General features: G+C 61.7%; 64 protein-coding genes and 1 pseudogene (1 of these 65 running past the window's edge). 9 read left to right on the top strand and 56 right to left on the bottom strand.

From position 1 onward, the window contains the following. From kdsA to NKH17_RS27400, 4 genes are all read right to left on the bottom strand, one after another. On the bottom strand, positions 1–589 hold the 5' portion of the coding sequence (gene kdsA, locus NKH17_RS27415) for a 3-deoxy-8-phosphooctulonate synthase (RefSeq protein WP_254817187.1). Its footprint begins 263 nt before the window's first position; the window shows 589 of its 852 coding nt (coding positions 1–589); the start codon lies at positions 587–589; its stop codon lies beyond the left edge, outside the window. After that, a complete protein-coding gene (locus NKH17_RS27410) occupies positions 586–1470 on the bottom strand; it encodes a VOC family protein (protein ID WP_352478819.1) in 885 nt (294 codons plus the stop codon). Before NKH17_RS27410 ends, kdsA begins: the two co-directional genes overlap by 4 nt. A gap of 97 nt (positions 1471–1567) precedes the next feature. Then, positions 1568–1855 (bottom strand): Dabb family protein, encoded by a 288-nt coding sequence (locus NKH17_RS27405; RefSeq protein ID WP_254817185.1) that lies wholly within the window; start codon positions 1853–1855, stop codon positions 1568–1570. Between the two features lie 103 nt (positions 1856–1958). Further along, positions 1959–2093, bottom strand: a complete 135-nt coding sequence (locus tag NKH17_RS27400; protein WP_292655342.1) for a hypothetical protein — start codon at positions 2091–2093, stop codon at positions 1959–1961. A gap of 158 nt (positions 2094–2251) precedes the next feature. Between NKH17_RS27400 and NKH17_RS27395 the strand changes: the two genes are divergently transcribed. Next, positions 2252–3241, top strand: coding sequence for a glycerophosphodiester phosphodiesterase family protein (locus tag NKH17_RS27395; RefSeq protein ID WP_352898813.1), 990 nt, complete (start codon positions 2252–2254; stop codon positions 3239–3241). 85 nt (positions 3242–3326) lie between these two features. Here NKH17_RS27395 and NKH17_RS27390 read toward each other — a convergent pair whose 3' ends face one another. Beyond that, positions 3327–5306: a bifunctional 2',3'-cyclic-nucleotide 2'-phosphodiesterase/3'-nucleotidase gene (locus tag NKH17_RS27390; RefSeq protein WP_352478818.1), complete on the bottom strand. Its 1980-nt coding sequence runs from the start codon at positions 5304–5306 to the stop codon at positions 3327–3329. 131 nt (positions 5307–5437) lie between these two features. Beyond that, positions 5438–6703, bottom strand: a complete 1266-nt coding sequence (locus tag NKH17_RS27385) for an NAD(P)/FAD-dependent oxidoreductase (protein WP_352898810.1) — start codon at positions 6701–6703, stop codon at positions 5438–5440. A 180-nt stretch (positions 6704–6883) separates the two neighbouring features. Here NKH17_RS27385 and NKH17_RS27380 point away from each other — a divergent pair, with 180 nt between their 5' ends. Next, positions 6884–7540 carry a 5-formyltetrahydrofolate cyclo-ligase gene (locus NKH17_RS27380; RefSeq protein ID WP_352478816.1) on the top strand — a complete coding sequence of 219 codons (657 nt, stop codon included), beginning with the start codon at positions 6884–6886 and terminating at the stop codon, positions 7538–7540. A gap of 12 nt (positions 7541–7552) precedes the next feature. On the opposite strand, the gene NKH17_RS27375 is transcribed toward NKH17_RS27380, so the two are convergent. Next, entirely contained in the window at positions 7553–8026 is a 474-nt protein-coding gene (locus tag NKH17_RS27375; protein WP_023675099.1) for an Lrp/AsnC family transcriptional regulator, read from the bottom strand. Between the two features lie 157 nt (positions 8027–8183). Here NKH17_RS27375 and ald point away from each other — a divergent pair, with 157 nt between their 5' ends. Then, positions 8184–9299, top strand: a complete 1116-nt coding sequence (gene ald / locus NKH17_RS27370; RefSeq protein WP_352478815.1) for an alanine dehydrogenase — start codon at positions 8184–8186, stop codon at positions 9297–9299. 197 nt (positions 9300–9496) lie between these two features. Further along, positions 9497–10798, top strand: coding sequence for an outer membrane protein (locus tag NKH17_RS27365; RefSeq protein WP_352478814.1), 1302 nt, complete (start codon positions 9497–9499; stop codon positions 10796–10798). A 218-nt stretch (positions 10799–11016) separates the two neighbouring features. On the opposite strand, the gene NKH17_RS27360 is transcribed toward NKH17_RS27365, so the two are convergent. From NKH17_RS27360 to NKH17_RS27335, 6 genes and pseudogenes are all read right to left on the bottom strand, one after another. Beyond that, positions 11017–11484: a DUF1203 domain-containing protein gene (locus NKH17_RS27360; protein WP_352898806.1), complete on the bottom strand. Its 468-nt coding sequence runs from the start codon at positions 11482–11484 to the stop codon at positions 11017–11019. A 77-nt stretch (positions 11485–11561) separates the two neighbouring features. Beyond that, the gene (dapB, locus tag NKH17_RS27355) at positions 11562–12368 is read right to left on the bottom strand and encodes a 4-hydroxy-tetrahydrodipicolinate reductase (RefSeq protein WP_352478813.1); all 807 of its coding nucleotides are present in this window, start codon (positions 12366–12368) and stop codon (positions 11562–11564) included. A 145-nt stretch (positions 12369–12513) separates the two neighbouring features. Further along, positions 12514–13077, bottom strand: a complete 564-nt coding sequence (locus NKH17_RS27350) for a GNAT family N-acetyltransferase (protein ID WP_292655364.1) — start codon at positions 13075–13077, stop codon at positions 12514–12516. Positions 13078–13082: 5 nt separating this feature from the next. After that, a complete protein-coding gene (gene sseA / locus NKH17_RS27345; protein WP_352478812.1) occupies positions 13083–13934 on the bottom strand; it encodes a 3-mercaptopyruvate sulfurtransferase in 852 nt (283 codons plus the stop codon). 35 nt (positions 13935–13969) lie between these two features. Further along, positions 13970–14713: pseudogene (locus NKH17_RS27340) on the bottom strand (alanyl-tRNA editing protein). Then, complete coding sequence (locus NKH17_RS27335) at positions 14713–15747, bottom strand: cysteine synthase A (protein ID WP_352898802.1); 1035 nt, start codon at positions 15745–15747, stop codon at positions 14713–14715. Before NKH17_RS27335 ends, NKH17_RS27340 begins: the two are co-directional and overlap by 1 nt. A gap of 214 nt (positions 15748–15961) precedes the next feature. Here NKH17_RS27335 and NKH17_RS27330 point away from each other — a divergent pair, with 214 nt between their 5' ends. Next, positions 15962–16783, top strand: coding sequence for an SDR family oxidoreductase (locus tag NKH17_RS27330; RefSeq protein WP_352806815.1), 822 nt, complete (start codon positions 15962–15964; stop codon positions 16781–16783). A 236-nt stretch (positions 16784–17019) separates the two neighbouring features. Here the strand turns inward: NKH17_RS27330 and NKH17_RS27325 are convergent, their stop codons facing one another. Then, positions 17020–18441, bottom strand: a complete 1422-nt coding sequence (locus NKH17_RS27325; RefSeq protein ID WP_352898800.1) for a DEAD/DEAH box helicase — start codon at positions 18439–18441, stop codon at positions 17020–17022. 387 nt (positions 18442–18828) lie between these two features. On the opposite strand from NKH17_RS27325, the gene NKH17_RS27320 reads away from it, so the two are divergent. Continuing rightward, a complete protein-coding gene (locus NKH17_RS27320; RefSeq protein WP_352478807.1) occupies positions 18829–20361 on the top strand; it encodes an acyl-CoA carboxylase subunit beta in 1533 nt (510 codons plus the stop codon). 172 nt (positions 20362–20533) lie between these two features. Here NKH17_RS27320 and NKH17_RS27315 read toward each other — a convergent pair whose 3' ends face one another. Continuing rightward, positions 20534–22537 (bottom strand): hypothetical protein, encoded by a 2004-nt coding sequence (locus NKH17_RS27315; RefSeq protein ID WP_352898797.1) that lies wholly within the window; start codon positions 22535–22537, stop codon positions 20534–20536. Then, positions 22534–24063 (bottom strand): NAD(P)H-hydrate dehydratase, encoded by a 1530-nt coding sequence (locus tag NKH17_RS27310; protein ID WP_352898794.1) that lies wholly within the window; start codon positions 24061–24063, stop codon positions 22534–22536. The genes NKH17_RS27315 and NKH17_RS27310 overlap by 4 nt, the downstream gene beginning before the upstream one ends. A gap of 365 nt (positions 24064–24428) precedes the next feature. Here NKH17_RS27310 and NKH17_RS27305 point away from each other — a divergent pair, with 365 nt between their 5' ends. Next, positions 24429–24767 carry a P-II family nitrogen regulator gene (locus NKH17_RS27305; RefSeq protein WP_019857988.1) on the top strand — a complete coding sequence of 113 codons (339 nt, stop codon included), beginning with the start codon at positions 24429–24431 and terminating at the stop codon, positions 24765–24767. Between the two features lie 53 nt (positions 24768–24820). Beyond that, on the top strand, positions 24821–26230 hold the full coding sequence (glnA, locus tag NKH17_RS27300; RefSeq protein ID WP_254817166.1) for a type I glutamate--ammonia ligase: 1410 nt from the start codon (positions 24821–24823) through the stop codon (positions 26228–26230). A gap of 118 nt (positions 26231–26348) precedes the next feature. Here the strand turns inward: glnA and NKH17_RS27295 are convergent, their stop codons facing one another. Further along, on the bottom strand, positions 26349–27389 hold the full coding sequence (locus NKH17_RS27295; protein WP_352478804.1) for a glutamine synthetase beta-grasp domain-containing protein: 1041 nt from the start codon (positions 27387–27389) through the stop codon (positions 26349–26351). Positions 27390–27708: 319 nt separating this feature from the next. Here NKH17_RS27295 and NKH17_RS27290 point away from each other — a divergent pair, with 319 nt between their 5' ends. Beyond that, positions 27709–27903 carry a DUF2735 domain-containing protein gene (locus NKH17_RS27290; protein WP_292660390.1) on the top strand — a complete coding sequence of 65 codons (195 nt, stop codon included), beginning with the start codon at positions 27709–27711 and terminating at the stop codon, positions 27901–27903. 76 nt (positions 27904–27979) lie between these two features. Here NKH17_RS27290 and NKH17_RS27285 read toward each other — a convergent pair whose 3' ends face one another. The 39 genes from NKH17_RS27285 to NKH17_RS27095 all read right to left on the bottom strand — a co-directional run. Further along, positions 27980–29866 (bottom strand): MFS transporter, encoded by a 1887-nt coding sequence (locus tag NKH17_RS27285; RefSeq protein WP_352972807.1) that lies wholly within the window; start codon positions 29864–29866, stop codon positions 27980–27982. A 185-nt stretch (positions 29867–30051) separates the two neighbouring features. Beyond that, a complete protein-coding gene (locus NKH17_RS27280) occupies positions 30052–30843 on the bottom strand; it encodes an ATP12 family chaperone protein (RefSeq protein WP_352898912.1) in 792 nt (263 codons plus the stop codon). Between the two features lie 2 nt (positions 30844–30845). Then, a complete protein-coding gene (locus NKH17_RS27275) occupies positions 30846–31763 on the bottom strand; it encodes a DMT family transporter (protein ID WP_352898787.1) in 918 nt (305 codons plus the stop codon). Continuing rightward, the gene (locus tag NKH17_RS27270) at positions 31760–31966 is read right to left on the bottom strand and encodes a hypothetical protein (protein ID WP_254817160.1); all 207 of its coding nucleotides are present in this window, start codon (positions 31964–31966) and stop codon (positions 31760–31762) included. Before NKH17_RS27270 ends, NKH17_RS27275 begins: the two co-directional genes overlap by 4 nt. 19 nt (positions 31967–31985) lie before the next feature. Beyond that, positions 31986–32966 carry an RluA family pseudouridine synthase gene (locus tag NKH17_RS27265; RefSeq protein ID WP_352801477.1) on the bottom strand — a complete coding sequence of 327 codons (981 nt, stop codon included), beginning with the start codon at positions 32964–32966 and terminating at the stop codon, positions 31986–31988. Between the two features lie 62 nt (positions 32967–33028). Then, positions 33029–33367, bottom strand: a complete 339-nt coding sequence (locus NKH17_RS27260; RefSeq protein ID WP_254817158.1) for a DUF190 domain-containing protein — start codon at positions 33365–33367, stop codon at positions 33029–33031. Beyond that, a complete protein-coding gene (locus tag NKH17_RS27255; protein WP_352801814.1) occupies positions 33364–33735 on the bottom strand; it encodes a CrcB family protein in 372 nt (123 codons plus the stop codon). Before NKH17_RS27255 ends, NKH17_RS27260 begins: the two co-directional genes overlap by 4 nt. A 125-nt stretch (positions 33736–33860) precedes the next feature. Next, on the bottom strand, positions 33861–34247 hold the full coding sequence (crcB, locus tag NKH17_RS27250; RefSeq protein ID WP_352806837.1) for a fluoride efflux transporter CrcB: 387 nt from the start codon (positions 34245–34247) through the stop codon (positions 33861–33863). 31 nt (positions 34248–34278) lie between these two features. Next, a complete protein-coding gene (locus tag NKH17_RS27245) occupies positions 34279–35109 on the bottom strand; it encodes an aspartyl/asparaginyl beta-hydroxylase domain-containing protein (protein ID WP_352898783.1) in 831 nt (276 codons plus the stop codon). A gap of 136 nt (positions 35110–35245) precedes the next feature. Further along, positions 35246–36556, bottom strand: a complete 1311-nt coding sequence (locus tag NKH17_RS27240; RefSeq protein ID WP_352806841.1) for a replication-associated recombination protein A — start codon at positions 36554–36556, stop codon at positions 35246–35248. A 43-nt stretch (positions 36557–36599) separates the two neighbouring features. Beyond that, the gene (locus tag NKH17_RS27235) at positions 36600–38087 is read right to left on the bottom strand and encodes a DegQ family serine endoprotease (RefSeq protein WP_352806844.1); all 1488 of its coding nucleotides are present in this window, start codon (positions 38085–38087) and stop codon (positions 36600–36602) included. 194 nt (positions 38088–38281) lie between these two features. Next, positions 38282–38713, bottom strand: a complete 432-nt coding sequence (gene rplQ / locus NKH17_RS27230) for a 50S ribosomal protein L17 (protein ID WP_023675127.1) — start codon at positions 38711–38713, stop codon at positions 38282–38284. 116 nt (positions 38714–38829) lie between these two features. Beyond that, complete coding sequence (locus NKH17_RS27225; RefSeq protein WP_023675128.1) at positions 38830–39840, bottom strand: DNA-directed RNA polymerase subunit alpha; 1011 nt, start codon at positions 39838–39840, stop codon at positions 38830–38832. A gap of 104 nt (positions 39841–39944) precedes the next feature. Further along, the gene (rpsK, locus tag NKH17_RS27220) at positions 39945–40334 is read right to left on the bottom strand and encodes a 30S ribosomal protein S11 (protein ID WP_023799279.1); all 390 of its coding nucleotides are present in this window, start codon (positions 40332–40334) and stop codon (positions 39945–39947) included. A gap of 139 nt (positions 40335–40473) precedes the next feature. Then, a complete protein-coding gene (gene rpsM, locus NKH17_RS27215) occupies positions 40474–40842 on the bottom strand; it encodes a 30S ribosomal protein S13 (RefSeq protein ID WP_006205445.1) in 369 nt (122 codons plus the stop codon). Positions 40843–41040: 198 nt separating this feature from the next. After that, positions 41041–41652, bottom strand: coding sequence for an adenylate kinase (locus NKH17_RS27210; RefSeq protein WP_352478786.1), 612 nt, complete (start codon positions 41650–41652; stop codon positions 41041–41043). Then, entirely contained in the window at positions 41649–42989 is a 1341-nt protein-coding gene (secY, locus tag NKH17_RS27205) for a preprotein translocase subunit SecY (RefSeq protein ID WP_023675130.1), read from the bottom strand. Before secY ends, NKH17_RS27210 begins: the two co-directional genes overlap by 4 nt. Positions 42990–43180: 191 nt before the next feature. Then, positions 43181–43654, bottom strand: coding sequence for a 50S ribosomal protein L15 (gene rplO / locus NKH17_RS27200; protein WP_352478784.1), 474 nt, complete (start codon positions 43652–43654; stop codon positions 43181–43183). A 22-nt stretch (positions 43655–43676) separates the two neighbouring features. Further along, positions 43677–43874 carry a 50S ribosomal protein L30 gene (gene rpmD, locus NKH17_RS27195; RefSeq protein ID WP_006205449.1) on the bottom strand — a complete coding sequence of 66 codons (198 nt, stop codon included), beginning with the start codon at positions 43872–43874 and terminating at the stop codon, positions 43677–43679. A gap of 24 nt (positions 43875–43898) precedes the next feature. Further along, positions 43899–44462, bottom strand: a complete 564-nt coding sequence (rpsE, locus tag NKH17_RS27190) for a 30S ribosomal protein S5 (RefSeq protein ID WP_006333394.1) — start codon at positions 44460–44462, stop codon at positions 43899–43901. Positions 44463–44545: 83 nt separating this feature from the next. After that, positions 44546–44905: a 50S ribosomal protein L18 gene (rplR, locus tag NKH17_RS27185; protein ID WP_352478782.1), complete on the bottom strand. Its 360-nt coding sequence runs from the start codon at positions 44903–44905 to the stop codon at positions 44546–44548. 85 nt (positions 44906–44990) lie between these two features. Further along, on the bottom strand, positions 44991–45524 hold the full coding sequence (rplF, locus tag NKH17_RS27180; protein WP_023675133.1) for a 50S ribosomal protein L6: 534 nt from the start codon (positions 45522–45524) through the stop codon (positions 44991–44993). Positions 45525–45612: 88 nt separating this feature from the next. Then, positions 45613–46011 (bottom strand): 30S ribosomal protein S8, encoded by a 399-nt coding sequence (gene rpsH / locus NKH17_RS27175; protein ID WP_006205453.1) that lies wholly within the window; start codon positions 46009–46011, stop codon positions 45613–45615. Between the two features lie 12 nt (positions 46012–46023). Next, a complete protein-coding gene (gene rpsN, locus NKH17_RS27170) occupies positions 46024–46329 on the bottom strand; it encodes a 30S ribosomal protein S14 (protein ID WP_352478780.1) in 306 nt (101 codons plus the stop codon). A 27-nt stretch (positions 46330–46356) separates the two neighbouring features. After that, complete coding sequence (rplE, locus tag NKH17_RS27165; RefSeq protein ID WP_008875670.1) at positions 46357–46935, bottom strand: 50S ribosomal protein L5; 579 nt, start codon at positions 46933–46935, stop codon at positions 46357–46359. Beyond that, positions 46928–47242: a 50S ribosomal protein L24 gene (gene rplX, locus NKH17_RS27160; protein WP_254817150.1), complete on the bottom strand. Its 315-nt coding sequence runs from the start codon at positions 47240–47242 to the stop codon at positions 46928–46930. The genes rplE and rplX overlap by 8 nt, the downstream gene beginning before the upstream one ends. A 12-nt stretch (positions 47243–47254) precedes the next feature. After that, positions 47255–47623 (bottom strand): 50S ribosomal protein L14, encoded by a 369-nt coding sequence (gene rplN, locus NKH17_RS27155; RefSeq protein WP_006205457.1) that lies wholly within the window; start codon positions 47621–47623, stop codon positions 47255–47257. An 82-nt stretch (positions 47624–47705) separates the two neighbouring features. After that, positions 47706–47945, bottom strand: a complete 240-nt coding sequence (rpsQ, locus tag NKH17_RS27150; RefSeq protein ID WP_023675136.1) for a 30S ribosomal protein S17 — start codon at positions 47943–47945, stop codon at positions 47706–47708. 11 nt (positions 47946–47956) lie between these two features. After that, the gene (rpmC, locus tag NKH17_RS27145; protein WP_006205459.1) at positions 47957–48157 is read right to left on the bottom strand and encodes a 50S ribosomal protein L29; all 201 of its coding nucleotides are present in this window, start codon (positions 48155–48157) and stop codon (positions 47957–47959) included. 13 nt (positions 48158–48170) lie between these two features. Then, positions 48171–48584, bottom strand: coding sequence for a 50S ribosomal protein L16 (rplP, locus tag NKH17_RS27140; protein WP_006205460.1), 414 nt, complete (start codon positions 48582–48584; stop codon positions 48171–48173). Positions 48585–48611: 27 nt separating this feature from the next. Continuing rightward, entirely contained in the window at positions 48612–49337 is a 726-nt protein-coding gene (gene rpsC / locus NKH17_RS27135) for a 30S ribosomal protein S3 (RefSeq protein WP_352898775.1), read from the bottom strand. Further along, positions 49337–49726 (bottom strand): 50S ribosomal protein L22, encoded by a 390-nt coding sequence (gene rplV, locus NKH17_RS27130; protein WP_006205462.1) that lies wholly within the window; start codon positions 49724–49726, stop codon positions 49337–49339. The genes rpsC and rplV overlap by 1 nt, the downstream gene beginning before the upstream one ends. A gap of 2 nt (positions 49727–49728) precedes the next feature. Then, entirely contained in the window at positions 49729–50007 is a 279-nt protein-coding gene (gene rpsS, locus NKH17_RS27125; RefSeq protein ID WP_006205463.1) for a 30S ribosomal protein S19, read from the bottom strand. A gap of 16 nt (positions 50008–50023) precedes the next feature. After that, complete coding sequence (rplB, locus tag NKH17_RS27120; protein WP_023675138.1) at positions 50024–50857, bottom strand: 50S ribosomal protein L2; 834 nt, start codon at positions 50855–50857, stop codon at positions 50024–50026. Between the two features lie 22 nt (positions 50858–50879). Then, positions 50880–51173, bottom strand: a complete 294-nt coding sequence (locus NKH17_RS27115) for a 50S ribosomal protein L23 (RefSeq protein ID WP_006205465.1) — start codon at positions 51171–51173, stop codon at positions 50880–50882. Then, positions 51170–51790 carry a 50S ribosomal protein L4 gene (gene rplD, locus NKH17_RS27110; RefSeq protein WP_023675140.1) on the bottom strand — a complete coding sequence of 207 codons (621 nt, stop codon included), beginning with the start codon at positions 51788–51790 and terminating at the stop codon, positions 51170–51172. Before rplD ends, NKH17_RS27115 begins: the two co-directional genes overlap by 4 nt. Beyond that, positions 51790–52518, bottom strand: a complete 729-nt coding sequence (rplC, locus tag NKH17_RS27105) for a 50S ribosomal protein L3 (protein ID WP_254817149.1) — start codon at positions 52516–52518, stop codon at positions 51790–51792. The genes rplD and rplC overlap by 1 nt, the downstream gene beginning before the upstream one ends. A 96-nt stretch (positions 52519–52614) precedes the next feature. Beyond that, positions 52615–52923 carry a 30S ribosomal protein S10 gene (gene rpsJ, locus NKH17_RS27100; protein ID WP_006205468.1) on the bottom strand — a complete coding sequence of 103 codons (309 nt, stop codon included), beginning with the start codon at positions 52921–52923 and terminating at the stop codon, positions 52615–52617. Between the two features lie 63 nt (positions 52924–52986). Next, the coding region (locus NKH17_RS27095) for an EF-Tu C-terminal domain-related protein (protein ID WP_352972801.1) at positions 52987–53528 on the bottom strand (542 nt) is incomplete at its 5' end.

Here is a 53528-nt window from a genome sequence, read left to right as displayed (position 1 = left end):
TCTCGGCCATGATCGGCAGCGCCCGCATGTCGGACACCAGGGTGTTGTAACCAAAGGATGCGCCGCGCTCGGTCACCAAGACATTGGCGTTGCCGGAGCCGATGATCTTGGCGACGACGTTCTTCATGTCCCACGGCGCGAGGAATTGGCCCTTCTTCACATTGACCACCTTGCCGGTTCTTGCCGCAGCAATCAGCAAATCGGTCTGTCGGCTGAGGAAGGCAGGAATCTGCAGGATATCGGCATGCGGAGCGACGATCGCGCATTGTTCCTCAGTGTGGACGTCGGTCAGGATCGGCAGCGCAAAATTCTTGCGCAAGTCGTCGAAGATCGGCATTGCCGCTTCAAGTCCCGCGCCGCGCGTGCCGCCAAGCGAGGTGCGGTTGGCCTTGTCGTAGCTGGTCTTGTAGACGAGCCCAATGCCGAGCCTTTCAGTCAATTCCTTTAGCGCACCGGCCATGTCGAAAGCGTGCTGCCGCGATTCCAGCTGACATGGACCGGCGATCAGCGATAAGGGCGCGCTGTTGCCGAAAATGACTTTGCCGACCGCAACGGAAGAGTTCGGCATCAGTGGATTGAGCTTGTTCATGCGATCTCCCGGAAAATGAAGGCGGCGCCCTGCCCTGGCGCCGGCGGCACGATGATATCACCGCCGCGCGTGTGGTGTTCGACGGAATTGGCTGCAAACAGCTTGGCGACGGCGTCGGCGTGCCTAATCGAAAAGACGATCCCGGCATAGCGGAGTTCAGATGGCGCGCCGGCAGGAATGCCGAAGCGTGCCGAATAGGCTGCAGGATCCAGAATGGTCACTACGGCATTCGGCAGCTCATAGACAGTGCCGCCCTGCGCCTCGATTCCGGCTGCGATCGAAATCAAGCGGCCTTGTTCGAAAGGTTCGCCAGTGACTGCTACGACTTCGACAATGCCGGTTGCGCCATTAGCGTGGCCCTGCAACGCAGTGCGGTCGACGTTCGGCGCATTGATCCGCTCGCAGGCGAAGAGAAAAGCGTCCGTTGCCTTGCCTGTAGCCGCGAAGGCCAGTTTGAACGATGCGGTGTCGCTCTTTCCCGTCGCATCGGTGAAGGCGCGCGAAAAGCTTAGCGCGTCCCCCGCCGACAGACCGGCTTCCATGTAACGCGCGTGGTCCGCGGCGGCGCTTTCGGTGCCCAGCGCCACGGCAGAAAATCCTTCATCGCCGTTTTCTTCGCGATAGGTGCGATCACGCGCGACAAAGACATTGCGGTTCGCGATCGCCTTTGCCACGGCCTGTCTGTCGGCGACCACGAGCGGCTCGAGATAGGTGCCGTCGGTGTGGAAGACACAGCAGTTTTTCGTTCCGAAAGGGTGGATACCTGTCGGCGCAACAGTAAAGCCAAGCAGGGTCAAGCGCGCCCGCGCAATATCGAGGCTCGCGGTCGGCAGCACCAGGTGATCGAGCGGATGAGGCCTTGCGGAGGTGTTCTCGGTCATGTCCCGCGCGGTGTGCCTCATTCCTGAAAATGGTTCAAGGGCTTGGCCGACGCCTCAGCGGCAAGACCATTATCAGCGCCTAGGGGACGGCGGCTCGTCAACTTGCAACGATGTCGGCCGAATAACGCAATTCGCGTAGCGGTTTGACCCGGCTGGTCGTCTCTGCATAGAGCGGATGCGCCTTGTAGGCGGCGAGCGCCGCTTCGTCCTCGAACTCGGCGTAGACGACCACATCGATCTCATCCGAGAGCGGGTCGACCTTGGTGTTGAGCGTTACCTCGAAATGACGCGAATGAGGTATCTTGCCAAGCGCCAGGAGGCCCGTGCGCACTGCCTCGACATCCGCTTTATGCCGTGCGCTGAAGAAAACGATATGCCGGATCAACCCAGCCTCCTCGACCGTTGGACCGGCGTTCTTTTGTGTCAGCGGCAGCGTGCCGTCAATCGGCAGGTTTGTCGCGTCTGCGAACCGTAGCAGCGAAGAGAAACTACACCATGCTGGTTACATAGTGCACGATGCGGGTCACCTCCCTGACCGTCCTGTCGAGGTAGCGGCCTTGGTTGTAAATGCCGTCCCAGATCAGGAAAAAGGTGACGGTCGTGATGACGATGACATAACGCATGACTAAAACTAGCGCATATGGACGGCTGCAACCATAACGATTCCAACGCTGCTGGGGACCCTCCCCGGGAATCTTTAGCGGCCGTTTGATCTGCCCGGCCGTCAAAAAGTCCGATCGTGACGCAGGATGCGGCCATAACGGCCAATGGGAATCATATCATGCGCAGACGGACGATCTCCCTCGTTGCAATTCTTGTCGCTGCGGGCGGCATCTGGCTCAACAACACCTCGCTGCTTTCGAGCCGGCCGGCCGGCACCCCTTCGGTGCTTGCGCATCGCGGCCTGGCTCAGGATTTCGACCGTACGAACCTCGGATCGGAAACATGCACGGCCGCTCGCATGCTGACGCCGCGCCATTCCTTCCTCGAGAACACGATACCGTCGATGGAAGCCGCCTTCGCGCTCGGTGCGGACGCGCTCGAACTTGATGTCCATCCTACCACGGACGGCAAGTTCGCCGTCTTCCACGATTGGACGCTGGATTGTCGCACCGACGGCAAGGGTGAAACGCGCAGCCATGCAATGTCCGAATTGAAGACGCTCGATATTGGTTATGGCTACACTGCCGATGGCGGCAAGACCTTTCCGTTTCGCGGCAAGGGTGTCGGCATGATGCCGTCGCTGGATGAAGTCTTGCAGCGCTTCCCGAACCGGCGCTTCAACATCAACGTCAAAAGCAACGATCCCAAGGAAGGCGAGATGCTGGCTGCCTGGCTCGCCACATTGACGCCGGCCGAGCGCCCCAATCTGACGGTCTATGGCGGCGACAGGCCTATGGACGCGGTCAAGGCAGCATTGCCGGATACGCACACGCTGAGCCGCGCATCCCTGACGCGCTGCATTCTTCGCTACACTGCGCTCGGCTGGAGCGGCTACGTTCCTGATGCCTGCCGCCAGGGCACTTTGCTCATCCCCGTCAATATCGCAAAGTGGATGTGGGGCTGGCCGGACCGTTTTCTCGACCGTATGGACGGTGTCGGCAGCCATGTCTACCTGCTCGGTCCCTATTCCGGCGGCGGCTTTTCACAAGGCCTCGACGACCCAGCCTCGATCGACCAACTGCCGGACGATTATTCCGGTGGGATTTCGACGGACGCACTGGATCTGGTCATGCCTGCCGTCAAGCGGCGTTTCGCACCACGTGGGTGACAAGGCCATCTGCTGGAAAAAGGTTTGCCATACCGGACAGTATCTTAGCGCTGAGACAGTTTCGAGTCGACGCTCAAATCCTCACCTAGAGAGTGATGCGGTACTTGGCAAACCCTGCTTCGCCCTCGCCCGCCGGCTCGATCTTCAGCGACGTCACTTGCGCAATGAAATCCTTTGCCCTGGCGCCGGTCTGGAATACGACGCTGGTTCCCGGTAGTGGCGCAAACGACCAGTTGGCGTCCGCCGACGGATTGATGGTGCCTTTGCTGACGATATAACGCACGATCACATCGCGGTTGGTGTCGGGCGCTTCGTAGATGATCTTCGAGGCATTGATCTGCGGGAAATTGCCTCCGCCGCCGGCTCGGTAGTTGTTGGTGGCGACGACGAATTTCCGCTTGGGATCAATTGGTTTGCCGTTGAACATCAAGTCAATAATGCGGTTCGAGCCAGCATTCACCAGCCCGCCCTTCGAATCATATTTCGGTGGCTGCGACAGATCGATTTTGTAGGTGACGCCGTCGATCACGTCGAAATTATAGGATGGGAAGTCAGTGTTGATGAGCGCCTGGTCGGCTTTGCCCGGTTCGATCCGGTTGAAGATGCCGGCCGACATTTCCAGCCATTCCTTCACCTCCGCTCCGGTGATTTCGACGGCGCGCACCGTGTTTGGATAGAGGTAGAGGTCGGCGACGTTCTTGATGGCGATATCGCCCACCGGCACGTCGGTGTAATAGTCGGCGCCGTTGCGCCCACCCGCCTTGAACGGTGCCGCCGCCGACAGCAGCGGCATATCCTTCCACTCGGTGTTCTTCAGGATGTCCTTCAAGTACCAGGTCTGCGCCTGACTGACGATCTGGACCGATGGATCGTCGGCGACCAGCGCAAAATAGGAATAGAGCGGCGCCGAGGTTTTGCCGACAGGCCGGCGCACATAGGCGAGCGTCGCCTCGTGATCCTGTTTGAGCGCGTCGACGATGCGCTGGTCGTCCGCGACGGTCGGCTTGTTCGTCTTGTCGACCCGCTCAAAGATCGGCCTGGCCTCAGAGGTCGCCGAGACGATTTTCCATGTCGATCCGTCGCGCTCCAGCAACAGATCGATCAGCCCCATATGCGAGCCCCAGAAGCCGGCCATAACGGCGGGCTTGCCTTGCAGCGTGCCTTTCGCCGGATCGACGGCTTCCAGCAACTGAAAGTCCTTCTTGCCAGGGAAGACGAGGTGCTGGTGGCCGGTGAACACCGCATCGATGCCTTCGACACCTGCCACGAAGACGGAGGCATTCTCCATCATGTCGCTTTGCTTCACGTCGATGCCGGAATGGGAGAGCGCAATGACGATGTCGGCGCCTTCTTCCTTCATTTGCGGCACCCACGCCTTGGCCGCCTCGACGATGTCGCGCGTCTTGACACTTCCTTCGAGATTTTTCAGGTCCCAGACCATGATCTGCGGCGGCACGAAGCCAATGATGCCGATCCTGATCGGTTGCTCGGCGCCCGATCCGTCTTTGATCTTCCTGTCGAGGATGACATACGGCTTGAGATAGAGCTTGTCGTCGCGCGGGTTCGCGGCGAGCTCGGTGCCGCGGATCAGGTTCGCGCAGACGAACGGGAAATTGGCACCGGCCAGCACCTTGTCCATGAACGACAGGCCATAGTTGAACTCGTGGTTGCCGAGCGTCGAGCATTCGTAGCCGAGCAGGTTCATGCCCTTCATGACCGGATGCAGATCGCCATCCTTCATCCCTCTCTCGTAGGCGATGTAGTCGCCCATCGGGTTGCCTTGTAGAAGGTCGCCATTATCGACCAGCATCGCGTTGGTTGCTTCCTTGCGCACGGCTTCAATCAACGATGCCGTTCGCGACAGCCCCATCGTGTCGTTGGCTTTGTCGGCGTAGTAATCGTAAGGCAGCACATTCACGTGGATGTCGGTCGTCTCCATAATCCTCAGATGCGCCTGATTGGCTTGAGCCCGGGCGGAGAACGGATGCAGCATAATCAGCGCTCCGCTCACGGCAACGCCGGCGAGGAAATCGCGGCGTGAGACGAGGTGGCGCAGTTGGGACATTCGTTTTCTCTTTCTTCCACGACGTGACAAGTCCTGCCCGAAGCAAAGCTTCGCGCCGAAATCCAGCCGAGTCCAGAAGCCGATTCCATCAAGAGGAGGTGACGCGCCGATGAATGTCCGGCAGCGAACAATCAGCCCTTATCGTCGTCGCCCTGGGTGATCAACCGCGCGCTGCGCTGACCGGTGAAGTAGATCCATAGCCAGCTCAGGGAAACCGCAAGCCGGTTACGAAAGCCGATCAGGAAGTAGATATGCGCCAAGCCCCACAGCCACCAGGCAAGCCGGCCGGTGAGCTTGATCCAGCCGAAATCGATGGCCGCGGCGCGCTTGCCGATCGTCGCCAGATCGCCGTCATGCCTGTAGCTGAAAGGACGCGGTGTCGCGTCACCGGCAAGCCTTGCCTTGATCGTCGCGGCGACGTGCCGTCCCTGCTGCTTGGCGGCGGGCGCGACGCCCGGCACCAGCCGGCCATCCGGCCGCAGGACGTGCGCTGCGTCACCGATGACGAAAATCTCCCGGTTTCCCGGCACACTCAGGTCGGGCTCGACAAGCACTCTGCCCGCGCGGTCCGCTGCCGCGCCGAGCCATTCGGCGGCCGGCGAAGCGGCGACGCCCGCCGCCCACAGGATTGTCCTGGCCGGCAAGTGTGTGTCGCCGAAGACGACACCCTCGGCATCGCAGCGCGTAACCGCCCGGCCGAGTTCGACGGTCACGCCGAGCCGTTCGAGCGCCTTCGTTGCATAACCGGAGAGTTCGGGAGCGAAATTGGACAGGATGCGGTCGCCGGCCTCAATCAGCACCACACGCGTCTGCCGCGTGTCGATGTTGCGGAACTCGCCGCGCAGCGTGTCGTGCGCCAGCTCAGCAATAGTGCCGGCCAGTTCCACGCCGGTCGGCCCGCCGCCGACGATCGCCAGCGTCAGCAATGCCTGACGGTTGGCGGGATCGGTTTCCCGTTCGGCCCGCTCGAAAGCTAAAAGAATACGCCGTCGAATGGTGGTGGCATCCTCCAGCGTCTTCAGGCCCGGGGCAAACGGTTCCCATTCGTCATGGCCGAAATAGGCGTGCCGCGCGCCGGTCGCCAGCACAAGCGTGTCGTAAGCGACCGTGCCGCCGTCCTGCAGCAGCACGCGCTTGCCGGTGCGGTCGATGCCGGTAACGGTGGCGAGCAGCGTCGTCACGTCATCGCGCTTGCGCAGGAGATGGCGGATCGGCCAGGCCACTTCGGAGGTGGCCAGCGCCGTCGTCGCCACCTGGTAGAGCAGTGGCTGAAAGAGGTGATGATTACGCCTGTCGATCATGGTGATGCGCACCGGCGCGTGGGCAAGTGCGCGGATGAATTCGAGACCGCCGAATCCGGCGCCTACGACGACGACGTGATGGTTGGCTGTGTTCATCTCACTCATCCCTCTCGCCAAGGCTGATGTAAGTGTCGTTGTGCAGTGCAGCAATGCCTGCGCTGCAACTAACTGGGAGTCGTCTCTTGATGTCGTGAATACGCATGCTGCAGACTCGTTCCCAGATATAGCCTGCGTCCAGGATACGACTTGGTTGGAACTGTATATTGCAGGTGAAGCATGGCTAGGGATGAAGATGAAGGCTCAGCGCAGTACGCCTCGCCGCCTTGTTTTATGCACGAGCTCGACCCGGAGTTCCAAGCGCCGCTATCCGACTGGACCGACGTAAGGCGCTGGCGCAAGGCCGAGCGCCAGCGATTGATCGCATCCCGCCTTGCCGTTTCAGCCGACACGCGCGCAGCCATGTCGCAGCGCATTGCCGAAGGGCTCGACGCGATGATCGGTGACATCGCCGGCCGCGTGGTCAGCCTCTATTGGCCGTTTCGCGGCGAGCCGGACCTGCGCCCGTGGATGGAAACCGTCGACGCGCGGGGCGGGCGCACGGCGTTGCCCGTCGTCGTCGAGAAAGACCGGCCGCTTGTCTTTCGCGCCTATACCCACGGAGACCGGCTGGAGAAGGGCGTCTGGAATATCCCGATACCGGCTGACGGCGATCCGGTGTTACCCGACATCGTCATTTCGCCGATTGTCGGCATCGATCCTGAGCAGTTTCGCCTGGGCTATGGCGGCGGCTTCTTCGATCGTACGCTTGCCGCGATGCCCTTCAAACCGCTGGTCATCGGCGTCGGCTACGAACTGCAGCGCATCGTCACCATCTACCCGCAGCCGCACGACATTCCGATGGACCGTGTGGTGACCGAGGCAGTCAACACCTAGGCGAGTTCGGGCCTAGGCGAGTTCAGGTTTCATTCCCACCGCTGTGCGATCGACGATTTCGCGCAAGGCAAAAGACGAATTGATCTTCGTCACATGCGGCATTGCCGACAGCCACTCCTTGTGGATACGTTCGTAGTCGACGAGATCCTTTGCCGCTATACGCAGGATGTAGTCATATTCGCCCGACATCAAATGGCAGGATAGGACGTTCGGGCAGCGCTTTATCGCTGCCTCGAAATCCGACAACGTCTTCTCGAATTGCCCGGACAGCGATATATGCACGATCGCCGTCATCTGGTGCCCAAGTGCAGCGTTGGACAGCCGGGCGTGATAGCCGCGGATGGTTCCGGATTTCTCCAGATTGTCCAGCCGCCGCGAACAGGCCGACTGCGATAGGCCGACCTTCTCGGCGAGCGCTGCATTGGGTATGCGCCCATCCTTCTGCAACGTCTCAAGAATGGCGATATCAATCCTGTCGAGCGGCATTTTTGCGAGTTCCTGCGACAATTGCAATGTTTTGCGCAACGATTATCGAAGAGTCGCCTCTCAGGCAAGCGCATTCGCAAACACTTATCGAGCGATTCGTGGTTCACTATCTCTAGACAGGGAACGAGCCCCAAAGGGCCGGATCAGGAGAAAAAAGATGCGCGTCGGCTGCCCCCGGGAAATCAAGAATCACGAATACCGCGTCGGCCTGACACCGGGCTCGGTCCGCGAATATGTCGCGCATGGCCATGAAGTGCTTGTCGAGACCGGCGCCGGTGCAGGCATCGGCGCCGATGACAACGCGTATCGCGCTGCCGGCGCCACGATCGCCAAGACGGCAGCCGACGTGTTTGCCAAGTCCGACATGATCGTGAAGGTCAAGGAGCCGCAGGCCAACGAATGGGTTCAGCTCCGCGATGGCCAGATCCTCTATACCTATCTACATCTTGCCCCGGATCCGGAGCAAACCAAGGGCCTGTTGGCCTCCGGCGTGACCGCGATAGCTTACGAGACGGTCACCGACGAGCGCGGCGGCCTCCCGCTCTTGGCGCCGATGTCGGAAGTTGCCGGCCGCCTGTCGATCCAGGCGGGCGCCACGGCGCTGCAAAAGGCCAATGGCGGCCGCGGCGTGCTACTTGGCGGCGTGCCCGGCGTGCTCCCCGGCAAGGTCACCGTGCTCGGCGGCGGCGTTGTCGGCCTGCATGCCGCACGGATGGCGGCCGGCCTCGGCGCCGACGTCACTATTATCGACCGCTCGATCCCGCGCCTGCGTCAGCTCGACGACATCTTTGGCGGCCGCGTTCACACCCGCTACTCGACCGTCGAGGCACTGGAGGAAGAATGTTTTTCGGCTGACATAGTCGTCGGCGCCGTGCTGATCCCGGGGGCAGCAGCGCCCAAGCTGGTGACGCGCGAAATGCTGTCGGGCATGAAGAAAGGAGCCGTGCTGGTCGACGTCGCCATCGACCAGGGCGGTTGTTTCGAGACCTCGCACGCCACCACCCATGCCGAGCCGACCTATGAAGTCGACGGCATCATCCATTATTGCGTCGCCAACATGCCGGGCGCGGTGCCGGTCACCTCGGCCCACGCGCTCAACAATGCTACGCTGCACTATGGCCTGCAGCTCGCCAACAAGGGCCTCAAGGCGCTGGTAGACGACCACCATCTGCGCAACGGGCTTAACGTCCACAAGGGCAAGATAACGAATCGCGCGGTGGCCGAAGCGCTCGGTTACGAACTGGTCGAGCCGAAGGCCGTTCTCGCGGCCTGATTTCCAACCGTTTGTTCCTGATGAGTCGCCGATGCTGTCGGCGGCTGCTTGTTCACAGGCAATTTTCTCGGTCTACAGCCGGTCTTGCCCGCATCTGGTGCCCGTTTGATGCAATGTGCTCTTTCTGTGGCTTTTTTGTTACAGCCGCCACAATGAGCCGATGCTACGTAGATGCCGGGTTCACCAGGGGCAGGGTAATGATCAGCAGAAAATTCACGAAATCTCTTCTTCTCGGCGCAGTTTCTGTTCTGGCGCTTGGGTCGGTCTCTCATGCCGCCGACGTGGTCGAACCGGTCGTGGAGACGGCGGGCTTCAACTGGAGTGGCATCTACGTCGGCTTTGGCGTTGGCGCCGGGGCGAACGTCCACGAGTTGAGCAGCGACTTCATTCCTGGGGTGTCGTTCAACGGTATTGGTGGCGAAGGCCTGTACGGTGAACTCACCGTTGGGTATGACTATATGGTGGCGCCGCGGTTCCTGATCGGCGGACTTCTGGACGCTCATGCCGGCAACATCGAAACCTCCCTCGACGTTGCTGGATTCGACGCATCGGTCAAAGAGACCTATGGTTTCGACGCTGGCTTGCGGGCAGGCTACCTCTTCACGCCAAACACTTTGGGCTATGTCCTTGGTGGCTATTCATGGCAGAAATACAAATTTGACACGAGCGCAGGTTTTGACTTCGACTGGGACCAGAGCGGCTACTTCGTCGGAGCCGGCGTCGAGACGGCCATCAACAGCAACTGGACCATCAAAACCGAATATCGTTTTACGCAATTCAGCACCAACGATGATGTCCTTTCCGAGTTCGGTGTACCGGATGGCGCAATCAACCTCGATACATCGCGTCACACGTTCCAGGTAGCAGCCAATTATCGTTTTGGCGCCCAGAATGGCGGTGTCTCTTCCTTTGAGGCACCTACCTACAACTGGACCGGCTTCTATATCGGCGGTGCGGGCGGCGCGGGTGCGTCGGTGCATCAGATCAATGTTCCGCCGCTTGGCGACCTGGAGTTCAACGGTATCGGCGGCGAAGGCGTGTTTGGCGAATTGAACGCCGGCTACGATCATGACTTCGGCAGCTGGGTTGCCGGCGTTATGGTTGATGCTCGCTACTCCGGCATGACCTCGGAGCTGGAAGTGCCCGGCGGGTCCATTAATCTGGACACCGACTATGGTTTCGATGTGCTGGGCCGGGTCGGTTTGAAGGTCAACGAATCAACCCTCGCCTATGTGCTTGGCGGTTACAGCTGGCAGCATTTCGATCTGAACGCATCTTCACCCATCGGCGACATCATCGATTGGGGCTCGAGCGGCTTCTCGGTCGGTGGTGGTTTGGAAGCGGCCGTGACCAACAACGTAACTGTCGGTCTCGAATATCGTTATTCGCAGTTTGCCGAGAAGGATATTCTGGAGGAGTTTGGAGGGCCGAGCGATGTCCTCACCACCACTCCTTCTTTCCACACCGTCCGTATCGGTGCGAAGTATAAGTTCAACTAAGGCCCTCCAGGCAAATCGTTCAAGCCCGCCGGCTAATCCCGGCGGGTTTTTTGTTTTGCGAACAATGCAGGCACAAAAAAGCGGAGCCAAAGCCCCGCTTCCTCGGTTATCGAGATTTCCGCCGATTCATCCGCGGTCGGCAAATCGATCGACAGTCTCTTTCTACCGCTTGTATGCGACGGGAGTGCGACAGGCCCAAGCCGGTGCAGCCTGTTCGGTTACGCGCGGTCGATCCGGCACTGATAGCAATTGTTGCGGGCCGAGCGGATGTGGACGTAAGCAATGTCGTCGCGTTTGAACAACGTCTCTGCCCGTGCGGCAATGGCGTCGGTCGGAATGACGCCGCCGCTACCGTAAACAATACGGTCGTCCTTGCCATAACCGCGCACGATGTAATCGCTGCTTTCGAGCATTTCTGGAAGCAACTCAACCTCGGCAGCGCGTTCGCATTCTTCCGCATGCAGAAAGATCGGCCCGGTTTCGGCATAAGGCTGCAGCTCCGGAAAAGGCCTATAGGCCAGAACAAGATAGGCTTCCCCCGCAGCAACATTCTTCAAGCAATGACGGCAAGGCACGCCGTCGCCGCCCGAAATCTGCCGCTCTGGCATCAGGCCATAAGCATCCGCCCCGCCGCGCTGAAGTGCCCGGACTGCGTCGGTTGGCAAGGCTTTGAATCTTATCGTCATGGCAAAATCTCCGGTGTCGTTGACCGGAAATTATGCTCGCAAGACAGAGCTTCCCACCCGATTCCTGCCGAAATGGATCAGTCCATCAGCGCGTCGAGACCGCGAACCAGACCCTTGATCTGCTGTACCCGTCTGATGGCGAGCAGCGTGCCCGCCACATAGGGTGCCGCGGACGAGCCGGCGTCGTGGCGGATGGTCAGCCGCTCGTCTGGCAGGCCGAACAGCGCCTCGCAGGACAGGATGTAGGACGGCAGGCGAAGCGCGTGCACTTGCACCCCCTCGCCTGCGCCGACCGCACCCCCGCGTGTAGCCGGCACGCCAGAGACCTCGGAGACCGGCTTTGCCGTTGAGGCCTTGCGGATGTCGGCCAGCGCCTCAGCAAGCTCCCGTGCGGTACCGGAGGGCGCGTCGGGCTTCTTTGCACTGGCATAATCGATGACCTCGACATCCGGCACGTATTTTGCCGCCATAAGTGCAAACCGCTTCATCAGCGTGGCGGTGATGGAAAAGTTGCCGGCGGCAACGACGCCGACGCCGTTGGCGCGCGCCGCGGCATCGATGTCGGCATAGTCGGCAGCACCCAGTCCCGATGTGCCGATCACAGCGTGCCGTCCCTTGTCGATGGCGAGCAGCACATGGTCTTTCACGACATGCGGCTTGGTGAAGTCGACCAGTACGTCCGACGGCGCCTCCAGCGCCTCGGCCAGCGAAGCCGAAACGACAATACCATTAGCCGGCATGCCAACCAGCAGACCGGAATCCTGCCCAGCACCGCTGCGGGACACGGCCCCGGCCAGCGCCATGTCGCCTTGCGCCGCGATCGCCGGAACTAGCGCCTTGCCGACCCAGCCCGTCGCACCGGCCATTACCGCCCGTATTGTCATCGTGCGATCCTCCATCACCATCGGTTTTTAGACGACAGCGATATGGAAAGTGCCCGGCTCATACAAGTCGGACCCGCCTTTGAGTGTTGATCCAGACCCTGGGCGTGGCAACGACAAGCTGAAGCCTGGATGAACGGGCCTGAAATCAGGGCCGCATGACGCTGGCCGCGCGCTCGGCGAAAGACATCGGATGCACGACCTCTTTTTTTTGCGCCACTGGCGTAAAGCCTAGTTTTTGATAGAGCGGCAGTGCTGCTGGGTGATCGAGGGTGCAGGTTTGCACGGTTACCCGCCTTGGCCCGTGCGACCACGCCGCGGCGATTGCCGCACCGAGGAACCAGCGGCCGATGCCTTGCCCGGTCGCGTGCTCCATCATTCCGAAATAAGCGAGTTCCACTTCCTCCGGCAAATGCGGCTTGAGGTCGAAGAAGCCGGCCGGCGCACCATCCAGATAAAGCACCCTGATGTCGCGGTCCTCGCGGTGAATGCCCGCCGCAAGCTCCTCGTCGCTCAGCCTCAGCACATTGACCCAGTGCCATTTGCGGCCGACCCGATCCATCAAATAGCGGTAGAAATGCAGCGGAATGTCTTTGGTCTTGAGCAGCGCGATCTGGCGGTTGTACGGCAGAGGCGGCGAATAGGCAGGCGGCACATGCATTTCGAGAAACGTCACGGTGACGTCGATGTCTTCCAGCGATCCGTCTTCCATCACCGTCAGTCCTTGCCCGTCACGACGGGCGTGTCGGAAAGCCCGCCCCATTCGGTCCACGAACCGTCATAAAGCCTGTTGTCGGCATGGCCAAGCGTCTCCAAAGCCAGCGTGATGGCTGCCGCGGTGACGCCCGACCCGCAGGAGGTGACGACCGGCTTCGACAGGTCGATGCCCGCTCCTTCGATCACGTTGCGTAGCCTGTCCTTTGGCAACAATTCGCCGTTTTCCGAAAGCGCCGAAAACGGCACGTTGTGCGCGCCCGGCATATGACCGGAGCGGATGCCGGGGCGCGGCTCCGGCTCGGTGCCGGCAAAACGGCCAGGCGAGCGCGCGTCGGCGATCTGGCTCTCCCCCGTCTCGACGATCCGGCGCATATCGGCAAGGCTGGCGACGCGGGCGGCATCGAAGTTGGCATAAAACACGCAAGGCGCGATCTTCGTCAGCTCCGCCGTCACCGGCCGTCCGGCGGCTTTCCAACGGTCGAAGCCGCCGTCGAGAATATAGACCTGGAATACGCCCATGACGCGAAACAACCACCAGGCGCGCGGTGCAGAAAAGAACCCTGGCCCGTCATAGACAACAATCGTGTCATCGGCCGAAATACCCATCGCGCCGACATATTGCGCGAAATGCTGCGGCGACGGCAGCGTGTGCGGCAGAGCCACGTCGGGGTCCGAAACCGCATCCTGGTCAAGGAAGCGGGCGCCTGGAATATGCGCTGCGTCATACTCCGCGCGCGCGTCGCGCTTTTGGGCCGGCAGATACCAAGACGCGTCGACAATCGTCAGGCCGGGCTTGCCGAGCTGCTTCTGCAACCAATCGGCATCGATGGTGAAAGGACTGTCGTCGGCCATCTTTTCTCTCCTGTCCCGCCTGTCGCAGTCCTATATCAGGCTGGCGGCATAGGACCAAAGCGAATGCGGAAGCGCCGGTTCTCGCGGCCCTTCTTCTCGATCTTGCCGATATGGATCTCGCCGATTTCGCCGGTGCTCTTTACATGGGTGCCGCCGCAAGGCTGGCTGTCGATCGAGGCGTTCTCGCCGATGCAGACCAATCGGATCTTTCCCGTGCCAGCCGGAGGCCGCACATTCTTGGATTTCACCAGGCCCGGATTGTATGCCAGTTCCTCGTCGGAAATGAGCCGGGTGAAGATCGGGTGGTCGGCCCGCACCAGCTCCATCAGTCTGGCCGTCACGTCTTCCTTGGTAAAGCCGGCGTCCGGGATGTCGAAATCGATACGGCTGTCGTCCTCGGAAACCGCGGCGCCGGTGATCGGGAACGGGCAGACGACGGTAAGCAGGTGGCAGGCAGAATGCATGCGCATCAGCAACTACCGCCGCGGCCAGTCGATGGCGAGCCGCATGCGCTCGCCCACCTTTGGAACTGCCTGCTCCAGCGCCGGCACATGGATGATCTCGTCCTTGGTTTCGCCGGTGATCGTAGCGGCAATCGCTATGCCGGTGCCGTCGGCGCGCTCGAGGCTGCCGGTGTCGCCCGGCTGCCCGCCCGACGTGGCGTAAAACACCGTCCGGTCCAGAATGATGCCGCCGCGATCGTTGACTGCGACGACAGTGGCGTCGGCCGTCCCCAGATAGGCGTCGTCACGAAACAGCGCTTCGGTCTTGTGCGCCATCACGCAACCCTTTCGAACGGTACCGAAATCGTGCTCTGTTGCTCCATCCACCCCGGCACCGGCAGCTTCTTTTCGCGCAGGAATTCAGGATTGAACAGCTTCGACTGGTAGCGCGTGCCGTAGTCGCAAAGCATGGTCACGATGGTGTGGCCGGGGCCTAGCTCGCGCGCCAGGCGAATGGCGCCGGCAAGGTTGATGCCGGTCGAACCGCCAACGCAAAGCCCCTCCTCCTGGATCAGGTCGAATATGATCGGCAGTGCGTCCTCGTCGGGGATCTGGAAAGCAAAATCGGGTGTAAAGCCTTGGAGATTGGCGGTGATCCGCCCCTGCCCGATGCCTTCGGTGATCGAACTGCCCTCGGATTTCAGCTCGCCGCTGGTGTAGAAGGAATAGAGCGCAGCCCCCAGCGGATCGGCCAGCGCTATCTTGACTTGGCTGTTCTTGGCCTTCAGCCCGAAACCGACGCCTGCCAGAGTGCCGCCGGAACCGACCGCCGACACGAAACCATCCACCTTGCCGTCGGTCTGGTTCCAGATTTCTTCGGCCGTAGTACGGATATGGCCGTCACGGTTGGCGACATTGTCGAACTGGTTGGCCCAGATCGCGCCGTTCGGCTCGGTCTTCGCCATCTGCTCGGCCAGCCGGCCCGACAGCTTCACGTAGTTGTTCGGGTTCTTGTAAGGCACGGCGGGCACTTCGATCAGCTCGGCGCCGAGCAGTTTGATTGTATCCTTCTTCTCCTGGCTCTGGGTGTCGGGAATGACGATCACCGTGCGGTAGCCGAGCGCCTTGGCAACCAGTGTCAAGCCGATGCCGGTGTTTCCGGCCGTCCCCTCGACGATGACGCCGCCGGGCCGCAGCAACCCACGCTGCTCCGCATCGCGGATGATAAACAGGCCGGCGCGGTCCTTGACCGACTGCCCGGGATTCATGAATTCGGCCTTGCCCAGGATCTCGCAGCCGGTTTCTTCCGAGGCCTTGTTGAGGCGGATCAGGGGCGTGTTGCCGATCACGTCGATCACAGAACGGGGCATGGAGATTCCTTTGTGGGTGCGGCGAAACCCTAGAAACCCGAAGCTTCGGTTTCAAGGCAAGAATTTGCCTGGTCCAGTCGCATTCGCACACTGCAATTCCTGCACCCAGGGGCGCCCAGCCGGTATTCATTTCAACGATGTACCGAAAAGCACTCTTTTCATTCGATTTCTTCACCGGTAGAGCGCAGGTTAAGAAGAGCCGGCGGGGCGCAGCATGACACTCTATTTGGCCAATCCGAAGCATGGCGTCGCCTGGATTACGGGCGGCAGCAGCGGTATCGGCCGTTCGCTGGCCAAGGATCTTGCCGCTCAGGGCTATGTCATCGCGGTGACTGCGCCCGATGACCATCCGATCGATACGCTCATCGTCGAAACGGCGCAGATGTCGGGGCGTGTCGCAGCCTTTCCTTGCGACGTGACCGACGAAAAACGCATGGCAGAGACGGTTGCAGCGATCGAGAAAAATCTCGGTCCGATCGTGTTGGCAGTGTTCAACGCGGGAAGCTATATCGCAACGCCGGGCGAGGATCTTGTCGCGCGCAATTTCCGTCGGTCTTTCGAAGTCAATTATTTCGGCATCATCAATGGCCTGGTGCCGGTCATCGAACGCATGCGCGTACGCTCGCGCGGCCATGTCGTGCTGATCGGTTCGGTCACCGCCTATTTCGGCTGGCCCACTACCGCTGCCTATGGCGGCACCAAGGCGGCAGTCAATATCCTGGCCGAGTCGCTGAAATACGATTTCGACAAGATGAACGTCCGCATCCAGGTGATTAATCCGGGCTTTGTCGACACGCGGCTGACTGAGAAGAACTTCCTGCCGATGCCGGGCTTGATGCCGGTCAACCTGGCCTCGAGCCGTATCGCGAAAGGCATCGAATGCGGCGGCTTCGAAGTCACTTTCCCACGCCGCCTGAGCTGGACGCTGAAGCTGCTCAGGATGCTGCCGAGGCCGTTCTCCCGATGGGTGATCAGCACGGTCACCCGCTGGAATGCGCGGCCGCTGAATTTCGACCGCAAGCCACCGGTCGAATAGGATCGGTGACGGGGCGACGGATCGTGTCTGCGGGTCGCTGGGGCGCCACGTCATTGCCGGCGACGCGCTCGCGCCATCGACCACGGCTTTCCTCGCGCAGCGGATTGTCGTGTGGGTCGAGGCGGTGGTGAAGTAAACCAAAGGCCTCAAGCAAAGGGCGACCGAAGCATCACTCCGGTCGCCCTTTTCAATCGTGAGTAACCAAGCCAGGCTTGGCCGGACGCAAAACGGTCAGATTATGCCGCCCGCGCAGCCGGCCGCTTGCCGCCGAAGCGGCGCTTGTTGTTGCCCTTGAAGGGCTTGGCGCCTTCCGGCTTGCGGTCGCCCGCAAAGGCCGGCTTGTCGCCGCCGAAACGCTTCTTGGCGAAGCCGTTGTTGGCGCCGCCGGGACGCCTGCCGTCGCGACGGCCGTTGTGGTCGTTGCGATCGTTGGCCGGCTCGAAGCTGCGCTCGTTCTTCTCAGCCGGATTGCGCTGCGGATCGGGGCTGCCGAGATGATCGGCAACGATCGGCAGCTTGGTGCGGATGATACGCTCGACCTGGCGCAGCTTGGCGTTTTCCGACGGGTCGCAAAGCGTGATGGCGATGCCATCCATGCCGTTACGGCCGGTGCGGCCGATACGGTGGACATAGCTCTCCGCCTCATCCGGCAGGTCGAAATTCACCACATGGCTAATGCCGGGCACATCGATGCCGCGTGCCGCAATGTCGGTCGCCACGAGAATGCGCACCGAGCCTTCGCGGAAATCGTTGAGCGCCTTCTGGCGGGCATTCTGCGACTTGTTGCCGTGGATAACGGCGGCCTTGAAGCCGTCGCGCTCGAGGTCCTTGGTCACCCTGTCGGCGCCATGCTTGGTGCGCGAAAAGATGATAACGGACTTCATCGCCTCGTCGGCGAGCATCGTCGATAACACCTGGCGCTTCTGCTTGGTGCGGGCAAAGACGACGCCCTGCACGATCTCCGCGGCCGCAGTGCTGTGGGGGGCGACCTCGACGCGGATCGGGTTCTTCAGCAAGCCTTTCGCCAGCTCGGCGATTTCGGCCGGCATGGTCGCCGAGAACAGCACCGTCTGACGGTCCGGCGCCGTCGCCCTGGCGATGCGCTTGACGTCGTTGATGAAGCCCATGTCGAGCATGCGGTCGCCTTCGTCGAGCACCAGCCATTTGGTGTCGGCAAGTACGAGATCGCCCTCACGCACCAGATCGGTCAGCCGGCCAGGCGTGGCGATCAGGATGTCGACGCCGGGTGCAACCTTCTTGACCTGGCTGAAGCGCGAGACGCCGCCAAGCACCAGCGCGGTCGAGACATGTGCGCCCTTGGCGAGAATCTTGATGGTGTCCTCGATCTGTACGGCGAGCTCGCGCGTCGGCGCCAGGATCAGCGCACGAGCCGTCTTCGGCCGGCGCCTGGTGCCAAGCGCGATGATCTTCGACAGGATCGGCAGCGCGAACGCCGCGGTCTTGCCCGAGCCGGTCTGGGCGATGCCGAAAATGTCGCGGCCTTCGAGCTGCGGCGGGATAGCCTGCGCTTGAATCGGCTTGGGATCGGTAAAGCCTGCGCCATGGGTGGCCTTGAGCAGTGCACCACTAATTCCAAGTGCGGCGAAACCGGTCAGTTCCCAAGTGTTCTCACCGGTCAAAGTGTTTTCATTGGTCAAAATATTCTTCTTTCATGCGGCTTCTGGCCGCAAACATCGATGGCGGCAGGGCGCAACCTGCCGTCGACAATTGTCATGAAACGACAAGGCGGGCGGACGTCATCGTCCACACGGCTGCGCTGTCGTGCCCGCAGGCTTCATGCCACGGGGCTTTTTCGCCACCTTGCCGATATGTCGGGAAGAGGGAAAACAGACGCAACCAGTCTCATTCGTCGAGAAGGCCGGAGTGTCCCGGCCCAAGCGCCTATGCCGCCGCATATGGCCCAGTTCGCTTCGGAATGCAAGGGGTCGGATGCTGCAGCGCAGCAAAAGCCATGGCGAAGCGGCGCTTGCGCTCACTTGCTGCCACGATTACCACAATCCAGCTTTCCGTTTTGGGGACCGGTCATGAAGGACGTGCTGAAGGAACTCGAGCGGCGCCGCGAGATCGCCCGCATGGGCGGCGGCCGAGCCCGCATCGAGGCCCAGCACAAGAAGGGCAAGCTCACCGCCCGTGAGCGCATCGACGTCTTCCTCGACGAAGGCTCGTTCGAGGAGTTCGACATGTTCGTCGAGCACCGTTCGACCGATTTCGGCATGGAGAAAACCAAGATCGCCGGCGATGGCGTCGTTACCGGCTGGGGCACCATCAACGGTCGCCCGGTCTATCTTTTCGCCAAGGATTTCACCGTGTTCGGCGGCTCGCTGTCCGAGGCACATGCCGAAAAGGTAGTCAAGGTGCAGGAGATGGCATTGCGCAACCGCGCGCCGATCATCGGCATCTACGACGCCGGCGGCGCCCGCATCCAGGAAGGCGTGGCGGCGCTCGGCGGCTACGCCGAGATCTTCCAGCGCAATGTTCTGGCCTCCGGGGTCATCCCACAGATTTCGCTGATCATGGGCCCTTGCGCAGGCGGCGACGTCTATTCGCCGGCGATGACCGACTTCATCTTCATGGTCCGCGGCACCTCCTACATGTTCGTCACCGGGCCGGATGTGGTGAAGACCGTCACCAACGAGACAGTCACCGCCGAAAGCCTCGGCGGCGCTTCCGTCCACACGACGAAGTCCTCGATCGCCGACGGAGCCTACGACAATGACGTCGAGGCGCTGTTGCAGATGCGCCGGCTGGTCGATCTGCTGCCCGCCTCCAACACGGCGGAAATTCCCGAGATCGAATGCCACCAGTCGGTCACCGATCACGATCTGTCGCTCGACAGGCTGATTCCCGACAATGCCAACAAACCCTACGACATCAAGGAGTTGATCCTTAAAGTTGCCGACGAGGGTGACTTCTTCGAAATCCAGCAGAATTTTGCGAAAAACATCGTCACCGGCTTCGGCCGTGTCGAGGGCCGCACCGTCGGCTTCGTCGCCAACCAGCCGATGGTGCTGGCCGGCGTGCTCGATGCCGACGCCAGCCGCAAGGCGGCGCGCTTCGTACGCTTCTGCGACTGCTTCTCGATCCCGATCGTCACCTTCGTGGACGTTCCGGGCTTCCTGCCCGGCACCGCGCAGGAGTATGGCGGGCTGATCAAACATGGGGCCAAGCTTCTGTTCGCCTATGCCGAAGCGACCGTGCCAAAGATCACCGTCATCACCAGAAAGGCCTATGGCGGCGCCTATGACGTTATGGCATCAAAGCATTTGCGCGGCGACATGAACTATGCCTGGCCTACGGCGCAGATTGCCGTGATGGGCGCCAGGGGAGCGGTCGAGATCATCTACCGCAAGGACATCGGCGATGCGGAGAAAATTGCTGCGCATACAAAGGCTTACGAGGATCGCTTCCTTTCGCCCTTCGTTGCCGCCGAGCGCGGCTATGTCGACGAGGTGATCATGCCGCATTCGACCCGCCGGCGCATCGCCCGCGCACTCAGGATGCTGCGCAACAAGGACATGCAGAACCCCTGGAAGAAACACGACAATATTCCGCTGTGAGGCGCTGATGTCGCGCCTGATCTGGTTTCCGCCTTGGCGAGCCTGCTGAGCGATACGATCGTCGCCGAACGCGTCCGGCATTTCGACGGTGAATGGACATCGAACATCGCCGACGACCTCGATCGATAGCTGTCCGCCTGGAGCTACTGCGGCCAATGTCAGAGTCGTCGGCCTATTCCGCTTCCGCCGCTCCGAACCCGGCTCCCATCATCGCGCTGACAGCGCCCGACCACGGCGTGGCGTGATTGTCGATGCGCATCTGGAAGATGAAGTAGGTCGGCGAGCAGAAGCCGATGCCTTTCACCTTGCCGATGCCCGGCGTATCGGGCGGCAGCGACTGGCACATGTAATCCTCGCGACAGAAATGGCCGGCCGAGCAAGCGGGACGATTACCGCGATTGACAGCGCCGCCCAGGCACTGGTCGAAATTATTGGTCGCCACGCAGGTGTCGAATTTTTTGCCGCCGACCAATCCGCAAATCTCGTTCGGCATCGGCTTGCCCGGTTTGAAGGCGGCAAAGCTGCGATCCCGATCGTCGCAGCCGCGATAGGCGATACCCGCCGGCACGCCGATCTTCGGCGGTCGGCAGGTGTAGCCGGTACGCGAAATGCCTGGCGCGAACGCCGCGAACTGGCCGGTGATGATATAGCGGTCATTGAAAGGTTGCGCCGGGTTGCTGGTGATCGAGCCGGTCAGGCACGGATGGCCGGAGAATATGTTTTCGCTGTCCTTGGGCAACAGACATTGCGCCAGCTTGGTGCGCACGCCGGACGCGGTCGCTAGCGGCGTGCAGACGGTGCCGCCGCCGCATTGCCAAGTCGCGCCGAAGCGGGCTGCATCTTCTGGCATGAAGCACGGCATCGCCATTTCGGCCGGCGAATAGGCAATTTCGCCGGCCTCGTTCCATGTCGCCGGCGGCGCGAAGGACAGCGGGCGGAAGCGGTTCGGTTCCTTACCCCTCGCAGTCGCGTGCAGCCAGGCGACGCGGCGCGGGATGTCGGCGTGGAGATGCGGTGAGATACCGACCTCGATGCGGTTGAGCGGCGAGGTCGTCTTGTCATCCAGGCCGATAAAGTGGAACCCGGCGGTCGAACCCGCCTGATGGCAGCCCTGGCAGGCGCCATTGTCCAGCCGCTCGACCAATGCTTCTGGCGTGCGCACCAGCTTCCGCTTGGAATAATCGAGCCCGGCGAAATCCGCGGGCCGGAACAGTGGCGTGAACGGGTGGTTGGCCTGCCTTGCGCTGCCGAAAGTCGACCACGAGACTACCTTCTTTGCCAAGAACTTATCGGGGATTTGGTAGACGCCGAGGTCGATTGCCGCGACATTGGTGCGGACATAGTCGGCAAGTCTTGCTTTCAGCGCAGCGTCGTCGGCGAGACGTGCCGTGTCGGGCGTGTTTTCCAGCGGCTTTTCACTGACAGCCCCGCCGTCGATGCCGAAAATGCGCATGAGATAGGCGGCCTGTCCGCCGAATTCGGTCTCCTGGCCGGAGGGGAAGCGGACCACTTGCGCATTGAGCTCGAGCTGCTTGAAGGTGAGTGCCGCTCTTTCCAGCGGCCCGCCGATCAGCCAGCCGGCATCGACGCTCTCGTCGAGTTGTGGCGCCCAGCGTCCGGCGACGCCGACACAACCGCCATCGGCATCCGGCGCGACATTGTAGATGGCACTGAAATTGAACGGCAGGCGCGAGGCCAAAACCTTGCCGTTCTTCTTGAAGCTGTAGGCGAGGCGATAGATGAAGCGCACTTCGCCGCAACTCGTGTCGCCCTGCAGCGCGGCGAAGTCGCGCCGATCGAGCCGGTTGACTATGCCGACGAGACGGAAGCGCGCGGCATCGGTCCTCAGCCAGCGCATGTCCATGACACGGCCGACATTGCCGTCGGTCACCTCGTAAAGCGGCCGGCCGCCGGCCTTCATCTCGGCCCGCAATGCTGCGACGTCGCTTGCAATCGTTTCGACGATCGCATGATAGGCCGGCGCCTTGTCGTAGAGAGTCTTCAAATCGCCCTTGCCATCGACGCCGAAAATACCGGCGAAACCATAGCCCTTGCTGTCAAGCTCGGCGAGAACGGCCGGGTCGTCGACGATGGTTAGCGGAGTTTCAGCGTTCGCGGCCTGTACCATGGACATGGCACTAATGATCGCAACGAGCAGCGCAATCAGGCGGTTCATTCGGCAGCCATCCCGCGGCTTTCAACGAGCTCGCGCAGCACCGGCACCAGCGCCAGCGGCAAGTCCTCGGCGATCAGCCCCGGTCCGAAACGGCTGCCGGTCTCGGCATGGATCCAGACTGCCGCACAGGCCGCTTCGAAGGCTGGCATGCCCTGAGCCAGCAACCCGGCGATGATGCCCGACAGCACATCGCCCGAACCGGCCGTAGCCAGCCATGAGGCACCATTGCTGTTGATCGCTGCCCGGCCATTGGGGGCCGCGATCACTGTGTCGGCGCCCTTGTAGACGAGAATAGCACTGGCACGCTTAGCGGCGGCGCGGGCCTTGGCGAGCTTGGACAAATCGTGGTTCCCGGCGACATCGGGAAAAAGCTTGGCGAACTCGCCCTCATGCGGCGTCATCACCAGAGCCGGCGTTTTCGGTCGACGGGCGGCTTCGAACAGGGCATCCGGCGCGTCGCGAAACGAGGTGATGCCGTCGGCGTCGAGCACCAGCCCGTCGATCCCGCTGCCCTGCCCATGGGCGTTGCCGAGTACGACCAGGGCAAAATCGCGCGTTTTCTCCCCGATGCCAAATCCCGGGCCAAGCACGAAGGCCGATGGGCGGCGGCTGCCGACGAATTCGTCCACATCCGCGATAGTGTCTATCTTGTGCAGCATGACCGAGGTCAGATGCGCCGCGTTCACCTGCATGGCGTTCGCCGGCGACAGCAAGGTGACGGCCCCTGCCCCGCTCCGGGCCGCGGCAAGCGCCGACAGCCGCGCAGCACCCGTCGTCGACGGTCCGCCGGAAAAGACGCCAACATGGCCGCGCTTGTACTTATGGGCGTCGACCGCCGGAACCGGAAGGCGGTCAAGCCAGAGCGCCGGAATGTTCTCGAATGTTCGCGGTTGAAGCTGCGCAACGATGCTGTTGTCTATGCCGATATCGGCCAGCTCGATGTCGCCGCACAGCTCGCGCCCCGGCAACAGCAGATGGCCTGGCTTTTTTCGCGCGAAGGTCACCGTGGTCCGGGCCCGGAAGGCGTTTCCTAACACATTGCCGCTCTCGCCTGAAACGCCCGACGGCAGGTCGACCGCCACAACCGGCAAGTTCAATTCGGCCGCAATGTCGATCACCTTGGCGGCATCGCCGGACAGCGGCTTAGACAGCCCCGCCCCATAGAGCGCGTCAACCACGACGGAGCCCACCTCGGCAACGAAATCCGACAGCGGCCGAGCTTCAACCGGGCATTCCGAGGCAGCGAGTGCCGCATCACGGCCGCCTTTGGGCGATCCGGACGCCCACACAGAGACATCGACGGCGCTCTCCCGAAGGATCCGGGCCACGACATAGCCGTCGCCGCCATTGTTACCGGGGCCGCAAAGCACGTGGACGCGTGTCGCCGCCGGGTAGCGCTTGAGCACTACGGCGGCAACCGCAGCGCCGGCATTGCGCATCAGGCCAATACCGTCGAATGGACCGGCGGCAATCGCCAGCCGGTCGGCCTCGGCCATTTCGGAGGGAGACAAAAGTTCGTTGCTCATGAAATATCAGGCGACATGCACATCATTTCCCCAAGCATTGTCCAGTTTTTGATCCGACGCAAACAACGAAGGTCCCCAAGCAAATTTGGCGGCGCACCTCGTTCGGGACGACGGCGCGCAGCTGCTCATGAAATATCCGATCTGCCCAATTTTTGTGCGGACGGCAGGATCGGCGGTGTGTAGGCTCGCGGCGTTCATGGCGCATCCGACGCAGCGAATGATGCGAATGTACATTCCTGCGCGGCATGGTATCCAAATCAAGTGAGGCTGCTCGACGCCCCATCAATTGGCACAGTTCGTGCTTGATCGAGGCGCAAGCGGGGCTCACAACCCGTCTTTTTTTGGCAGTGGAGGCCACTTTTTACATGAAAAAGATCGAAGCGATCATCAAGCCGTTCAAGCTAGACGAAGTGAAAGAAGCGCTTCAGGAGGCCGGGCTGCAAGGCATCACCGTGACCGAAGCCAAGGGCTTTGGCCGCCAGAAGGGCCATACCGAGCTTTATCGCGGCGCCGAATATGTCGTCGACTTCCTGCCAAAGGTGAAAATCGAGGTCGTGCTCGGCGACGATGCGGTCGAAGCCGCGATCGAAGCTATCCGCAAGGCGGCCCAGACCGGCCGTATCGGCGACGGCAAGATCTTCGTCTCGAACATCGAGGAAGTGGTGCGCATCCGCACCGGCGAAACCGGCATGGACGCCGTCTGAATTTTCCCGTTAAAAGGCCACGTTCAAACGTCATCACATAGGGAAGCAGGGACATGACGACAGCCAAAGACATCATGAAGCAGATCAAAGACAACGACGTGAAGTTCGTTGATCTGCGCTTCACCGATCCGAAGGGCAAACTGCAGCACGTAACGATGGATGTCGTCGAGGTCGAGGAAGACATGTTTGCCGATGGCGTCATGTTCGACGGTTCCTCGATCGCCGGCTGGAAGGCGATCAACGAGTCCGACATGGTGCTGATGCCCGATGCGGATACGGTGCATATGGACCCGTTCTTCGCCCAGTCGACCATGGTCATCCTGTGCGACATTCTCGATCCGATCTCGGGAGAATCCTACAACCGCGACCCCCGCGGCACCGCCAAGAAGGCCGAGGCCTACATGAAGGCGGAAGGCATCGGCGACCAGATCTTCGTCGGTCCTGAAGCCGAGTTCTTCGTGTTCGACGACGTCAAGTACAAGGCCGATCCCTACAACACCGGCTTCAGGCTGGATTCCACTGAACTGCCGTCCAATGACGACACCGACTATGAGACCGGCAATCTCGGTCACCGGCCGCGCATCAAGGGCGGCTATTTCCCGGTGCCGCCGATCGATTCGGCACAAGACATGCGTTCGGAAATGCTCACCGTGCTCGCGGAAATGGGCGTGCGCGTTGAAAAGCACCATCACGAAGTGGCCGCCGCGCAGCACGAGCTCGGCATCAAGTTCGACACGCTGGTCCGCAACGCCGATAAGATGCTGATCTACAAATATGTCGTGCACCAGGTCGCCAACGCCTATGGGAAGACGGCCACTTTCATGCCGAAGCCGGTGTTCGGCGACAATGGCTCGGGCATGCATGTCCACCAGTCGATCTGGAAGGAAGGCAAGCCGACTTTCGCCGGCAACGAATATGCCGGCCTGTCCGAGAGCTGCCTGTTCTACATCGGTGGCATCATCAAGCATGCGAAGGCGATCAACGCCTTCACCAACCCGCTGACCAATTCCTACAAGCGCCTGGTTCCGGGCTACGAAGCGCCAGTGCTGCTCGCCTATTCGGCACGCAACCGCTCGGCCTCGTGCCGCATTCCGTTCGGCTCGTCGCCGAAATCCAAGCGCGTCGAGGTCCGCTTCCCCGATCCTGGTGCCAACCCCTATCTCGCCTTTGCCGCCATGCTGATGGCCGGCCTCGACGGCATCAAGAACAAGATCCACCCGGGACAGCCGATGGACAAGGATCTCTACGACCTGCCGCCGAAGGAATTGAAGAAGATCCCGACCGTCTGCGGGTCGCTGCGCGAAGCCCTGCAGAGCCTCGACAAGGACCGCGGCTTCCTGAAGGCCGGCGGCGTCTTCGACGACGACCAGATCGACAGCTATATCGAGCTCAAGATGGCCGAGGTGATGCGCTTCGAAATGACGCCGCATCCGGTCGAATACGATATGTATTATTCGGTGTGATCCCGAACCTCATAGTCACGTAGAAAAACCCCGGCGGAGACGCCGGGGTTTTTTATGCAATGCGATGGGAAAGAAAGTCACGGCGCAGACACTCGAGGTCCGCGCCGTGAACGCATTCTCAAGCCGCCGCCGAAACCTCGGCGCTGGTCGGGACGGAGGCGATCGTCTTCAATATCTGCGAAGCGATCTGGTAGGGGTCGCCCTGCGAGTTCGGACGGCGATCCTCGAGATAGCCCTTGTAGCCGTTGTTGATAAAGGAATGCGGCACGCGGATCGAAGCGCCGCGGTCGGCGATGCCGTAGCTGAACCTGTTCCAGGGCGCGGTCTCGTGCTTGCCGGTCAAACGCTTGTCGTTGTCCGGCCCATAGACGGCGATGTGATCCATCAGGTTTTTGTCGAAGGCTGCCATCAGCGCCTCGAAATAGGTCTTGCCGCCGACTTCGCGCATATAGGCGGTCGAGAAGTTGGCATGCATGCCGGAGCCGTTCCAATCGGTGTCGCCGAGCGGCTTGCAGTGGTATTCGATGTCGATGCCGTACTTCTCGGTCAGGCGCTGCAACAAATAGCGCGCCATCCACATCTGGTCGGCGGCCTTCTTGGAGCCCTTGCCAAAGATCTGGAATTCCCACTGGCCTTTGGCTACCTCGGCGTTGATGCCTTCATGATTGATGCCGGCGGCAAGGCAAAGGTCGAGATGCTCCTCGACGATCTGCCTGGCGACGGAGCCGACATTGCTGTAGCCGACGCCAGTGTAGTACGGGCCTTGCGGCGCCGGATAGCCACTCTCAGGGAAGCCGAGCGGACGGCCGTCCTTGTAGAAGAAATATTCCTGCTCGAAGCCGAACCAGGCGCCCTCGTCGTCGAGAATGGTGGCGCGTTTGTTGGACGCGTGCGGCGTCACGCCGTCCGGCATCATAACCTCGCACATGACGAGCGCGCCATTGGTGCGGGCGGGATCCGGATAAACGGCGACCGGCTTCAAAACGCAGTCGGAGCTGTGGCCCTCGGCCTGCATGGTCGAAGAACCGTCGAAGCCCCACAGCGGAAGCTGGTCGAGCGTCGGAAACTCGGCGTAGTCCTTGACCTGCGTCTTTCCGCGAAGGTTGGGAACCGGGGTGTATCCATCGAGCCAAATGTACTCGAGCTTGTATTTCGTCATTCTAGCCTCTCGTTGCTTGATCACCGAACCCTGGATGGCGCCGGGGCGAGCCGGCCTATCCAGCAGCCGACCTGCCGGACTACTAAAATGCAATTCGTGTGCCATTCTCGCCGGCGACGGATGCGGCAAAAGTGAGGTTGTATCCGCCCAAAATCGCTGGTCTGCCGTCATGCTGCGCTCGGATCATCCACAAGCACATTTTGCACAAATAATGTGCACGTACTGATCTTTTCGTAATCATGTTGCCTAATTCGGTTGCTGAACCTATGTTGGGGAAAGGTTGAATCGGCAAGGTTCTGTCGAAGAAAGGAAACCGACAATGGAAATCACTTCCACTCGTCAGTCGGCCAAAATCCTGATGTTCCCGGTGGCAGCGCGCGCCTCTGCCTCAAATTTAAGCGGAAAGGCTAAGTTCGCGGCAGAACTTGCTTCTTTGCGCAACCGAACGGATTTCGGAAGTGCCTGGTATCATGAGGCAGCGATCGAGGAAGCGAAACAGGATCGGAAGAGCTAAGCCCTGCACTCGATAAATTGAAAAAGCCCGGCGCGATCGCTCGCGCCGGGCTTTGCTTTGAACCGGGACGGGCCGGCTACTGTTTGGTGTGCAGGTCCGTTCCGAGCGTGTCCCTGATAAAGATCATGCCGATGATCAGCGACATCGCCGCGATCACCACTGGGTACCAGAGACCGTAGTAGATATCGCCCTTGTAGGCGCTGAGCGCGAACACCGTCGCCGGCAGCAGCCCGCCGAACCAGCCATTACCGATGTGATAGGGCAGCGACATGCCGGTGTAACGGATGCGGGTCGGGAACATCTCGACCAGGATCGCGGCGATCGGCCCGTACACCATCGTGACGAAGACCACGAGGATGAACAGGATGGCGATCGTCATCGGCCAGTTGACCGCTGCAGGGTCGGCAAACATGGCGAAGGGACCGCCGCCGGGTACGGTGTAGACAGTGACCTCGGGGGCTCCCGCAGCCTCGTCGGCAGTCAGCAGCTTGTCCTTGATCGCCTGGTCAGTCGGAACGGTAGCCTTGTCGCCGGCGCGGATTGCCGCGGCATCGAGCTTCAGCTCAGGATTGGCCGCAATGAAGGCCTCGAGCTTCTGGTCCGGCACCTTGGCGGCTGCCCGCTTCAGCGGGTAGCCGCCATCCCGAAGTGCAGTGTAGACCGCCTTGGCGAAAGCGGCATCCTTGGCCTTGGCCTGATCGCCGGCGGCCGTGGCGTCATAAGACTCGACCGTCTCGTTGCCGATTTTGACCGACGCGGCTGTACCGGGCGCCGCAGTCGATACCACGTCGTAAGGCACCGAGTTCTTGGTCAGGAACGAGGTGGCGATATCGCACGAGGTCGTGAACTTCGCAGTGCCCACCGGGTTGAACTGGAACTTGCAGTCTCCCGGTGCCGCGGTCACCGTCGCACGGGTGTTCTGCTGCGCGGTTGCGAGCGCCGGATTGGCTGCCCAGGTCAGCGCCTTGAACAAGGGGAAGGTGCAGACGATCGCCAGCGCAAGGCCGGCCATGATGATCGGCTTGCGGCCGATCTTGTCGGAGAGCCAGCCGAACACGACGAAAAAGATGGAGCCGACCGCTAGCGCGATGGCGATCATGATGTTGACCGATTGCGCCTCGACCTTGAGCACGTTCTGCAGGAAGAACAGCGCATAGAACTGGCCGTTGTACCAGACCACGGCCTGACCGGCGGTAAGGCCGAGTAGCGCCAGCAGTGCGATTTTTGCGTTCTTCCACTGGCCGAAGGCTTCCGTCAATGGTGCCTTGGAGCCTTTGCCTTCGTCCTTCATGCGCTGGAAGGTCGGCGATTCGGAGAGCGACAGCCGGATCCAGAGCGAGATGCCGAGCAGCAGGAAGGAGACCAGGAAAGGAACGCGCCAACCCCAGGCGGCATAAGTTTCCTTGCTCATCGACGCCTGCACGATCAGGATGACGATCAGCGACAGGAACAGGCCGAGCGTCGCCGTCGTCTGGATCCATGACGTGTAGTAGCCGCGGCGGTCGTCGGGCGCATGTTCGGCGACATAGGTCGCGGCGCCGCCATATTCGCCACCGAGCGCCAGGCCCTGCAGCATGCGCAGGATGATCAGGATCACCGGCGCGGCGATGCCCCAGCTCGCATATCCGGGCAGAAGGCCGACCAGGAAGGTCGACAGGCCCATGATCGTCATGGTGACGAGGAAGGTATATTTACGGCCGACGAGATCACCGATGCGGCCGAACAGCAGGGCGCCAAACGGGCGCACCAGGAAACCGGCCGCGAAGGCGAGCAGGGCGAAGATGTTGCGTGTCGCTTCCGGCGCCGACGAGAAGAAGGTGGCGCCGATGAAGGCGGCCAGCGAGCCGTAGAGATAAAAATCGTACCATTCGAAAACGGTGCCGAGCGAAGAAGCGAAGATGACCTTCTTCTCCTCGCGTGTCATGCCGCGGCTTGTTTTGCCGGCGGTCGATGCCATTGCCATGAGCGTATCCTCCCGTGTGATTCCGTCACCCCTCGATGCTGCGCGTCATCGTCCGCGTTTCCTCGCAACGCAGACTCAGTGCAGCCACCGGTGCAAAAAATGACAGAAAGCAGTGCCCAGAGGCAGACCGCCTTTGGGATTATGACTTTGGTCTAATGTGCAGTGCGAAATAGCGGGCGGTGCCGTCAGCCTTTGAGAGCTTCGAGCAGGCTGACTGCCGCCATCATGTCGCGCTTGCGGGCAGCGCGGCGCGCGAGCGCCTCTGCATCATGGCCCCATTGCTCGGCCTGCCAGTCCTCGTCGACATGACCGGCAGCCCAGGCCGCCTCGCCGTCGAGCTCGCCGAAGTCGACGGCGATCGCCAGCAGCGCCGATCCGGTCAGCGAGGTCATGACGTGAATGGCGGCAAGGCGCAGCGGATCGGCACGTTGGGCAAGATGCTGGCCAAGCAGCGCGATACTCTCGCGCGGCTGTTCGACATGGATCACGCCTTCGGCGAGATGGAACCGGGCGCCGAGTGCGCTGCGCACCCAGTCGATGACCGGGTCCCAATGCTCGTTCTGCCGGTCGACTAGTCCTTGGGGCGCATCGGCGCGGTAGCAGAGCAGATCGGATGAGGCGAAGCGCAGTATGTCCTCCAGCACCGCCTGGGGATCACTGGCGACGCCATCGATTGCCGTATTGACCAGACGCATCACCGGCATCGTCACCGGGTCGATGGTCTCCTCCTGTGCGGCGAATTCCTCGGCGACGAGAGCAGCCGCCTTTTCGGTTGGCAGCGCCAGCAGCGCCTTGGCCGGCGTGCGGACGGGCTTGCCATCGAGATGGACGGCAAAACCATCTTCGACCGGCGCTACCGCGACAGTCTTGTAGAAGCGCTTCGGCAGTTGCGTCTTCATCTGGATCTGGGCGCGACGCACCGGGTCCGGATCGGAGAGCTGCTTTCCAGCTTCGAGGTCGTTCAATATGTCGCGCATGCTCATCCGAGGGCTTGTTTTCGGGCCGGCCGGTTGACGATGATAAGACCGGCGGCGATGAGGCCGAGTGCCAGGAAGATACGAACGGTCAACGGCTCGTTCAAGAAGACGGCGCCGCAGAGCACACCGAACACCGGCGACAGGAAGGTGAAGCTCGACAGTCCAGATGCAGGGTAGCGCCGGAGCAGCCAGAACCACAGAACATAGGTGAACGCGACGACGTAGACGGCCTGGAACAACAGAGCCAAGGTCGGCAGAACGGCAAAGCTGCGGACTGGGGGGCCGGCAAAAGGCATCACCAAAATCCCGACGACGGCGGCCCCGGCTAGTTGATAGAGCAGCAGCTTTTCGGCGCTGGCCGTGACCAGCTTCGACCGCTTGATGACGATATTGGTCACGGCCCACAGAATGCCGGCGCCGAGACTGAGCAAATCGCCGCTCAATGTTGCGCCGCCATTGGCGCTCAGTTTGTCGGAAAACACCGCGACCAGTCCGGCGAAAGCGAGCAGAAGACCAACGAGCTTGCGTGCCGTGATGCTTTCGCCCAGCAGGAAATGGCCGCCGACCAACATCCAGAACGGCATGGTGTTGACCAGCAAGGTGTTGCGCACGACGGTGGTGTGCTCGAGCCCGACATACAGAAACAGGAACTCGAGACCGAAAAGTGCGCCTGCCAGAATGCCGGCGACGAGGGTCTTGTCGGGCGTGAACAGCGCGATGCCGCGCCAGCGGCACCAGCCGAAAACACACAGGCCGCCGATCACCGAGCGGGCGATCGACAGGAAAACGGGATCGTAGCCGGCATAGGAGATCTTGGCCGCGACGTAGTTCAGCCCCCAGGAAAAAGTCAGCCCAACCATGATGGCGGCGGCGGCAGCGTCAACGGAACTGCGGCGGTCCATTGCGGTTGCTGCGGTCATTGCTTGGACTGGCTTTCCAGCTTCGCGAGCAGCGCCTTCAGCACTTCGGTATTCTGCCTTACCGCTTCGGTGTTCTCACGGCCGATTTCGGCCATCGACCCCTGCCGGGTTGCAACGCGGCGTATATAAGCGAACCAGACGACGAGAATCAGGATGAATGGCAACCAGTTCACCAACTGACGAACGAGCGACGCTTCATCCATGGTTTACGCCCTCGCTCATTTAATCCTCTGCGCTTGCGTCGTCGAAGCCGATCAGGTTCCAGCTCTGGCGCATGTGCGGCGGCATCGGCGCGGTGACGTCGACAAACCCCTTGTCGGGATGCGGGATGACGATGCGGCGGGCGTGCAGATGCAGGCGGTTCTGCATGCCCCCGGGAAAATCCCAATTGGTGTCGGCCTCGAAATATTTGGGGTCACCGATGATCGGGCAGCCGATATGCGCGGCATGGACACGAAGCTGGTGGGTGCGGCCGGTATACGGCTCCATCTCCAGCCAGGTCATCGTCTGTGCAGCCTGCTCGATGATACGGTAGTAGGACACGGCGTGGTCGGCGCCCTTTTCGCCATGCTTGGCGATGCGCACGCGATCGCCGTCGGGCGTCGGTTCCTTGATCAACCAGGTCGAGATCTTGTCCTCGCGCTTCGGCGGCACACCCTTGACCAGCGCCCAGTAGGTTTTCTTCGTCTCACGCGCCCGGAACGCTTCGGCGAGCTTCATGGCGGCGAGCCTTGTACGGGCGACAACCAGAACACCCGACGTGTCGCGGTCGAGCCGGTGCACCAGACGCGGCTTCTCGCCCTTCTGGTTGCGCCAGGCTTCCAGCATGTCGTCGACATTGCGGGTGACCCCGGAGCCGCCTTGCACCGCCAGGCCGGCCGGCTTGTTGAAGACGAAGACCTTCGGGTCCTCATGGATCAGCATCTTGGCCAGGACATCGGCGTCGCCCTGGTTGCGTATCGAATGGCCGGTCAGCGGGCTTTCGCCTTTCTTGTCGACTTCGAGCGGCGGGACACGCACCGTCTGGCCGGCTTCGACGCGGGTATCGGCCTTCACCCTGCCGCCGTCGATGCGGATCTGGCCGGAACGCAGCAGCTTCTGCAGATGACCGAAACCGAGACCGGGGAAATGGCTCTTGAACCAACGGTCGAGCCGCATGCCCGCCTCGCCGGCGTCCACTGTGATCTGTTCAACGCCTGCCATGATTCCAATCGCCGTTTTGCGGGCATGCAACGGCATTCGCCGGCACCCGCAATCTCACTCGGTTATTCGTTGTCGGTTCCATATTGCAGAACCTGAACTTTCTCCAGCGTAATCAAGCCACTTGTCATGATTGTTTCAAGAACGGGCAGGAAAGCGGCCAATTTTTCCTCGTCATCGACGATCTCGATGACGAGGGGCAGATCCTCCGATAGGCGGAGGATCTTCGTGGTGTGAAGCCGGCTGGAATGGCCGAACCCCATCGCGCCCCGCAGGACTGTCGCGCCGGCGATCTGCATTTCGCGGGCCCTCAGCACGATAACCTCATACAGCGGACGGCCATCTGCCTTGTCGTTTTCGCCGATAAATATGCGCAGCAATTGCGCCTGCGTTGGTATCTTCATTGCCTGGACCCTCTCAGCCGGTTGAGGCGAACTGCAAAGATGTAGCCAAGCCAGACGGCGGCAAGCCAGGCCACCACGGAGATCGCGATATTGAGTCCAGCCGCCAGAAGCCTCCCGCCTTGCGCGAGGGTGAGCGTTTCAAGGCTGAAGGCCGAGAAGGTCGTCAGGCCGCCACAGAAGCCGGCCATGAAGAACTGGCGCTGCAGCGGACCGGCGAAGACGCGTCCATCCGGTCCCGTCAATGTCGCGTAGAAGCCGATGAGGAATGAGCCGACAATGTTGACGAGGAGTGTGCCGAAGGGAAATCCAGCGCCCCACAGGGCAGTGCTCGTCGATGAGGCAAGCGCCCGCAGCACACCGCCGATCATGCTGCCCGCGGCCACGGTCGCATAGAGCCGAACCGTTTCGGAGGTTCTGCGCCAACCAATGAGGCGTCCGCCATGCCCGGCCGCGGCAGTCTCCGTCCCGTCGTGGCGGAGCTTCCGCGGGCCGCTCACGGCGCCCCGCTGCCAATCAGAAGACTTCCCGCGGCAAAGCCCAGCGTCACGCCGCCGAGGCTCAGGAAAACCGAAAGCAGCACATTTCCGCCGGCGCGCAGCCATTCGCCCTCGCGCGCCAGCGCCAGCGTCTGCAGGCTGAAGGAAGACACCGTGGTGTAGCAGCCGAGGCCGCCGGTGACGGCAAAGGCCCAGATGGCGGGCATGCCGTCGCGCGCCACCGCATGCGCAACGACACCGATTGCAAACGCTCCCGAGACGTTAACCACCATCGTGCCCCAGGGAAAGGTCTCGCCAACCCGGCGGGCGACGAAGCCGGACAAGAAGAAGCGGGCCATTGCGCCGATCGCGCCACCAAGGCAGACAAGCAACAGATGATACATCGTGCTCCCTCACGCCAGTCACACCACGGTGTCAGGCGGCTCCGGCCTTCTTCGGCTTGCTGGAGGCGATCATCTTCCAGTTTTTGTAGAACATGGCATTGATGCGCTCGACGCTGACCGAAACGATGGCCAGGAGTGTCGAGATCAGACCGGGAAACGGCGACGGGCGAATGATGTCCATGAACACACAGTAGCGGCGCCCCTCATATTCGTTGACCGAGCGGTGCAGCAGCGTGTCGTCGAAAATATAGAGCGGATTGTCGTGCCAGTAGTTCCTGGCGTTGTTGCACTCGACGAAAACCTCGGCCTTCACCGGGAGAAGATTGTAGAGAATGCGTAGGCTGAGCCGCAGCGGTCCGAAATGCCAGGAGGTCGATTCCTTGCCCCTGAACACCGACACGGCGATGGTCTTGATGTATTTGAAATCCTTGTTGAATTCGGCAACGTTGTCGATTTTATGCTTGCCATACCACTGATAGACATACATGCCGCGCCGGCCGCTGCCGAAATTGGCATCGATATCGGCGATGATCTCGTCCTTGCGCGCTTTGAAGACGTCCAGGACCTCGTTGACCTCGCGTTGATAGTCCGGAGGAAACTGGTCCAGTTTCCAGACACCCCGGTTTCTGTAGCACAGCAGATCGACCAGCAGATTGAAGGGCGAAAGCAGCCAGGTGAAGATGCCGTTGCCGAGGAAATAACCACTGAACAGGGCCCAGTTCTTGTTGTCGTTGCGCAACACGTCGATCAGACCGAGGACAATGAAAATTGTCATCAGGATGGGAATGAAATAAAAGCCGAGCGCCAGCAGCGGGATCGCTATGGCGAACTTCCGAAGGGTCTTGCGAGATTTTTTTGTCATTTTTCCACGCGCCAGGCGCGATTCCATTCTGAATATCGTCGGTACGTTTCTGGCCTGTCCGCCGGCCGAAGGCGCATCTTGATAGGGTTTTTTGTCACGCCAGACAACGGCGATCACGCCACTGTGCGACTGGCAGCTACTTTTCCCGCTCGCTGCGCAGCTTCGCCCAATAATCCAGCCGCTTCCTGATATCGCGCTCGAAGCCGCGCTCGGGCGGGTCGTAGAATGTCTGCCTTCCCATCTTCTCCGGAAAATAGTCCTGGCCGGAAAAAGCGTCGGGCTGGTCGTGGTCGTAGCGATAGCCGGCGCCGTAATCTTCCTGTTTCATCAGCTTGGTCGGCGCATTGAGAATGTGTTTGGGCGGCAGCAGCGAACCGAATTCCTTCGCCGCCTGTGTGGCGGCCTTGAACGCGGTATAGACTGCATTGGATTTCGGCGCGGTGGCGAGATAGACGGTCGCCTCGGCGAAGGCCAGTTCGCCCTCGGGCGAGCCCAGATAGTCGTAGGCGTCCTTGGCGGCGTTAGCGACGACGAGCGCCTGCGGGTCGGCCAGCCCGATATCCTCCATCGCCATGCGCACCAACCGGCGCCCGAGATAAAGCGGATCTTCGCCGGCGTCGAACATGCGGGCCAGATAGTAGAGTGCCGCGTCGGGGTCGGAGCCGCGCACCGATTTGTGCAAGGCGGAGATCAAATTATAATGGCCGTCCTGGCCCTTATCGTAGATCGGCGCGCGGCGCTGGACGATGCGCTGCAGAGCTTCGGCGCCGAACACCTCCTTTGATTTCGCTGCGCGCCAGACCTCTTCGGCGAGCGTCAGCGCCGCGCGGCCGTCGCCGTCGCTCATGCGGATGAGCATCGCCCGCGCGTCTTCATCGAGCGGCAGCGCCCTGCCCTCTGCCTGCTCGGCCCGCGCCAGCAGCTTGGCGATGCTGTCCTCGCCGAGCGAGTGAAAGACCAGCACGCGCGCGCGCGACAAAAGCGCGGCGTTAAGCTCGAAGGACGGGTTCTCGGTGGTGGCGCCGACCAGCACGACGGTGCCGTCTTCCATCACCGGCAGAAAACTGTCCTGCTGAGCGCGGTTGAAGCGATGGATCTCATCGACGAACAGCAGTGTCTGGCGGCCGTTCGAGCGGCGCAGCTTAGCTGCCTCGAACACTTTCTTCAGGTCGGCAACGCCGGAAAACACGGCCGAAATCTGTTCGAAGACGAGGCTTGTCTCTCCGGCAAGCAGCCGTGCGACCGTTGTCTTGCCGGTGCCGGGCGGGCCCCAGAAAATCATCGAACCGAGCGAGCCGGAGCCGATCAGCCGCGTCAGCGCGCCGTCGGGTCCGGTCAGGTGCTCCTGGCCGACGACCTCGCCAAGGTTCTTCGGGCGCAGACGGTCCGCCAGCGGCCTGCCGGGCGGCGTCTTTTCCGGTTCATCGACACTGAACAGATCGGCCATGCAACTTCTTCTGCCTGGAGCCCGATCATGCTGACGGTCGGGCTCAGTAACGCAACACCTGGCGCAGTATCTGCCCGCCGCGCTCGACGGTAAAGCGCCACCAGCGCGTATCCTGCTGGGCTACCTGTTCCAGGGTCGCCGCCTTGTCGATCGTCAGGCCATTGACCTCACGCACGATGTCGCCCGGCTGGAATCCAAAATCGGCAGCGGGCGAATCGCGGTTGATGTCGACCACGGTTACGCCTTTGACATCGGTGCGCAGACCGAGCCGTTGGGCAAGCCGTGGCGACAGTTCAGCAACCTTGGCGCCGGAAAACGGGCTGCGGCCGCGCAATGTGAGTTCCGCAGCTTTGGCGCCTTCGGGCGGTCGTTCCAGAGCGATGTCCATCGTCGCCTGCTGACCCTTGCTCAGAACGCCGAAGCTGGCGTTCGTACCAATCGACAGCGTCGCCATCCGGTAGTCCAGCGCCCCGACGCTCTCGACCGGCTTGCCGTTGAGCGACAGCACTACGTCGCCAGGCTTGAGCCCTGCCTTGGCCGCGGGTCCCGCCTCTTCGACTGAAGAAACCAGCGCACCGGTCGGTTTGTCCATGCCAAGCGATTCCGCAATCTGCGGCGTCACCGCCTCGAACTCGGCACCGGCATACGGCCGCTCGAAGAAGTCGAGCCCGGCCTTGGCCGCATCGGCGAAAGCGCGGACCATGTTCGAAGGGATGGCAAAGCCGATGCCGATCGAGCCGCCGCTACGGCTGTAGATCGCCGTGTTGATGCCGATCAGCTGCCCTCCCATGTTGACCAGCGCGCCGCCGGAATTGCCGGGATTGATGGCCGCGTCGGTCTGGATGAAGAAGCTGGAATCGGAGACGCCGATATGGCTGCGCGCCACCGCCGAAATGATGCCGCTGGTGGTGGTCTGGCCGACCCCGAATGGATTGCCGATCGCCAGCACCAGGTCGCCAACCTCGAGCGCGTCGGAATCGCCGATGGCGATCACCGGGAACGGCTTGTCGGAAGAAATCTTGAGCACGGCGAGGTCGAGCGTCTCATCCTTGAGCAGCACCTTACTGTCGAATTCGCGCCCGTCGGCGGTCGCGACCTTGACCTGGTCGGCGTCCTTGACGACATGGAAATTGGTCACCACGACGCCGGTCGGATCGACCAGTACCCCCGAACCGAGCGACGACTGCGCGCGCGGCTGCGAGCGGCCGAAGAACTCCTCGAAGAACGGATCGCCGTCGAAGGGTGACGCCACCTTGGCGGTCTGCGAGGCGTAGACATTGACTACAGCCGGCGCCGTCTGCTTGACCAGCGGCGCAAAGGACAGCTGCACCTCCTCGCGGCCGAACGGCACGCGCTTGTCGGGGCCGGAGGTGGCGTTTTCGCCTTCGACGCCATGCAACAGATCGGTCAGCACGTCGGACAGACCAGGATCTGGCTTGGTCTCCTCCGCCAGCGCGTGCCTGGCCGCCGGCACGAGGGCCAACGCCATCAAGGCGCAGATCAGAACAATGGACAGCCGTTTAACGCGCATTCCGAATCCTCCAAGTCGGGCGCAATTGTCCTGACGATTGTGCAAAATGAAAGGCTAAGCCGCTGAAATCCGATTATTTTGGGTAGTCGCCGCAAAAACCGGTGACCAAACCCCTACCAGCCCTGCCCGTTTACCTTCGGAAACAGAAAAAGGGGCCCGGAGGCCCCTTTTGAACTTCTCAGGAAAGCCGAGCCTTATGCGGCCGCGGCTTCCTCTTCGGTGCCTTCAGCCTCGATGCGGGCACGGTCGCCGGCGCCCTTGGCCGAGGTGTCGCGGTCGACGAACTCGATAACCGCCATTGCCGCGTTATCACCGTGGCGGAAGCCGGCCTTCATGATGCGCAGATAGCCGCCGTTGCGGGTGGCATAACGTGGCGCGATGGTATCGAACAGGCGCTTGACGACGCCTTCATTGCCGATCTGGGCAATAACCTGGCGGCGGGCGTGCAGGTCGCCGCGCTTGCCGAGCGTCACCAACTTCTCGACGATCGGACGCAAATCCTTCGCCTTCGGTAGCGTGGTGAGGATCTGCTCGTGCTCGATAAGCGACACGGCAAGGTTGGCAAACATCGACTTGCGATGGCTTATGCTGCGGGCGAACCGGCGGCCTTTAAATCCGTGGCGCATGGCTCTTCTCCTTCATTGCGGTTTCAAGAGGCCTGAGCCCCAGTTGGTTAGCCGCATGATCTTGTCCGAAAAGTCTGCAACTTTTTGCTGCGCTGACCTTCGGTTCGGGATCATGCTTAATATTGATCTTCGTAACGCTTGGCGAGGTCTTCGATGTTTTCCGGCGGCCAGTCCGGCACTTCCATGCCGAGATGCAGGCCCATCGCCGCCAGGACTTCCTTGATCTCGTTCAGCGACTTGCGGCCGAAGTTCGGGGTGCGCAGCATCTCGGCTTCGGTCTTCTGGATCAGGTCGCCGATGTAGACGATGTTGTCGTTCTTCAGGCAGTTGGCAGAGCGCACGGAAAGCTCGAGCTCGTCGACCTTCTTGAGCAGCGCCGGGTTGAAGGCAAGCTCGGTAACCTGCTCGGCGGCGACTTCCTTCTGCGGCTCGTCGAAATTGACGAACAGGCCGAGCTGGTCCTGCAGGATGCGAGCGGCGAAGGCCACTGCGTCCTCGCCCGAGATCGAACCATCGGTCTCGATGGTCATGGTCAGCTTGTCATAGTCGAGAACCTGGCCCTCGCGGGTGTTCTCGACCTTATAGGAGACCTTCTTGACCGGCGAATACAGGCTGTCGACGGGGATCAGCCCGATCGGCGCGTCCTCGGCGCGGTTGCGGTCGGCCGGCACATAGCCCTTGCCGGTGTCGACGGTGAATTCCATGCGGATTTCAGCGCCCTCGTCCAGCGTACAGATGACGTGGTCGGGATTAAGGATCTCGACGTCGCCAACCGTCTGGATGTCGCCGGCGAGAACCGCACCCGGTCCCTGCTTGCGTACGACCATGCGCTTGGGGCCGTCGCCTTCCATGCGGATGGCGATTTCCTTGATATTCAAGACGATGTCGGTCACGTCCTCGCGGACGCCGGCGATGGACGAGAATTCATGCAGAACGCCGTCGATCTGCACGGCGGTCACAGCCGCGCCACGCAGCGAAGATAGAAGCACGCGGCGCAGCGCGTTGCCGAGGGTGAGGCCGAAGCCGCGCTCGAGCGGCTCGGCGACGAGCGTGGTCAGCGTCTTCTTCTTCGACGAGAACTCGATCTTGTTCGGCTTGATCAGTTCTTGCCAATTTTTCTGGATCATAGTGCTTTCCTTCCGTTGTCCCGCCACCATCCAATCGTGGCGGGCGACCTGGAATGCCGTGGAGGAGCGCCCTTGAGGCGCTCGCGCGGCGTTCGGTAAATTCTTTAGACGCGGCGCTTCTTGCGCGGGCGGCAACCATTGTGCGGGATCGGCGTCACATCACGGATCGAGGTGATGGTGAAGCCGGCGGCCTGCAGCGCGCGCAGCGCCGATTCACGACCGGAGCCGGGTCCACAGACCTCGACCTCGAGCATGCGCATGCCGTGTTCTTGGGCCTTCTTGGCAACATCTTCGGCGGCCATCTGGGCAGCGAACGGGGTCGACTTGCGCGATCCCTTGAAGCCCTGGGCTCCAGCCGACGACCAGGCAATCGAGTTACCCTGCGCGTCGGTGATGGTGATCATCGTGTTGTTGAAGGTCGAATTGACATGGGCAACGCCCGACGAGATGTTCTTGCGTTCGCGACGGCGAACACGAGTGGCTTCCTTGGCCATGATGGTCCTTTCAGTTGATCTCTACACCGCCGTAATGCCAGCGGCTCCACCAGGGAGAAGGCAGTAGGGGAATATGGCAGTAGGGCAGTATGTCTGCCGTTCCTATTGCCTTACTGCCCTACTCCCTTACTGCCCTAAATTACTTCTTCTTTCCGGCAATCGACTTGGCTGGGCCCTTGCGGGTGCGCGCATTGGTATGCGTGCGCTGGCCACGAACCGGCAGCGAGCGGCGGTGACGCAGGCCGCGGTAGCAGCCGAGGTCCATGAGTCGCTTGATGTTCATCGACACTTCGCGGCGCAGGTCGCCCTCGACCTGATAGTCGCGGTCGATGGTCTCGCGGATCTGCAGCACTTCCGCGTCGGTCAGCTGGTTGACGCGACGCTCGGCCGGGATGCCGACCTTGTCGACGATCTCCTGGGCGAACTTCTTGCCAATGCCGTGAATGTATTGAAGCGCGATGACGACGCGCTTGTTGGTCGGAATGTTGACGCCGGCTATACGAGCCATGTTCTTCTCTTCTCCATGTAGGCCGGGCGAGCCGGCGCTTCAAGTTGCCCCGCGTCCGGTGGAGGCCGGCCCTTGCGGGAGTTTCCAGTTCAAAGCGGCCTGCCTTGCCCTTGCGGACAAGCAAGCCTCATGCCTGATAGGAAGACGGGCCGCCATACCCCAGCGGGCCGCTCCAGTCAAGCGCAATCGTTCGATTCTCTAGCCGGCCGCTCGGCCAACCTGCCGGGTCGTCGCCCTGAGCACCGCCTCGATCTGCTGCGTCACCGCATCGATGTCGGCCATGCCATCGACGCCCCTAAGTTTGCCCTTGGCATAGTAGTAGCCGATCAGCGGCGAGGTTTTCTTGTAATATTCCCTCAAGCGTTCTTCGAACACCGCTGGACTGTCGTCCTTGCGCACTGGCAGGCCTGCGGCCTTGGCTTCTTCGGCGCGCTTGACGATTCGGCCAACCAGCGCCTTGTCGTCGACGACAAATTCGATGACCGCGTCTAGCTCCAGTCCGCGATCCGACAGCATTTCCTCAACGGCGTCCGCTTGCACCAGAGTTCGCGGATACCCGTCAAGGATGAAACCGTTTGCGCAATCAGCTTGATCGATGCGCTCGGCCACGATGGCATTGACGATAGCGTCGGACACCAGTTCGCCAGCGTCCATCACCGCCTTGGCGCGCTTGCCGACTTCGGTGCCGGCCTGAACAGCAGCACGCAGCATGTCCCCCGTGGAAAGCTGTGGGATGCCGTGTCGTTCTACCAGTCTCTGTGCTTGTGTCCCCTTGCCCGCCCCCGGCGGTCCAAGCAATATCAACCTCATCTGGCCTTTTTCCCCCCGCGCAGCTTCGACTTCTTGATCAGGCCCTCATACTGGTGCGCGATCAGGTGACCCTGAATCTGCGCCACCGTATCGAGCGTTACACTGACCACGATCAGGAGCGAAGTGCCACCAAGGTAGAACGGTACGCCAGTCGCTGAAATCAGGAACTCGGGCAGCAGACACACCAGCACCAGATAAATGGCGCCGACGACGGTGATGCGGGTGAGCACATAGTCGATATAGTCCGCAGTGCGCTCGCCCGGACGATAGCCCGGGATGAAACCAGAATGCTTCTTGAGCTGGTCGGCGGTGTCCTTCGGATTGAAGACGATCGCCGTATAGAAGAAGGCGAAGAACACGATCATCGCCGCGTAGAAGGCCATATAAAGCGGCTGGCCGTGGCCGAGCGCCGCCAGGATGGTGCTAGCCCATGCAGGCATATTGGTGGTCTGCGAGAAGCCGGCGACGGTCGCAGGCAGCAGCAGCAGCGACGAGGCGAAGATCGGCGGAATGACGCCGGACGTGTTGAGCTTCAGCGGCAGATGCGAGGTATCGCCCTGGAACATGCGATTGCCAACCTGGCGCTTGGGATACTGGATCAGCAGGCGGCGCTGGGCGCGCTCGAAGAAGACGATCAGCGCGATGACGATGATGGCGAGCACGATGATCGCTAGGATCAGGCCGGTCGACAAGGCGCCGGTGCGGCCAAGCTCCAGCGTGCCGGAGATGGCGCGCGGCAGGCCGGCGACGATGCCGGAGAAGATGATCAGCGAAATGCCGTTGCCGATGCCGCGGGCGGTGATCTGCTCGCCAAGCCACATCAGGAACATGGTGCCGCCGACCAGCGTGACGACGGTAGAGATGCGGAAGAACATGCCGGGATCGTTGACGATGCCATTGCCGCCCTCAAGCCCGACCGAAATGCCGTACGCCTGGACCAGCGCCAGAAGCACTGTGCCGTAGCGCGTGTACTGGTTGATGATCTTGCGGCCCTGCTCGCCTTCCTTCTTCAGCGCTTCCAGCGACGGAATGACCGAGGTCATCAGCTGCATAATGATGGAAGCGGAGATATAGGGCATAATGCCAAGGGCAAAGATCGCCATGCGCTGCACGGCGCCGCCGGCGAACATGTTGAACATGCCGAGCACGCCCTTGCTCTGCGACGAGAAGGCCTGGGCGAAAGCGTCGGGATTGATGCCGGGCAGCGGGATGTAGGTGCCAAGACGGTAGACGAGCAGCGCGCCGATGGTGAACCAGATGCGCTTCTTCAAATCCTCGGCTTTGGCGAAGGCCGAAAAATTCAGATTCGAGGCTAGTTGTTCAGCAGCCGAAGCCATGCCTGATTCTCCGCTTGGTCACGCTCGATGCCCGCAGCTCAGGCGGCGCGTGTCACCGAAGCTCACGAGATAAGCTCCGGACTGCAAACATGCAAGCGGCCGCGTTGATGCGGCCGCCACATCTGTCGGATCAAAGCACGACCGCAGGCAAAACCGAATTCCGCCTTTGCCGAACGTGCTTCAAATTGCCGTTACTCGGCGGCTGCCTGCTCAGGCAGTTTCACCGAGCCGCCGGCCTCTTCGATCTTCTCGATCGCGGCCTTGGAGGCTCCGGCCACGTCGAAGGCAAGCTTGGCCTTGATGTCGCCGTCCGAAAGGATGCGCACGCCGTCCTTGACGCGACGGATGACGCCGGCCGCAACCAGCGCCTCGGCCGTCACAACTGTCTTAGCGTCAAGCTTCTTGGCATCGAGCGCCGCCTGGATGCGGGCCAGCGACACGACAGTGAAGCTCTTGGCGAAGATATTGTTGAAGCCGCGCTTCGGCAGACGCCGGTAGAGCGGCATCTGGCCACCCTCGAAGCCGTTGACGGCGACACCGGAGCGCGCCTTCTGGCCCTTGACGCCGCGACCGGCGGTCTTGCCCGAACCGGAACCGATGCCACGGCCGAGACGCTTCTTGGAATGCGTCGCGCCGTCCTTGTCACGCAGATCATTGAGTTTCATCTGGATTCTCCTGCGCTCTGGCTCAGCCCTCGTCCACGACGCGGACGAGATGCTGGACGGCAGCGATCATGCCGCGCACGGAGGGCGTATCCTCCAGCGTGCGCTGCTTGTGCATCTTGTTGAGGCCGAGGCCGACCAGCGTTGCGCGCTGCTCCTTCGGCCGGCGGATCGGTGAACCGATCTGCTCGACGGTGATGGTCTTGGTTGCTTTCTTGGCCATGGTCAGATCCCTGGTCAGCGTCGACTATTCTTCAGCCGCAACGGCGGTGCCGCGGCGGGCCTGAAGGGTCGAATACTTGATGCCGCGCGCGGCAGCCACATCCTTCGGATGCATCTGGCTCTTCAGCGCGTCGAAAGTGGCGCGAACCATGTTGTAGGGGTTCGAAGAACCCATCGACTTGGCGACCACGTCATGCATGCCGAGCGTCTCGAATACGGCGCGCATCGGGCCGCCGGCGATGATGCCCGTACCTTGCTTGGCGGCGCGCAGCAGGACACGTCCCGCTCCCCAGCGTCCCTCGACGTCATGGTGCAGCGTGCGGCCCGAGCGCAACGGCACGAAGATCATGTCGCGCTTGGCCGATTCGGTCGCCTTGCGGATCGCCTCCGGCACTTCACGCGCCTTGCCGTGCCCGAAGCCGACGCGGCCCTTCTGGTCGCCGACGACAACGAGTGCTGCAAAGCCGAAGCGCCGGCCGCCCTTGACGACCTTGGCGACACGGTTGATGTGGACGAGCTTGTCGACCATGCCGTCGTCGCGTTCTTCGCGATCACGGCCGCGGCCGCCATCCCTACGTTCCTGTGCCATATCCTGTTCCTTGTTTTTTTCCGGAAGCACGGTTGATGATGATATCCGGCGGCCTCTGTGGGTCGCCGGGGCAAATTTCGTTTTTAGAAGCTCAGACCACCTTCACGTGCAGCCTCGGCAAGCGCCTTGACGCGGCCGTGGTAGATGTAGGCGCCCCGGTCGAAGACGACTTCCTTGATGCCGGCCTTCGAGGCACGCTCGGCGATCAGCTTGCCGATGGCAGCTGCGGCCGCGGTGTCGGCGCCGGTCTTGAGCGAGCCCTTGAGCTCCTTCTCAAGCGTCGAAGCAGCCGCGATGGTGTGGCCCTTGGTGTCGTCGATCACCTGGACATAGATGTTCTTCGACGTGCGATGGACCGACAAACGCGGACGATCGCCGGCAACCTTTTTGATCTGGCGGCGGACGCGCTGAGCGCGGCGTTGGGTGGATTCTTTCGAGCCCATGATATCAGTTCCTTGCCTTCAAAAAACGGGGGCAACCATATGCGGTAGGACGAGCCTCCCGCGACCGCTCCCCGCGGCGTTAAAATTACTTCTTCTTGCCTTCCTTGCGGACGATCTTCTCGCCAGCATAGCGGACGCCCTTGCCCTTGTAGGGCTCGGGGCTGCGGTACTCGCGGATCTCGGCGGCAACCTGACCGACCTGCTGCTTGTCGATGCCGGTCACGGTGATTTCCGTCGGCTTCGGCACCGAAATCGTCACGCCCTGCGGCGTCTCGTAGACAACGTCGTGGCTGAAGCCGAGCGCCAGCTGCAGGTTCTTGCCTTGCATGGCGGCGCGATAGCCGACGCCGGTGATCTCGAGCTTCTTTTCGAAGCCGTCCTTGACGCCCTGCAGGATGTTGACGATCTGCGTGCGCGACATGCCCCATTTGGAACGGGCGGTCTTGGTCTGGTCGCGCGGCTGGACAGCGATCTCGCTGCCTTCCATCTTGACCAGCACTTCGTCGTTCACCACGAACTTCAGCTCGCCCTTCGGACCCTTCGCCGTCACGGTCTGGCCGTTGACGGTCGCGGTCACGCCCTGCGGCAGCGAAACGGGTTTCTTTCCAATACGAGACATTCTGTTGTCCTCGTCACTTCTCTTGTTTCAGGTCTCGGTTTTCGGGACTTGATCCCGAAAGCCGGATTCCAACGGGTCACACACCAGATCAGAAGATCTGGCAGAGGATTTCCCCGCCGACATTCTGTTCGCGCGCTTCGTGGTCGGCCATCACACCCTTCGGCGTCGAAAGAATGGCGATGCCGAGGCCGTTGGCGACGTGTGGTATCGACTTGGCGGAAACGTAGACGCGGCGGCCGGGCTTCGAGACCCGGGCGATTTCGCGCACCACCGGCGCACCGTCGAAATACTTCAGCTCGATCTCGATTTCGGACTTGCCGTTGTCGAAGTCGGTCTGGCTGTAGTCGCGGATATAGCCTTCGGCCTTCAGCACGTCGAGGACACGGGTGCGCAGGCGCGAAGCCGGCGTCGAAACGCTCGACTTCTTACGGCCATACGCGTTGCGGATGCGGGTCAGCATATCGCCGAGAGGATCGCTCAATGACATGTTATGTCCTCCTTACCAGCTCGACTTGACCAGGCCCGGGATCTGGCCGTTATTGCCGAGATCACGAAGCGCGATACGCGATACTTTGAGCTTGCGATAATAGGCACGCGGACGTCCGGTGACTTCGCAGCGGTTGCGGATGCGGGTCTTGGCCGAGTTGCGCGGCAGCGCCGAAAGCTTCAGCTGAGCGCGGAAGCGCTCTTCCATCGGCTTGGCCTGATCCATGATGATCGCCTTGAGCACCTTGCGCTTGGCAGCGAACTGGTCCGCAAGCTTGCGGCGCCTGTTGTTCTTCTCGACTGAGCTGGTCTTTGCCATTTCAGATTTTTCCTTTTCTCGCTGCCGTTACTGGCGGAAGGGGAAGTTGAAGGCCTTGAGCAATGCCCTGGCTTCGTCGTCCGTCTTCGCAGTCGTACAAACGATGACGTCCATGCCCCAGATCTGATCAACCTTGTCGTAGTTGATCTCCGGAAACACGATGTGTTCCTTGATGCCCATGGCATAGTTGCCACGGCCATCGAAGCTCTTCGGGTTGAGCCCGCGGAAGTCGCGGACGCGCGGCAGTGCGATGTTCACGAGGCGGTCGAGGAACTCGTACATGCGTTCCTTGCGCAGCGTGACCTTGGCGCCGATCGGCATCTTCTCGCGGACCTTGAAGCCGGCGATCGAGTTGCGGGCGCGGGTGACAACGGCCTTCTGGCCGGCGATCATTGCAAGGTCTTCGGCCGCGATCGAAGGCTTCTTCGAATCGCCGGTCGCCTCGCCGACGCCCATGTTCAACACGATCTTGTCGATGCGCGGAACCTGCATCTCGTTCTCGTAGCCGAACTGCTCCTGCAGCGCCTTGCGAATGGTCTCGTTGTAGACCTGCTTGAGGCGCGGCGTGTTCTGGGCAGTTGCCTGCTTGGTTTGAGCCTTAGCCATTGATGACTTCTCCCGAGCGCTTGGCGACGCGCACCTTCTTGCCGTCCTTCTGGAAGATGAAGCCGACGCGGGTCGGCTTGCCATCCTTGGGGTCGGCCAGCGCGATGTTCGACAGCTGGATCGGCGCTTCCTTGGTGATGATCCCGCCCTCTTGGGACTGGGACTGCTTCTGATGACGACGGATCAGGTTGACGCCGCGCACCAGCGCGGTGTCGTCCTTCGGCTGCACCGAAAGGACTTCGCCCGAACGGCCCTTGTCCTTGCCGGCCAGCACGACGACCTTGTCGCCTTTTCTAATCTTTTGCATTGGTCCGGCTCCTTACAGCACTTCAGGCGCGAGCGAGATGATCTTCATGTGGTTCTTGGCGCGGAGTTCGCGCGGAACCGGTCCGAAGATACGCGTGCCGATCGGCTCTTTCTTGTTGTCGACGAGAACGGCTGCGTTCTTGTCGAAACGGATCACGCTGCCGTCCGGGCGGCGGATGTCCTTGGCCGTGCGAACCACGACCGCCTTCATCACATCGCCCTTCTTGACGCGGCCGCGCGGGATGGCTTCCTTGATCGACACCACGATGATGTCGCCCACGGAAGCGTATTTCCGCTTCGAGCCGCCCAGCACCTTGATGCACATGACACGACGGGCGCCGGAATTATCCGCGACGTCGAGGTTTGTTTGCATCTGAATCATGACTGGCCGCCTTCTTCTTTTCTAACGGGACGGGTTTCTCACCCCTCCCCGGTCTGTCCAAAATTCGTTTCGTTGGCCCTGATCAGGCCTGGTCCGAAGACACCACGACCCAGCGCTTGTCCTTGGAAATCGGCTTCGATTCCTGGATGAACACCTGATCGCCGACCTTGTGGGCGTTGTTCTCGTCGTGCGCCTTGTACTTCTTGGTCATGCGCACGGTCTTCTTCATCACGGGATGCGTGAAGCGCCGTTCGACCTTGACGACAACCGTCTTCTCGTTCTTGTCGCTGACGACGGTGCCCTGCAGAATGCGCTTTGGCATGGTTTTCGTCCTTAAGCCTTCTTGGCCGCGGACTTTTCCGCAGCGATGGTCTTGATACGCGCAATGTCCTTGCGGACCTGCCTCACGCGCGCGGTCTTCTCAAGCTGGCCGGTGGCCTTCTGGAAGCGCAGGTTGAACTGCTCCTTCTTCAGGCTGGCCAGGTCGTCGGTCAGCTGGTCCTGGGTCTTGGTCCGGATGTCTTCGGCTTTCATGATCAGCCCGTCCTTATTCTGCGATGCGCTGTACGAAGCGCGTCCTGACCGAGAGCTTGGCCGCGCCGAGACGCAGCGCCTCACGGGCGGTTTCCTCGTTGACGCCGTCGATCTCGAACATGATGCGACCCGGCTTGACGCGTGCCGCCCAGTAGTCGACCGCGCCCTTGCCCTTACCCATACGGACTTCAGTCGGCTTCGACGTAACCGGCACGTCCGGGAAGATACGGATCCACACCCGGCCGGCGCGCTTCATCTCGCGGGTGATCGCGCGGCGGGCCGCCTCGATCTCACGCGCGGTGACGCGGTTCGGCTCAAGCGCCTTCAGCCCGAAACCACCGAAATCCAGGTTGGTGCCGCCCTTGGCGGTACCGTGGATGCGGCCCTTGAACTGCTTGCGGAACTTTGTGCGCTTTGGCTGCAGCATCGTTCTAACTCCAAATTCCTGACTGTCTTACGCGTTTTCGCGACGGCGACCGCGCTCGCGCTCACCACCACCGCCATGCGCTTGATCGCCCTCGGTGGCGCGGCGCTCCGATGCCATCGGGTCGTGCTCAAGGATTTCGCCCTTGAACACCCATACCTTGACACCGCAGATACCGTAGGCCGTATTCGCCTCGGCCGTGCCGTAGTCGACGTCGGCGCGCAACGTATGCAGCGGCACGCGGCCTTCGCGATACCATTCCATGCGCGCGATCTCCGCGCCGCCGAGACGACCGGCGCAGTTGATGCGGATGCCTTCGGCACCGAGGCGCATCGCCGACTGGACGGCGCGCTTCATGGCGCGGCGGAACGCGATGCGGCGCTCGAGCTGCTGGGCGATCGACTGGGCGACCAGGGTCGCGTCGATCTCCGGCTTGCGCACTTCGACGATGTTCAGATGCGTCTCGGACTTGGTCATCTCCATCAGCTTCTTGCGAAGCTTCTCGATGTCGGCGCCCTTCTTGCCGATGATCAGGCCCGGACGCGCCGCATGGATGGTGACGCGGCACTTCTTGTGCGGACGCTCGATCACGACCTTCGAGATCGCAGCCTGCTTGAGTTCCTTCTCAAGATATTTGCGGATCTTGATGTCCTCGTGCAGCAGCTTGCCGTACTCGCCGGTGTTCGCGAACCACCGCGAATCCCAGGTGCGGTTGATGCCGAGACGCAGACCGATCGGATTGACTTTCTGGCCCATTATGCGGCCTCCCCTTTTTCTTCGACTTCACGAACGACGATCGTGAGGTGCGAGAACGGCTTCTCGATACGGCTGGCGCGACCACGGCCACGGGCATGGAACCGCTTCATGACAATCGACTTGCCGACATAGGCTTCCGCCACGATCAGCGCATCGACGTCGAGGTCGTGGTTGTTTTCTGCGTTGGCGATCGCCGATTCCAGCGTCTTCTTGACCGTGCCGGAAATCCGCTTGGCCGAGAATTCGAGGTCGGAAAGCGCTGTCGCGACCTTCTTGCCGCGGATCAGCGCGGCAACCAGGTTCAGCTTCTGCGGGCTGATACGGATCGTGCGCAACACGGCGCGCGCTTCGTTGTCAGCAAGCCTGCGCGGAGCTTTGGCCTTGCCCATGATTATTTCCTCTTCGCCTTCTTATCCGCGCCGTGACCGTAATAGGTCCGGGTCGGAGCGAATTCACCGAACTTGTGACCGACCATGTCCTCGTTCACCGAGACGGGAACGTGTTTCTGGCCGTTGTAGACACCGAAGGTGAAGCCGACGAACTGCGGCAGGATGGTGGAGCGGCGGCTCCACATCTTGATCACCTCATTGCGACCACCTTCACGAACCTTGTCCACCTTCTTCAGAAGGTAGCCGTCGATGAAGGGGCCTTTCCAAATCGAACGAGTCACTTGGCGTTACCTCTTCTTAGCTCTTGCGCTGATGGCGCGAGCGCAGGATGAACTTGTCGGTCGCCTTGTTGGACCGCGTCTTCTTGCCCTTGGTCGGCTTGCCCCAGGGCGAAACCGGATGGCGGCCACCCGAGGTGCGGCCTTCGCCGCCGCCATGCGGATGGTCGACCGGGTTCATGGTCACGCCGCGATTGTGCGGACGTTTGCCACGCCACACGGTGCGGCCAGCCTTGCCGTCATTGATGTTGCCGTGGTCCGGGTTGGACACGGCACCGACAGTGGCCATGCAGGAGCCGTGGACGACACGCTGCTCGCCCGAATTGAGGCGCAGGATCGCCATGCCCTGGTCGCGGCCGACGAGCTGGCCATAACCACCGGCCGAACGGGCGACCTGAGCGCCCTTGCCAGGCTTCAGCTCGATATTATGGACGATCGTGCCGACCGGCATCGAGGCCAGCGGCATCGCATTGCCCGGCTTCACGTCGACCGATTCACCGGCTACGATCTTGTCGCCGGGAGCCAGACGCTGCGGGGCGATGATGTAGGACAGCTCGCCATCGTCGTACTTGATCAGCGCGATGAAGGCGGTGCGGTTCGGATCGTACTCGATACGCTCAACCGTACCGACGACGTCGAACTTGCGGCGCTTGAAGTCGATGATGCGGTAGGTGCGCTTGTGACCGCCGCCGATGAAGCGGGCCGTGATGCGGCCGTAATTGTTGCGGCCGCCCGACTTGGTCAGGCCTTCGGTCAGGCCCTTGACGGGCTTGCCCTTGTAGAGGCCCGAGCGGTCGACGATGACCAGCTGACGGGTGCTCGGCGTTACCGGGTTGAATTTTTTCAGTGCCATTGTTCTGTCCTCGCGACCTTGCTCAGAGACCCGTCGCGACGTCGATCGACTGGCCGTCGGCCAGCGTCACAACCGCCTTCTTGACGTCGCTCTGGCGGCCGATCGTGCCGCGGAAGCGCTTGATCTTGCCCTTGCGGACAAGCGTGTTCACAGCCATCACCTTGACGCCGAACAGCGCTTCGACGGCGGCCTTGATTTCCGGCTTCGACGCCTTCTTGGCGACATTGAAGACGACCTGGTTCTGCTCGGAAGCCATGGTCGACTTTTCGGTGATCGCCGGCGAGACGATCACGTCGTAGTGACGAAGGTCGGTCATTTGAAGCGCTCCTCGAGAGCCTCGACGGCGGCCTTGGAAAGGACCAGCGTGCCGCGGCGCAGAATGTCGTAGACGTTGATGCCCTGGATGGGCAGCACGTCGATGTTCGGGATGTTGGTCGCCGCCAGCTTGAAATTCTTGTCAAGCTCGGCGCCGCCGATCACCAGGGCGTTGCTCAGGCCCAGCGTCGCGAAATTCGCGATCAGTGCCTTGGTCTTGGCCTCGGTCAGCTTCAGCTCGTCGATGATGATGATCGACGCGCTTTTGGCCTTGGCCGAAAGCGCATGCTTGAGACCGAGCGCACGCACCTTCTTCGGCAGATCGTGCTCGTGGCTGCGCACGACCGGGCCGTGGGCCTTGCCGCCGCCGCGGAACTGCGGAGCGCGAGCCGAATGGTGACGGGCGCGGCCGGTACCCTTCTGCTTGTACATCTTGGCGCCGGTGCGGGCGATTTCCGCGCGGCCCTTGGCCTTGTGCGTGCCCTGCTGCTTCTTGGCGAGCTGCCAGCGCACGACGCGCTGCAGGATGTCCTCGCGCGGATCAAGGCCGAAAATCTCTTCGGAGAGCTTCAGCTTGCCGGCGTCCTTGCCGCCAAGCGTTGTAATCTTGAGGTCCATTATTCCGCTCCCTCTGTGGCCGGGGCCTCGTTCTTGGCGGCACCATCGGTTGCAACGGCGCGGATCGCGGCGGGCTTCGGCGCATTGGCCGGAAGCGCAACCTTGGCCGCATCGCGGACCAGGATCCATGCACCCTTCGAACCCGGGACCGCACCGCGGATCAGGATCAGGCCACGATCGGCGTCGGTCGAGACGACCTCGACATTCTGCGTGGTGACGCGGGTGTCACCCATGTGGCCGGCCATATGCTTGCCCTTGAACACCTTGCCCGGATCCTGGCGCTGGCCGGTCGAACCGTGTGTACGGTGCGACACCGAGTTGCCGTGCGTGGCGCGGCCGCCACCCATGTGGTGCCGCTTGATGACGCCCTGGAAACCCTTGCCGATCGTGGTTCCCGTCACATCGACCTTCTGGCCGACGACGAAATGCTCGACGGTGATCTCGGCGCCGACATCGATCATGTTGTCGGCGGAGACGCGGAACTCGGCAACCTTGGCCTTAGGCTCGACGGAAGCGGACGCGAAATGGCCGCGCATCGCCTTCGACGTGTTCTTCACCTTGGCAAGGCCAACGCCGAGCTGGACGGCGGTATAGCCGTTCTTCTCCTGCGTGCGCTGCGCCACGACCTGGCAGTTCTCCATCTGGAGAACAGTGACGGGAACATGTTCCCCGGCATCGTTGTAGATGCGGGTCATTCCCACCTTCTTTGCAATCACACCTGAACGCATCGGTTCAATTCCTTTAGAGTTCCCTGTCGGGGCTGTCGCCCCTCCACGCCTCTTGTTCCTTCAGAGTTCCGGGTCGCCCCGCTGACCTCTGGTTCCTTAGAGCTTGATCTCGACGTCGACACCGGCGGCCAGGTCGAGCTTCATCAAAGCATCGACCGTCTGCGGGGTCGGGTCGACGATGTCGAGCAGACGCTTGTGCGTGCGCATCTCGAACTGCTCGCGGCTCTTCTTGTCGACGTGAGGCGACCGGTTGACCGTGAACTTTTCGATCCGCGTCGGCAGCGGAATTGGGCCGCGGACGTTGGCGCCGGTGCGCTTGGCGGTCGACACGATTTCCCGTGTCGAGGCGTCGAGCACCCGGTGATCAAACGCCTTCAGGCGGATGCGGATATTCTGTCCGTTCATGCGTCACTTCCTTGTTCTGGCGCGGCGCGGGCAGCGCCCGCGACAGATCGGTTTAAGTCCAAATTACTCTTTGATGGTGACGACGATGCCGGCACCGACGGTGCGGCCGCCTTCACGGATGGCGAAGCGCAGCTTCTCTTCCATGGCGATCGGCACGATCAGCTCGACATCGACGGTGATGTTGTCGCCCGGCATCACCATCTCGGTGCCTTCCGGCAGCGACACGATGCCGGTCACGTCCGTCGTGCGGAAATAGAACTGCGGACGGTAGTTGGTGAAGAACGGCGTGTGGCGGCCGCCCTCGTCCTTGGTCAGGATGTAGGCTTCGGCAACGAACTTCTTGTGCGGCTTGACGGTGCCGGGCTTGGCCAGGACCTGGCCGCGCTCGACGCCTTCACGGTCGACACCGCGCAGCAGCGCGCCGATGTTGTCGCCGGCCTGGCCCTGGTCGAGCAGCTTGCGGAACATCTCGACGCCCGTGCAGGTCGTCTTGGTGGTCGGACGGATGCCGACGATCTCCAGCTCCTCGCCGACCTTGACGACGCCGCGCTCGACGCGGCCGGTCACCACCGTGCCACGGCCCGAGATCGAGAACACGTCCTCGA

This window comes from Mesorhizobium sp. M1334 (assembly GCF_040317995.1).
Classification (GTDB): domain Bacteria; phylum Pseudomonadota; class Alphaproteobacteria; order Rhizobiales; family Rhizobiaceae; genus Mesorhizobium.
This window is presented reverse-complemented; position numbering and strand designations above follow the sequence as displayed.

Coding starts and splice junctions, on each gene's coding strand:
- NKH17_RS27410 (WP_352478819.1), bottom strand. CDS start 1,470: ATGACCGAGAACACCTCCGCAAGGCCTCATCCGCTCGATCACCTGGTG.
- NKH17_RS27400 (WP_292655342.1), bottom strand. CDS start 2,093: ATGCGTTATGTCATCGTCATCACGACCGTCACCTTTTTCCTGATCTGG.
- NKH17_RS27395 (WP_352898813.1), top strand. CDS start 2,252: ATGCGCAGACGGACGATCTCCCTCGTTGCAATTCTTGTCGCTGCGGGC.
- NKH17_RS27390 (WP_352478818.1), bottom strand. CDS start 5,306: ATGTCCCAACTGCGCCACCTCGTCTCACGCCGCGATTTCCTCGCCGGC.
- NKH17_RS27385 (WP_352898810.1), bottom strand. CDS start 6,703: ATGAACACAGCCAACCATCACGTCGTCGTCGTAGGCGCCGGATTCGGC.
- NKH17_RS27380 (WP_352478816.1), top strand. CDS start 6,884: ATGGCTAGGGATGAAGATGAAGGCTCAGCGCAGTACGCCTCGCCGCCT.
- NKH17_RS27375 (WP_023675099.1), bottom strand. CDS start 8,026: ATGCCGCTCGACAGGATTGATATCGCCATTCTTGAGACGTTGCAGAAG.
- ald (WP_352478815.1), top strand. CDS start 8,184: ATGCGCGTCGGCTGCCCCCGGGAAATCAAGAATCACGAATACCGCGTC.
- NKH17_RS27365 (WP_352478814.1), top strand. CDS start 9,497: ATGATCAGCAGAAAATTCACGAAATCTCTTCTTCTCGGCGCAGTTTCT.
- NKH17_RS27360 (WP_352898806.1), bottom strand. CDS start 11,484: ATGACGATAAGATTCAAAGCCTTGCCAACCGACGCAGTCCGGGCACTT.
- dapB (WP_352478813.1), bottom strand. CDS start 12,368: ATGACAATACGGGCGGTAATGGCCGGTGCGACGGGCTGGGTCGGCAAG.
- NKH17_RS27350 (WP_292655364.1), bottom strand. CDS start 13,077: ATGGAAGACGGATCGCTGGAAGACATCGACGTCACCGTGACGTTTCTC.
- sseA (WP_352478812.1), bottom strand. CDS start 13,934: ATGGCCGACGACAGTCCTTTCACCATCGATGCCGATTGGTTGCAGAAG.
- NKH17_RS27335 (WP_352898802.1), bottom strand. CDS start 15,747: ATGCCCCGTTCTGTGATCGACGTGATCGGCAACACGCCCCTGATCCGC.
- NKH17_RS27330 (WP_352806815.1), top strand. CDS start 15,962: ATGACACTCTATTTGGCCAATCCGAAGCATGGCGTCGCCTGGATTACG.
- NKH17_RS27320 (WP_352478807.1), top strand. CDS start 18,829: ATGAAGGACGTGCTGAAGGAACTCGAGCGGCGCCGCGAGATCGCCCGC.
- NKH17_RS27315 (WP_352898797.1), bottom strand. CDS start 22,537: ATGAACCGCCTGATTGCGCTGCTCGTTGCGATCATTAGTGCCATGTCC.
- NKH17_RS27310 (WP_352898794.1), bottom strand. CDS start 24,063: ATGAGCAACGAACTTTTGTCTCCCTCCGAAATGGCCGAGGCCGACCGG.
- NKH17_RS27305 (WP_019857988.1), top strand. CDS start 24,429: ATGAAAAAGATCGAAGCGATCATCAAGCCGTTCAAGCTAGACGAAGTG.
- glnA (WP_254817166.1), top strand. CDS start 24,821: ATGACGACAGCCAAAGACATCATGAAGCAGATCAAAGACAACGACGTG.
- NKH17_RS27295 (WP_352478804.1), bottom strand. CDS start 27,389: ATGACGAAATACAAGCTCGAGTACATTTGGCTCGATGGATACACCCCG.
- NKH17_RS27290 (WP_292660390.1), top strand. CDS start 27,709: ATGGAAATCACTTCCACTCGTCAGTCGGCCAAAATCCTGATGTTCCCG.
- NKH17_RS27285 (WP_352972807.1), bottom strand. CDS start 29,866: ATGGCAATGGCATCGACCGCCGGCAAAACAAGCCGCGGCATGACACGC.
- NKH17_RS27280 (WP_352898912.1), bottom strand. CDS start 30,843: ATGCGCGACATATTGAACGACCTCGAAGCTGGAAAGCAGCTCTCCGAT.
- NKH17_RS27275 (WP_352898787.1), bottom strand. CDS start 31,763: ATGACCGCAGCAACCGCAATGGACCGCCGCAGTTCCGTTGACGCTGCC.
- NKH17_RS27270 (WP_254817160.1), bottom strand. CDS start 31,966: ATGGATGAAGCGTCGCTCGTTCGTCAGTTGGTGAACTGGTTGCCATTC.
- NKH17_RS27265 (WP_352801477.1), bottom strand. CDS start 32,966: ATGGCAGGCGTTGAACAGATCACAGTGGACGCCGGCGAGGCGGGCATG.
- NKH17_RS27260 (WP_254817158.1), bottom strand. CDS start 33,367: ATGAAGATACCAACGCAGGCGCAATTGCTGCGCATATTTATCGGCGAA.
- NKH17_RS27255 (WP_352801814.1), bottom strand. CDS start 33,735: ATGATCGGCGGTGTGCTGCGGGCGCTTGCCTCATCGACGAGCACTGCC.
- crcB (WP_352806837.1), bottom strand. CDS start 34,247: ATGTATCATCTGTTGCTTGTCTGCCTTGGTGGCGCGATCGGCGCAATG.
- NKH17_RS27245 (WP_352898783.1), bottom strand. CDS start 35,109: ATGACAAAAAAATCTCGCAAGACCCTTCGGAAGTTCGCCATAGCGATC.
- NKH17_RS27240 (WP_352806841.1), bottom strand. CDS start 36,556: ATGGCCGATCTGTTCAGTGTCGATGAACCGGAAAAGACGCCGCCCGGC.
- NKH17_RS27235 (WP_352806844.1), bottom strand. CDS start 38,087: ATGCGCGTTAAACGGCTGTCCATTGTTCTGATCTGCGCCTTGATGGCG.
- rplQ (WP_023675127.1), bottom strand. CDS start 38,713: ATGCGCCACGGATTTAAAGGCCGCCGGTTCGCCCGCAGCATAAGCCAT.
- NKH17_RS27225 (WP_023675128.1), bottom strand. CDS start 39,840: ATGATCCAGAAAAATTGGCAAGAACTGATCAAGCCGAACAAGATCGAG.
- rpsK (WP_023799279.1), bottom strand. CDS start 40,334: ATGGCCAAGGAAGCCACTCGTGTTCGCCGTCGCGAACGCAAGAACATC.
- rpsM (WP_006205445.1), bottom strand. CDS start 40,842: ATGGCTCGTATAGCCGGCGTCAACATTCCGACCAACAAGCGCGTCGTC.
- NKH17_RS27210 (WP_352478786.1), bottom strand. CDS start 41,652: ATGAGGTTGATATTGCTTGGACCGCCGGGGGCGGGCAAGGGGACACAA.
- secY (WP_023675130.1), bottom strand. CDS start 42,989: ATGGCTTCGGCTGCTGAACAACTAGCCTCGAATCTGAATTTTTCGGCC.
- rplO (WP_352478784.1), bottom strand. CDS start 43,654: ATGAAACTCAATGATCTGCGTGACAAGGACGGCGCGACGCATTCCAAG.
- rpmD (WP_006205449.1), bottom strand. CDS start 43,874: ATGGCCAAGAAAGCAACCAAGACCATCACCGTCGAGCAGATCGGTTCA.
- rpsE (WP_006333394.1), bottom strand. CDS start 44,462: ATGGCACAGGAACGTAGGGATGGCGGCCGCGGCCGTGATCGCGAAGAA.
- rplR (WP_352478782.1), bottom strand. CDS start 44,905: ATGGGCTCGAAAGAATCCACCCAACGCCGCGCTCAGCGCGTCCGCCGC.
- rplF (WP_023675133.1), bottom strand. CDS start 45,524: ATGTCTCGTATTGGAAAGAAACCCGTTTCGCTGCCGCAGGGCGTGACC.
- rpsH (WP_006205453.1), bottom strand. CDS start 46,011: ATGTCATTGAGCGATCCTCTCGGCGATATGCTGACCCGCATCCGCAAC.
- rpsN (WP_352478780.1), bottom strand. CDS start 46,329: ATGGCAAAGACCAGCTCAGTCGAGAAGAACAACAGGCGCCGCAAGCTT.
- rplE (WP_008875670.1), bottom strand. CDS start 46,935: ATGGCTAAGGCTCAAACCAAGCAGGCAACTGCCCAGAACACGCCGCGC.
- rplX (WP_254817150.1), bottom strand. CDS start 47,242: ATGCAAAAGATTAGAAAAGGCGACAAGGTCGTCGTGCTGGCCGGCAAG.
- rplN (WP_006205457.1), bottom strand. CDS start 47,623: ATGATTCAGATGCAAACAAACCTCGACGTCGCGGATAATTCCGGCGCC.
- rpsQ (WP_023675136.1), bottom strand. CDS start 47,945: ATGCCAAAGCGCATTCTGCAGGGCACCGTCGTCAGCGACAAGAACGAG.
- rpmC (WP_006205459.1), bottom strand. CDS start 48,157: ATGAAAGCCGAAGACATCCGGACCAAGACCCAGGACCAGCTGACCGAC.
- rplP (WP_006205460.1), bottom strand. CDS start 48,584: ATGCTGCAGCCAAAGCGCACAAAGTTCCGCAAGCAGTTCAAGGGCCGC.
- rpsC (WP_352898775.1), bottom strand. CDS start 49,337: ATGGGCCAGAAAGTCAATCCGATCGGTCTGCGTCTCGGCATCAACCGC.
- rplV (WP_006205462.1), bottom strand. CDS start 49,726: ATGGGCAAGGCCAAAGCTCCGCGCAGGCTTGCTGACAACGAAGCGCGC.
- rplB (WP_023675138.1), bottom strand. CDS start 50,857: ATGGCACTGAAAAAATTCAACCCGGTAACGCCGAGCACCCGTCAGCTG.
- NKH17_RS27115 (WP_006205465.1), bottom strand. CDS start 51,173: ATGACCGACCTTCGTCACTACGACGTGATCGTCTCGCCGGCGATCACC.
- rplD (WP_023675140.1), bottom strand. CDS start 51,790: ATGGACCTCAAGATTACAACGCTTGGCGGCAAGGACGCCGGCAAGCTG.
- rplC (WP_254817149.1), bottom strand. CDS start 52,518: ATGCGTTCAGGTGTGATTGCAAAGAAGGTGGGAATGACCCGCATCTAC.
- rpsJ (WP_006205468.1), bottom strand. CDS start 52,923: ATGAACGGACAGAATATCCGCATCCGCCTGAAGGCGTTTGATCACCGG.